The 54,818-nt window shown below is 63.8% G+C and carries 58 protein-coding genes and 1 tRNA gene (2 of these 59 only partly in view); 28 read left to right on the top strand and 31 right to left on the bottom strand.

Features of this window, described 5'->3' with window-relative positions:
- From J3474_RS01100 to J3474_RS01090, 3 genes are all read left to right on the top strand, one after another.
- Window positions 1-2,900, top strand: the 3' portion of a protein-coding gene (locus J3474_RS01100; RefSeq protein ID WP_207092807.1) for an efflux RND transporter permease subunit. Its footprint begins 256 nt before the window's first position; 2,900 of the gene's 3,156 nt are visible here — the last part of the coding sequence; its start codon lies off the left edge, out of view; it ends in the stop codon at window positions 2,898-2,900.
- 4 nt (window positions 2,901-2,904) lie between these two features.
- Window positions 2,905-4,329, top strand: a complete 1,425-nt coding sequence (locus J3474_RS01095; protein ID WP_013832278.1) for an efflux transporter outer membrane subunit — start codon at window positions 2,905-2,907, stop codon at window positions 4,327-4,329.
- A 356-nt stretch (window positions 4,330-4,685) separates the two neighbouring features.
- A complete protein-coding gene (locus J3474_RS01090; protein WP_013832277.1) occupies window positions 4,686-5,498 on the top strand; it encodes a ThuA domain-containing protein in 813 nt (270 codons plus the stop codon).
- Between the two features lie 7 nt (window positions 5,499-5,505).
- Here J3474_RS01090 and J3474_RS01085 read toward each other — a convergent pair whose 3' ends face one another.
- From J3474_RS01085 to J3474_RS01075, 3 genes are all read right to left on the bottom strand, one after another.
- Window positions 5,506-6,273 carry an SDR family NAD(P)-dependent oxidoreductase gene (locus J3474_RS01085; RefSeq protein ID WP_207092806.1) on the bottom strand — a complete coding sequence of 256 codons (768 nt, stop codon included), beginning with the start codon at window positions 6,271-6,273 and terminating at the stop codon, window positions 5,506-5,508.
- Entirely contained in the window at window positions 6,273-6,629 is a 357-nt protein-coding gene (locus J3474_RS01080; RefSeq protein WP_207092805.1) for a putative quinol monooxygenase, read from the bottom strand. Before J3474_RS01080 ends, J3474_RS01085 begins: the two co-directional genes overlap by 1 nt.
- Window positions 6,630-6,756: 127 nt before the next feature.
- On the bottom strand, window positions 6,757-7,482 hold the full coding sequence (locus J3474_RS01075; protein WP_207092804.1) for a Crp/Fnr family transcriptional regulator: 726 nt from the start codon (window positions 7,480-7,482) through the stop codon (window positions 6,757-6,759).
- A gap of 43 nt (window positions 7,483-7,525) precedes the next feature.
- On the opposite strand from J3474_RS01075, the gene J3474_RS01070 reads away from it, so the two are divergent.
- The 4 genes from J3474_RS01070 (at window position 7,526) to J3474_RS01055 (ending at window position 12,185) form a co-directional block, all read left to right on the top strand.
- Window positions 7,526-8,320 (top strand): biliverdin-producing heme oxygenase, encoded by a 795-nt coding sequence (locus tag J3474_RS01070; RefSeq protein ID WP_242528123.1) that lies wholly within the window; start codon window positions 7,526-7,528, stop codon window positions 8,318-8,320.
- Window positions 8,313-10,907: an HWE histidine kinase domain-containing protein gene (locus J3474_RS01065; RefSeq protein ID WP_207092803.1), complete on the top strand. Its 2,595-nt coding sequence runs from the start codon at window positions 8,313-8,315 to the stop codon at window positions 10,905-10,907. Before J3474_RS01070 ends, J3474_RS01065 begins: the two co-directional genes overlap by 8 nt.
- Before the next feature lie 160 nt (window positions 10,908-11,067).
- Window positions 11,068-11,550 carry a hemerythrin domain-containing protein gene (locus J3474_RS01060; protein WP_013832271.1) on the top strand — a complete coding sequence of 161 codons (483 nt, stop codon included), beginning with the start codon at window positions 11,068-11,070 and terminating at the stop codon, window positions 11,548-11,550.
- 158 nt (window positions 11,551-11,708) lie between these two features.
- Complete coding sequence (locus J3474_RS01055; RefSeq protein ID WP_242528122.1) at window positions 11,709-12,185, top strand: pyridoxamine 5'-phosphate oxidase family protein; 477 nt, start codon at window positions 11,709-11,711, stop codon at window positions 12,183-12,185.
- Window positions 12,186-12,325: 140 nt separating this feature from the next.
- Here the strand turns inward: J3474_RS01055 and J3474_RS01050 are convergent, their stop codons facing one another.
- Genes J3474_RS01050 through J3474_RS01040 form a run of 3 tightly spaced genes read right to left on the bottom strand, consistent with a single transcriptional unit; the run spans window position 12,326 to window position 13,713 of the window.
- Window positions 12,326-12,604, bottom strand: a complete 279-nt coding sequence (locus tag J3474_RS01050; RefSeq protein WP_207092802.1) for a hypothetical protein — start codon at window positions 12,602-12,604, stop codon at window positions 12,326-12,328.
- 25 nt (window positions 12,605-12,629) lie between these two features.
- A complete protein-coding gene (locus J3474_RS01045; protein WP_013832268.1) occupies window positions 12,630-13,088 on the bottom strand; it encodes a response regulator in 459 nt (152 codons plus the stop codon).
- Complete coding sequence (locus J3474_RS01040; RefSeq protein WP_013832267.1) at window positions 13,063-13,713, bottom strand: sigma-70 family RNA polymerase sigma factor; 651 nt, start codon at window positions 13,711-13,713, stop codon at window positions 13,063-13,065. The genes J3474_RS01045 and J3474_RS01040 overlap by 26 nt, the downstream gene beginning before the upstream one ends.
- A gap of 473 nt (window positions 13,714-14,186) precedes the next feature.
- Here J3474_RS01040 and J3474_RS01035 point away from each other — a divergent pair, with 473 nt between their 5' ends.
- On the top strand, window positions 14,187-14,981 hold the full coding sequence (locus J3474_RS01035) for a response regulator (RefSeq protein ID WP_013832266.1): 795 nt from the start codon (window positions 14,187-14,189) through the stop codon (window positions 14,979-14,981).
- Between the two features lie 101 nt (window positions 14,982-15,082).
- Here J3474_RS01035 and J3474_RS01030 read toward each other — a convergent pair whose 3' ends face one another.
- Window positions 15,083-16,747: a CHASE domain-containing protein gene (locus J3474_RS01030; protein WP_207092801.1), complete on the bottom strand. Its 1,665-nt coding sequence runs from the start codon at window positions 16,745-16,747 to the stop codon at window positions 15,083-15,085.
- A gap of 247 nt (window positions 16,748-16,994) precedes the next feature.
- Here J3474_RS01030 and J3474_RS01025 point away from each other — a divergent pair, with 247 nt between their 5' ends.
- Window positions 16,995-17,180 carry a NepR family anti-sigma factor gene (locus J3474_RS01025; RefSeq protein WP_139383950.1) on the top strand — a complete coding sequence of 62 codons (186 nt, stop codon included), beginning with the start codon at window positions 16,995-16,997 and terminating at the stop codon, window positions 17,178-17,180.
- Entirely contained in the window at window positions 17,173-17,721 is a 549-nt protein-coding gene (locus tag J3474_RS01020; protein WP_013832264.1) for a sigma-70 family RNA polymerase sigma factor, read from the top strand. The genes J3474_RS01025 and J3474_RS01020 overlap by 8 nt, the downstream gene beginning before the upstream one ends.
- 126 nt (window positions 17,722-17,847) lie before the next feature.
- On the opposite strand, the gene J3474_RS01015 is transcribed toward J3474_RS01020, so the two are convergent.
- Window positions 17,848-18,450: a superoxide dismutase gene (locus J3474_RS01015; protein WP_013832263.1), complete on the bottom strand. Its 603-nt coding sequence runs from the start codon at window positions 18,448-18,450 to the stop codon at window positions 17,848-17,850.
- 242 nt (window positions 18,451-18,692) lie between these two features.
- Window positions 18,693-18,962 (bottom strand): GlsB/YeaQ/YmgE family stress response membrane protein, encoded by a 270-nt coding sequence (locus J3474_RS01010; protein ID WP_041558772.1) that lies wholly within the window; start codon window positions 18,960-18,962, stop codon window positions 18,693-18,695.
- A gap of 191 nt (window positions 18,963-19,153) precedes the next feature.
- Between J3474_RS01010 and J3474_RS01005 the strand changes: the two genes are divergently transcribed.
- Together J3474_RS01005 and J3474_RS01000 are read left to right on the top strand one after the other, a co-directional pair.
- Complete coding sequence (locus J3474_RS01005; protein WP_207092800.1) at window positions 19,154-19,915, top strand: energy transducer TonB; 762 nt, start codon at window positions 19,154-19,156, stop codon at window positions 19,913-19,915.
- A gap of 158 nt (window positions 19,916-20,073) precedes the next feature.
- Entirely contained in the window at window positions 20,074-20,496 is a 423-nt protein-coding gene (locus J3474_RS01000; RefSeq protein ID WP_013832262.1) for a DoxX family protein, read from the top strand.
- Between the two features lie 334 nt (window positions 20,497-20,830).
- On the opposite strand, the gene J3474_RS00995 is transcribed toward J3474_RS01000, so the two are convergent.
- The 3 genes from J3474_RS00995 to J3474_RS00985 all read right to left on the bottom strand — a co-directional run bounded on the left by J3474_RS00995 (window position 20,831) and on the right by J3474_RS00985 (window position 21,888).
- Window positions 20,831-21,019 carry a hypothetical protein gene (locus J3474_RS00995; RefSeq protein WP_207092799.1) on the bottom strand — a complete coding sequence of 63 codons (189 nt, stop codon included), beginning with the start codon at window positions 21,017-21,019 and terminating at the stop codon, window positions 20,831-20,833.
- 112 nt (window positions 21,020-21,131) lie between these two features.
- Window positions 21,132-21,581: an RNA methyltransferase gene (locus J3474_RS00990; protein ID WP_207092798.1), complete on the bottom strand. Its 450-nt coding sequence runs from the start codon at window positions 21,579-21,581 to the stop codon at window positions 21,132-21,134.
- 220 nt (window positions 21,582-21,801) lie between these two features.
- Window positions 21,802-21,888 (bottom strand) — tRNA-Leu (locus J3474_RS00985).
- A gap of 249 nt (window positions 21,889-22,137) precedes the next feature.
- Here J3474_RS00985 and J3474_RS00980 point away from each other — a divergent pair.
- On the top strand, window positions 22,138-23,100 hold the full coding sequence (locus tag J3474_RS00980) for a complex I NDUFA9 subunit family protein (protein ID WP_207092797.1): 963 nt from the start codon (window positions 22,138-22,140) through the stop codon (window positions 23,098-23,100).
- Between the two features lie 131 nt (window positions 23,101-23,231).
- Here J3474_RS00980 and J3474_RS00975 read toward each other — a convergent pair whose 3' ends face one another.
- The 4 genes from J3474_RS00975 to J3474_RS00960 all read right to left on the bottom strand — a co-directional run bounded on the left by J3474_RS00975 (window position 23,232) and on the right by J3474_RS00960 (window position 26,439).
- Entirely contained in the window at window positions 23,232-23,903 is a 672-nt protein-coding gene (locus J3474_RS00975; protein ID WP_013832260.1) for a glutathione S-transferase family protein, read from the bottom strand.
- A 99-nt stretch (window positions 23,904-24,002) separates the two neighbouring features.
- Window positions 24,003-24,779, bottom strand: a complete 777-nt coding sequence (locus J3474_RS00970) for a hypothetical protein (protein WP_148274948.1) — start codon at window positions 24,777-24,779, stop codon at window positions 24,003-24,005.
- Window positions 24,780-24,968: 189 nt separating this feature from the next.
- Window positions 24,969-25,517: a pseudouridine synthase gene (locus J3474_RS00965; protein WP_207092795.1), complete on the bottom strand. Its 549-nt coding sequence runs from the start codon at window positions 25,515-25,517 to the stop codon at window positions 24,969-24,971.
- A 4-nt stretch (window positions 25,518-25,521) separates the two neighbouring features.
- Window positions 25,522-26,439, bottom strand: a complete 918-nt coding sequence (locus J3474_RS00960) for a DMT family transporter (protein WP_207092794.1) — start codon at window positions 26,437-26,439, stop codon at window positions 25,522-25,524.
- 120 nt (window positions 26,440-26,559) lie between these two features.
- Between J3474_RS00960 and J3474_RS00955 the strand changes: the two genes are divergently transcribed.
- Entirely contained in the window at window positions 26,560-27,891 is a 1,332-nt protein-coding gene (locus J3474_RS00955) for a DUF2254 domain-containing protein (protein ID WP_207092987.1), read from the top strand.
- A gap of 99 nt (window positions 27,892-27,990) precedes the next feature.
- Here J3474_RS00955 and J3474_RS00950 read toward each other — a convergent pair whose 3' ends face one another.
- Both J3474_RS00950 and J3474_RS00945 read right to left on the bottom strand, forming a co-directional pair.
- Window positions 27,991-28,968 (bottom strand): TerC family protein, encoded by a 978-nt coding sequence (locus J3474_RS00950; RefSeq protein WP_207092793.1) that lies wholly within the window; start codon window positions 28,966-28,968, stop codon window positions 27,991-27,993.
- 73 nt (window positions 28,969-29,041) lie between these two features.
- Window positions 29,042-29,224, bottom strand: a complete 183-nt coding sequence (locus tag J3474_RS00945; RefSeq protein WP_041558770.1) for a hypothetical protein — start codon at window positions 29,222-29,224, stop codon at window positions 29,042-29,044.
- Window positions 29,225-29,582: 358 nt separating this feature from the next.
- On the opposite strand from J3474_RS00945, the gene J3474_RS00940 reads away from it, so the two are divergent.
- From J3474_RS00940 to J3474_RS00930, 3 genes are read left to right on the top strand one after another with little or no spacing between them, the layout of a single operon-like run.
- Complete coding sequence (locus J3474_RS00940) at window positions 29,583-30,533, top strand: right-handed parallel beta-helix repeat-containing protein (protein ID WP_207092792.1); 951 nt, start codon at window positions 29,583-29,585, stop codon at window positions 30,531-30,533.
- 51 nt (window positions 30,534-30,584) lie between these two features.
- Window positions 30,585-30,941, top strand: a complete 357-nt coding sequence (locus J3474_RS00935) for a hypothetical protein (RefSeq protein WP_207092791.1) — start codon at window positions 30,585-30,587, stop codon at window positions 30,939-30,941.
- A 60-nt stretch (window positions 30,942-31,001) separates the two neighbouring features.
- Window positions 31,002-31,304, top strand: coding sequence for a hypothetical protein (locus J3474_RS00930; protein WP_207092790.1), 303 nt, complete (start codon window positions 31,002-31,004; stop codon window positions 31,302-31,304).
- An 83-nt stretch (window positions 31,305-31,387) separates the two neighbouring features.
- Here the strand turns inward: J3474_RS00930 and ribA are convergent, their stop codons facing one another.
- The 8 genes from ribA to J3474_RS00890 form a co-directional block, all read right to left on the bottom strand.
- A complete protein-coding gene (gene ribA, locus J3474_RS00925; protein WP_207092986.1) occupies window positions 31,388-32,467 on the bottom strand; it encodes a GTP cyclohydrolase II in 1,080 nt (359 codons plus the stop codon).
- Complete coding sequence (gene xth / locus J3474_RS00920) at window positions 32,464-33,255, bottom strand: exodeoxyribonuclease III (RefSeq protein WP_007013398.1); 792 nt, start codon at window positions 33,253-33,255, stop codon at window positions 32,464-32,466. Before xth ends, ribA begins: the two co-directional genes overlap by 4 nt.
- 294 nt (window positions 33,256-33,549) lie before the next feature.
- Window positions 33,550-34,206 (bottom strand): outer membrane lipoprotein carrier protein LolA, encoded by a 657-nt coding sequence (locus J3474_RS00915; protein WP_041558767.1) that lies wholly within the window; start codon window positions 34,204-34,206, stop codon window positions 33,550-33,552.
- 42 nt (window positions 34,207-34,248) lie between these two features.
- Window positions 34,249-34,416, bottom strand: coding sequence for a 50S ribosomal protein L33 (rpmG, locus tag J3474_RS00910; protein ID WP_013832249.1), 168 nt, complete (start codon window positions 34,414-34,416; stop codon window positions 34,249-34,251).
- Between the two features lie 146 nt (window positions 34,417-34,562).
- A complete protein-coding gene (gene ppk2 / locus J3474_RS00905; protein WP_207092789.1) occupies window positions 34,563-35,357 on the bottom strand; it encodes a polyphosphate kinase 2 in 795 nt (264 codons plus the stop codon).
- Window positions 35,358-35,399: 42 nt separating this feature from the next.
- Entirely contained in the window at window positions 35,400-36,206 is an 807-nt protein-coding gene (locus tag J3474_RS00900) for an undecaprenyl-diphosphate phosphatase (RefSeq protein ID WP_207092788.1), read from the bottom strand.
- Between the two features lie 141 nt (window positions 36,207-36,347).
- The gene (locus J3474_RS00895; protein ID WP_207092787.1) at window positions 36,348-38,492 is read right to left on the bottom strand and encodes a M13 family metallopeptidase; all 2,145 of its coding nucleotides are present in this window, start codon (window positions 38,490-38,492) and stop codon (window positions 36,348-36,350) included.
- Window positions 38,493-38,591: 99 nt separating this feature from the next.
- Entirely contained in the window at window positions 38,592-40,436 is a 1,845-nt protein-coding gene (locus J3474_RS00890) for an ABC transporter transmembrane domain-containing protein (RefSeq protein ID WP_207092786.1), read from the bottom strand.
- A 193-nt stretch (window positions 40,437-40,629) separates the two neighbouring features.
- Here J3474_RS00890 and J3474_RS00885 point away from each other — a divergent pair, with 193 nt between their 5' ends.
- The 4 genes from J3474_RS00885 (at window position 40,630) to J3474_RS00870 (ending at window position 44,321) form a co-directional block, all read left to right on the top strand.
- Window positions 40,630-41,874: a polyhydroxyalkanoate depolymerase gene (locus J3474_RS00885; RefSeq protein ID WP_207092785.1), complete on the top strand. Its 1,245-nt coding sequence runs from the start codon at window positions 40,630-40,632 to the stop codon at window positions 41,872-41,874.
- A gap of 115 nt (window positions 41,875-41,989) precedes the next feature.
- Window positions 41,990-42,664, top strand: coding sequence for a murein L,D-transpeptidase catalytic domain-containing protein (locus J3474_RS00880; RefSeq protein ID WP_013832244.1), 675 nt, complete (start codon window positions 41,990-41,992; stop codon window positions 42,662-42,664).
- Between the two features lie 113 nt (window positions 42,665-42,777).
- Window positions 42,778-43,752: an XdhC family protein gene (locus J3474_RS00875; RefSeq protein ID WP_207092784.1), complete on the top strand. Its 975-nt coding sequence runs from the start codon at window positions 42,778-42,780 to the stop codon at window positions 43,750-43,752.
- Window positions 43,749-44,321 (top strand): NTP transferase domain-containing protein, encoded by a 573-nt coding sequence (locus J3474_RS00870; RefSeq protein WP_207092783.1) that lies wholly within the window; start codon window positions 43,749-43,751, stop codon window positions 44,319-44,321. The genes J3474_RS00875 and J3474_RS00870 overlap by 4 nt, the downstream gene beginning before the upstream one ends.
- A gap of 7 nt (window positions 44,322-44,328) precedes the next feature.
- On the opposite strand, the gene J3474_RS00865 is transcribed toward J3474_RS00870, so the two are convergent.
- The gene (locus J3474_RS00865; protein ID WP_242528157.1) at window positions 44,329-44,838 is read right to left on the bottom strand and encodes a YqgE/AlgH family protein; all 510 of its coding nucleotides are present in this window, start codon (window positions 44,836-44,838) and stop codon (window positions 44,329-44,331) included.
- A gap of 301 nt (window positions 44,839-45,139) precedes the next feature.
- Between J3474_RS00865 and J3474_RS00860 the strand changes: the two genes are divergently transcribed.
- From J3474_RS00860 to J3474_RS00845, 4 genes are all read left to right on the top strand, one after another.
- Window positions 45,140-47,185 (top strand): TonB-dependent siderophore receptor, encoded by a 2,046-nt coding sequence (locus tag J3474_RS00860; protein ID WP_207092782.1) that lies wholly within the window; start codon window positions 45,140-45,142, stop codon window positions 47,183-47,185.
- 63 nt (window positions 47,186-47,248) lie between these two features.
- Entirely contained in the window at window positions 47,249-47,830 is a 582-nt protein-coding gene (locus tag J3474_RS00855; protein ID WP_207092781.1) for a (2Fe-2S)-binding protein, read from the top strand.
- 13 nt (window positions 47,831-47,843) lie between these two features.
- Window positions 47,844-48,188 carry an arsenate reductase (glutaredoxin) gene (gene arsC / locus J3474_RS00850; RefSeq protein WP_207092780.1) on the top strand — a complete coding sequence of 115 codons (345 nt, stop codon included), beginning with the start codon at window positions 47,844-47,846 and terminating at the stop codon, window positions 48,186-48,188.
- Between the two features lie 94 nt (window positions 48,189-48,282).
- Window positions 48,283-48,921: a class I SAM-dependent methyltransferase gene (locus J3474_RS00845; protein WP_013832238.1), complete on the top strand. Its 639-nt coding sequence runs from the start codon at window positions 48,283-48,285 to the stop codon at window positions 48,919-48,921.
- A gap of 135 nt (window positions 48,922-49,056) precedes the next feature.
- Here J3474_RS00845 and J3474_RS00840 read toward each other — a convergent pair whose 3' ends face one another.
- Complete coding sequence (locus tag J3474_RS00840; protein WP_207092779.1) at window positions 49,057-49,872, bottom strand: hypothetical protein; 816 nt, start codon at window positions 49,870-49,872, stop codon at window positions 49,057-49,059.
- An 80-nt stretch (window positions 49,873-49,952) separates the two neighbouring features.
- On the opposite strand from J3474_RS00840, the gene lipB reads away from it, so the two are divergent.
- Together lipB and J3474_RS00830 are read left to right on the top strand one after the other, a co-directional pair.
- The gene (lipB, locus tag J3474_RS00835; protein WP_007013381.1) at window positions 49,953-50,651 is read left to right on the top strand and encodes a lipoyl(octanoyl) transferase LipB; all 699 of its coding nucleotides are present in this window, start codon (window positions 49,953-49,955) and stop codon (window positions 50,649-50,651) included.
- Window positions 50,648-50,974 (top strand): hypothetical protein, encoded by a 327-nt coding sequence (locus tag J3474_RS00830; protein ID WP_013832235.1) that lies wholly within the window; start codon window positions 50,648-50,650, stop codon window positions 50,972-50,974. The genes lipB and J3474_RS00830 overlap by 4 nt, the downstream gene beginning before the upstream one ends.
- 11 nt (window positions 50,975-50,985) lie before the next feature.
- Here the strand turns inward: J3474_RS00830 and J3474_RS00825 are convergent, their stop codons facing one another.
- Together J3474_RS00825 and J3474_RS00820 are read right to left on the bottom strand one after the other, a co-directional pair.
- A complete protein-coding gene (locus tag J3474_RS00825) occupies window positions 50,986-51,924 on the bottom strand; it encodes a CoA ester lyase (protein WP_242528119.1) in 939 nt (312 codons plus the stop codon).
- Between the two features lie 111 nt (window positions 51,925-52,035).
- Window positions 52,036-53,202, bottom strand: coding sequence for a GNAT family N-acetyltransferase (locus J3474_RS00820; RefSeq protein WP_207092777.1), 1,167 nt, complete (start codon window positions 53,200-53,202; stop codon window positions 52,036-52,038).
- Window positions 53,203-53,363: 161 nt separating this feature from the next.
- Between J3474_RS00820 and J3474_RS00815 the strand changes: the two genes are divergently transcribed.
- Window positions 53,364-54,458 carry a fatty acid desaturase gene (locus tag J3474_RS00815; protein ID WP_207092776.1) on the top strand — a complete coding sequence of 365 codons (1,095 nt, stop codon included), beginning with the start codon at window positions 53,364-53,366 and terminating at the stop codon, window positions 54,456-54,458.
- Window positions 54,459-54,509: 51 nt separating this feature from the next.
- Here the strand turns inward: J3474_RS00815 and lptG are convergent, their stop codons facing one another.
- Window positions 54,510-54,818: the 3' end of an LPS export ABC transporter permease LptG gene (gene lptG, locus J3474_RS00810; protein ID WP_013832231.1), read on the bottom strand. Its footprint extends 789 nt past the window's final position; the window shows 309 of its 1,098 coding nt (coding positions 790-1,098); its start codon lies beyond the right edge, outside the window; it ends in the stop codon at window positions 54,510-54,512.

Genomic DNA, 54,818 nt, shown 5'->3' with positions numbered 1-54,818 from the left:
GCAACCTCGCGATCACGCTGTCCTTCGACCAGGGCACCGACCCCGATACCGCGCAAGTCCAGGTCCAGAACAAGCTGGCACAGGCCACACCCCTGCTGCCCGAGGACGTCCAGCGTTCAGGCGTGCGCGTGGCGCGCGCTGCCAAGGACTTCCTCATCGTCATGGCGCTCTATTCCGATGACGGATCGCACGACCAGGTCGACATCGGGGATCTCATCTCCTCGAAGCTGCAGGACCCGGTGAGCCGTGTCGACGGCGTCGGCGATACCCAGTTGCTCGGCGCTCCCTATGCCATGCGCATCTGGCTCGATCCGTACAAGATGGCCAACCTCAAGGTGACGGTCTCGGACATCACTGCCGCGGTCAAGGCGCAGAACGCCCAGATTTCCGCCGGCCAGGTCGGCAGCCTCCCTGCACCCGAAGGACAGGCGCTCAACGCAACGGTTACCGCGCAGTCGCGCCTGCAAACCCCCGAACAGTTCGGCAATATCCTGCTGCGCACCGACAGCGACGGCGCCAACGTGCGCCTTTCCGACGTCGCCCGCGTCGAGATCGGCGCCGACAACTACAGCTTCCTTGCCCGCTTCAAGGGCAAGCAGGCCGCCGCGCTGGCGATCAAGCTCGCCCCCGGCGCAAATGCGCTCGACACTGTCGAAGGCGTGAAGGCGGCGGTCGCAGAAGTTTCCAAGCAGTTCCCGGCCGACATCCGCATCGAGTACCCGGTCGACAACTCGACCTTCATCGAGCTTTCCATCAGCCAGGTCGAACACACACTGATCGAGGCGATCATCCTCGTCTTCGTGGTGATGTTCCTGTTCCTGCAGAACTGGCGTGCGACGCTCATCCCGACGATCGCGGTCCCGGTCGTGCTGCTGGGCACCTTTGCCATCCTTCTGGCTGCCGGCTTCACCATCAACACCCTGACCCTGTTCGGCATGGTGCTGGCGATCGGCCTGCTGGTCGACGACGCCATCGTCGTGGTCGAAAACGTGGAACGCCTGATCCAGACCGAGGGGCTCAGTCCGAAGGAAGCCGCGCGCAAATCGATGGACGAGATCAGCGGCGCGCTGGTCGGTGTCGGCCTCGTGCTGTCGGCGGTGTTCCTGCCGATGGCATTCTTCGGCGGCTCCACCGGCGTCATCTTCCGCCAGTTCTCCATCACCATCGTTTCCTCCATGGTGCTCTCGGTTCTGGTCGCGCTGATCCTGACCCCGGCCCTGTGCGCGACGATCCTCAAGCCCTCGCGCGAGGACCATGGCGAACGCGGCGGCTTCTTCGGTTGGTTCAACCGCACGTTCGACCGCGGCGTCGAGCGCTACAGCAACGGCCTGCGCCGGGTGGAACGCAACTGGAAGCGCTCACTGGCCGTCTACGCGATGATCGTCGTTGGCATGGGCGTGCTGTTCTGGCGCCTCCCCGGCGGCTTCCTGCCCGATGAAGACCAGGGCTTCCTTTTCGCTCAGGCAATGATGCCCTCGGGCACGACCATGGAAGAAACCCAGCGCACCGTGGACCGCATGACCGACTACCTGCTCAACGAAGAGAAGGACGTGGTCGATTCGATGCTCAGCATCGGCGGCTTCGGCTTTGCCGGACAGAGCCAGAACGTGGCGATCGCCTTCATCAAGCTGCGCCCTTGGGAAGAACGTGAGGGCGAGGGCATGGGCGTCACCGCGCTGGCCGAGCGTGCCAACGTTGCCTTCCACAAGCTCGGCGTCGGCCAGATCTTCGCGTTCGCCCCGCCGGCAGTGACGGAGCTGGGCAATGCCACCGGCTTCGACTTCGAACTCAAAGACGAGGCCAACCTCGGCCACGAGGCGCTGATTGCCGCGCGCAACCAACTGCTCGGCATGGCCGCGCAGGACAAGCGCCTCGCAATGGTGCGCCCCAATGGCATCGAGGACACTACCCAGCTCAAGCTCGACGTGGACAAGGAAGCCGCGGGCGCCTTCGGCCTTTCGATCCCGGACATCAACACGACACTCAGCACCGGCTTCGGCGGCAGCTACGTCGACGACTTCGTCGACCGTGGCCGCGTCAAGCGCGTCTACGTGCAGGCCGACTCCGAATTCCGCACGACGCCCGAATCGCTCGGCAATCTGTTCGTACGCGGCAGCGGCGGCGAGATGGCCCCGCTGGCATCCTTCTCCTCAACCGAGTGGGGCTACGGTCCGGCTCGCCTCGAGCGCTACAACGGCGTCTCCTCGGTCGAGATACTCGGTTCCGCCGGCCCCGGCTACAGCACCGGCGAAGCGATGCAGGCGATGGAAGAGCTGGCAGCGAAGCTTCCGCCCGGCATCGGCTACGAATGGACCGGCATCTCCTATGAGGAAAAGCTGTCGGGCAGCCAGGCCCCGATGCTCTACGCGCTTTCGCTGCTGGTAGTGTTCCTGTGCCTTGCTGCGCTCTACGAGAGCTGGTCGGTGCCGATCGCAGTCATCCTCGTGGTGCCGCTGGGCGTCGTGGGCGCCTTGCTTGCCGCGACCTTCGTGGGCCTTGCCAACGGCATCTACCTGCAGGTGGGCCTGATCACGACGATTGGCGTCTCGGCCAAGAACGCCATCCTCATCGTCGAATTCGCCGAGGAAAAGATGCGCGATGGCCTCAGCGCCGCCGAAGCCGCGCTGCAGGCCGCCAAGCTGCGCCTGCGCCCGATCCTCATGACCTCGTTCGCATTCATCTTCGGCGTGCTGCCGCTCGCGGTTTCCAGCGGAGCGGGCGCCGGCGGACAGAATGCCATCGGCTGGTCGGTCGTGGGCGGCATGCTATCGGCGACGGTCCTGGCGGTCTTCCTCGTGCCGCTGTTCTTCTTCGTCGTTAAGCGGATCTTCCGCCAGGACCAGCCGAACCGCGAAGCGCACGCCGCTGCCACCAACGATGCACCTCTCGAGCAGGATTGATCCGATGAACCGCGCAACCCGATCGCTCTGGCTTTGCAGCGCCCTGGCTCTCGCCGGGTGCAACATGGCTCCCAAGTACGTGCGCCCGGACCTGCCGGTTCCGGCGGACAGCCCCTCCGGCGCTGCTTACGATAACGCCGCATTGCAGGGCTCTGCGCAGGATCTGGCAAGCACCGCCTGGGAAGACTTCTTTACCGACGAACGGCTGCGTGAAGTGATCCGCACGGCGCTGGCCAGCAATCGCGACTTGCGCGTATCGCTGGCCAATGTCGAGCAGGCCCGAGCGCTCTACAAGGTCCAGCGCGCCGACCTTCTGCCCGGCGTTGCCGCCAGCGGCAGCGCGACCTACCAGAAGCTACCCTTTGCGGCGGCGGGCCAGGTCAATGGCGGCGGTGCGGGGCGAATGGACAACTACTCGGCTTCGCTTGGCGTTTCCGCTTGGGAGCTGGACCTCTTCGGCAGGGTACGCAATCTGACGAAGGCCGCGCAGGAAGACTTCTTCGCCGCGCAGGCGAACCGCGATGCGGCGCAAGTCGCGCTCGTCGCCGAAGTCGCTTCGGCCTGGCTAACGCTTGCGGCAGATAGCGAGAGCCTCGCCTTCTCAACCAGAACCGCGCAGGCTTATGACGAAACCGTCGCGCTGACCGAAGCGCGCTTCAAGGCAGGCGTCGCATCGCAGCTCGAAGTGAGCCAGGCCCGCACGAGCCGCGATCAGGCGCGTTCGGACATCGCCGCGCTGACGACGCAGGTTGCGCAGGACCGCAATGCGCTGGAACTGCTTGCCGGGACGAGCCTCGACCCGGCCACGCTGCCCGCCGCCCTGCCTGGAAATGGTGCGACCATCGGCCAACTGCCCGCCAATGTGCCTTCCACCGTCCTGCTGCAACGCCCCGACATTGCCGCTGCCGAACACCAGCTGATCGGTGCCAATGCCGACATCGGCGCGGCGCGCGCGGCCTTCTTCCCGCAGATCTCGCTCACGGCCGCCCTGGGAACGATGAGCCTCGGGCTGTCGAACCTGTTCAAGTCCGGCAGCGAGACCTGGTCGGTCGCACCCTCCGCAAGTCTTCCAATCTTCGATTTCGGCAAGAGGGCCGGCAACCTGCGCTATGCCAAGGCCACCCGCGATGCGATGGTCGCCCAGTACGAGAAGAGCGTGCAGACCGCGTTTCGCGAAGTCGCCGACGCACTCGCGCGGCGAGGCACCATCGACGAGCAGCTCGATGCGCAGGTTTCACTGCGCGACAATGCGCAAGTCGCCAACCGACTGTCGCAGGCGCGTTTCAGCAAGGGGGTGGATAATTTCCTGACCACTCTCGATTCGCAGCGCAGCTACTACGCGGCCGAGCAGTCCCTGATAGCCACGCGATTAGTGCGCGGCGCGAATGCCATAGAGCTTTACCGCGCTCTTGGCGGAGGCCTCAAATAACCGATGCCCGCTCAGAAAGCTTGAGAAACCGCGGCTTGCGCCGCGCCCGTCAGCGCATCAGGTGCCAGTACAGGATATAGGCAACGCCGAGCCAGCTGCTTGCCATGCAAATGCGATTCCCGATGGAATCCAATAGCGTCATATCAACCTCTCCCGGAGCTCTCATCCAGTTCCCGGACTTATTATCCAGTGAATGCTGAAGGCTAACACGAGTTTGGCGCGATGACCAGTACCCTGTGAAGGACCCGATCGCCCCGGACTTTTGCCAGTGGGGCCTTGTGCGCGCCGGCGCTAGGACATGGGTCTAGCGAATCCGCCGGGGACAGCGCGGATCGCCCCGGAAGAAGAGAGTGCCGATGCCGACGATCCGCTATTCCGCGCCGCTGCAGGTCCTCGTGGCAGTGCGCGGGCATCCCTTCGACCGCACAGCGTTCGATGCGATCTTCCAGGACATGGAAGGAATTGCGGCAACCATGGTCGATCAACCCGCTGCCTCGCAGCTCATGAACCCGCAGGGGTTGGCGCCTTACGATGCCCTGGTCCTCTACGACATGCCGGGTCTCGACTTCGACGCGCCGCACGAGCCGCCTGCCCTCATCGACCCCGGACACGCTTTCCGGGAGGGCTTTCGCGCCCTGCTCGAAGAGGGCAAAGGCATCGTCGCGCTGCACCATGCATTGGCCGGATGGCCCGCCTTTCCCGACTATGCCGAAGCGCTGGGCGGCACTTTTCTATATCGCTCGCGCGAGGTTCGCGGGCAGCTTCGTCCCGATTCCGGCTATCGGCACGGCGTGGAGTACACGGCGCAAGTCACCGCCACCGCGCATCCGGTGATGGCTGGCATTCCCGCCAGCTTCGCAATGAAGGACGAACTCTACCTTGCCGAAATTTTCACCGATTCCGTGACCCCGCTGCTGCGCGCCGATCACCGCTTCGATCGCGACGGCTTCCACTCGGCAACCGCCGCGATGGAAGGGCGCATGTTCGACAATCAGGGCTGGGAACATGAGCCGGGCAGCGACCTCATCGGCTGGACGCTGAAGTCGGGAAACAGCCCGGTGGTCTACCTCCAGCCGGGCGACGACCGGACGACTTACGACAATCCGGTCTATCGCCGACTGGTGGAAAACGCGATCCGCTGGGTCGCCTCGCCCGAGGCACGGGACTGAGCCTGCCTTACATCGCCGGGTGCGTGGCGGTGAGGCCGCCGTCGGCGACAAACATGCCGCCCGTGCAATAGCTGCTTTCGTCGGATGCCAGAAACAGCGCGAGGTTCGCGATCTCGGCCGGGTCGGCCATGCGTCCCAACGGCGACATTGCGTCGAACACGTCCTTGAGTTCGGGCGCAGCGGCGATGTGTCCGGAAAGGATTGCGGTGAGCGTCGTTCCCGGGTGGAGCGTATTGCAGCGGATCGGCAGCTTCTCCTGCGCGCACCAGGCCGCGATCGAGCGGGTAAGGCCGACCACGGCATGTTTCGACGTCGTATAGGCGGAATCGAAGGCAAGGCCGAGCAGCGAGGTGGTCGAGGCCGTGTTGACGATCGATCCGCAACGCCCTTCAGGCAGGTCGCGCATGGCCGCAATCGCGGCACGGCAACCCAGCATCGGCCCGGTGACATTGACCGCCATGATCCTTTCCCACCCTGCCAGGTCGGTTTGGTCGATCGGCTTGTTGAGGACGATCCCGGCATTGTTGCATAGCACTTCAAGGCGGCCATCGCGGCCAAGGACCCGGCCCATGACTTCGGCCCAGCCCGCCTCGCTGGCCACATCGAGGCGCACGAAGGTGGCGCCGGCTTCGCCTGCAATGCGCTTGCCCTCCTTCTCGTCGAGATCCGCGAGCCAGACCCTGGCGCCTTCGGCAACGAACCGCCGGACCATGGCTTCACCGATGCCCGACGCACCCCCGGTGACCAGCGCCACCTTGTCCTGCAGCCGGCCCATCAGTCGAGGCTCACGCCGAACAGGGTCGAGCGCGGCTCACCGGTATCGCTATAGACCGGCTCGGTGCCGGCCACCGAGTAGAGCTTGATGTCGAAGGCGCTCAGCTGAAACGATTCCAGGTGTCCGCGCATTTCGAGATAGGAGCTGTGCCTGAAGTGTCGCAGGAGATCGCGTTCGCTCTCCCACTCCTCGTAGACGTGCATCAGCCCTTCCTCGAGTGGATCGACCGACCAGTTGTAGGCGACGCAGCCTTGCTCTTCGCGGCTCTGGGCAATGAGATGCGCCCCGCCGCGCACGACTTGCGCGCAGACGTCGCCGCCACCGAAGCGAAGCCATCCGGCCACGATGATACGCATTGAAGCTGTCCTTTCCCATTCTGTCCCGCATGCGTGCCGCAACGCGCGCTTCGCGCAATCGTAAGGCAAGCCGACCGGGAAGGCGCACTGTCAAAAGGCGCAGCTGCCGCCGACTGCGGCACGGCGCTCATTGTGCGGGATAGACGCCGGCGAGAACCTTGTCGAAATGGCCGGCCACCTGCTTGTTGCAGGTGCACGCGCGTGAGGCGAGCGCTTCGGGGTCGAGCACCTCTATCCCACCGCGTCGGGTGCGCAGCATGCCGTCGCGCTTGAAGCGCTGCAGGACCCGGCTCGCATAGCTGCGGCCAATTCCCATCATCGAGGCGAGTTGTTCCTGCGTCATCGTCACATCATGGCTGCCAGTCCGTTCCACCGCCGCCGAGAGCCATTTCGCAGCGCGATGCTCGATGGTGTGGACAGCGTTGCAGGCGATCGACTGGAACACCTGCGCCATCAGGCAATCGGCATAGCGGGCGAAGAGATGCGCAATCGCATAGGATTCCCGCTTGAGACGTTCGAGGTCGCGCAAGTCGATTCGCAGGAAGCGCCCGCCGTGCAGGACATTGGCGCGGGCATAGGAAGGCAGGCTGCCTGCACTGACGACTCCGCCCAGCGCCCCTTCGCGGCCGATCAGTACGGTTTCCACCGCAACGCCGCAGTCCAGCTCGACGAAATAGGAACACAGCGCTGAGCCCAGAGGAAAATAGCAAAATTCGACGTTATCGCCCGGATCGTAGATCACGTGCCCGGAGCTGAAACTGCACTCTTCCAGGCGGGAATCGAGTAAGTCGCGATCCTCGGACCGCAGGGCCGAAAGCAGACTACTGCCCCCATGTGTGATTGTAGCCGTCATCGTCTCCCGTCCGTCGCAGACACCTCGCAGCAGGTTCGCAAGTGTGAACACCAAGGGCTGCGCAATGTTCCCGCGGCAAGCGTGCGGTAGTGAACAGACGGGGCAGCAAGATGCTGTTAGAGAGTTACGCAGGAACATTTCGCAGATTTACGAATTCAACCACACCGATGGGGTGCCCCCTGTCTCTGCAAATGTCTTCGCCCCGAAAGTCGAGTCCACTATGTGCGCCGCTATGAATAATGCTGAAGCACCTGATATGCTGGCGGAATTACGCGCAGCAACTGCGCAGGCTCATGCCCGACTGGACGGTGCATTCGGCGCGCTGGACCTTTCCGAGAGGGACGGTCTGGCCCGGTTTCTCAGCGCCCATGCGATCGGCCTGGGGCCCCTTTTCCCCGTCTTCCGCAACTTCGTCGAGAGCGAACTGGGCATGAATTGCCCGGATTACCCGGCGATGCTGAGCGAAGACCTCAGATCCCTGGGCGACGATCCGGACGACCTGCCGCAGCTGGCGGTCGATCCGGCGCTTCAGGCACCGTCTGCGCCAGTCGGCGTGGGCTATGTCGTTGCCGGCTCCCGGCTCGGCATGGCGGTTCTTCGCAAGCAGGGTTACTGGGGCGAGCAATCCACTTCGGCCACTCCAGGCAGATACATGGAAGACGAAAGTGGTCATGCCGTCTGGAAGACACTGATGCCCTGGCTCAAGGGCCGGACATTCGATCAAGGTGAACGCGAGGCCGTCACGGCCGCCGCGTTGGCCGCTTTTTCATCATTCGCCAGCGCGTTCGCCGTCAGTGCAGGCCGAAAGAACACAATAGAAACGGGGGCTGATGGCTGACGACACACATCAGGTGGACCTTACCACCTGTGACCTGGAACCCATTCACGTAATCGGCCGGATACAGAGCTTCGGTTGGCTCCTGTCGTTCTCCAGCGACTGGATCATCAACCATGCCTCGCTCAATTGCGAAGAGCTTTTCGGAAAACACCCACGCGATCTGGTCGGCCTCATGGCCAAGGACTTCCTGTCAGGCAGCGCCCTGCACGACATCCGCACGCGCCTGCAGATCCTGAACGGCGCCAACTCGGTGGAGCGCATCTTCGAAGTCGACCTGCTGGGCGACGGTCGGCTGTTCGATACCGCCATCCATCAGTCGGGCCGTTCCTACATTCTCGAAATCGAGCCGCATGAGGGCGGCCGTCGCCGCGACTACGTCAGTTACGTGCGCCCGATGATCGATCGCCTGCGCGATTCCGCCACGATCGAGCAGCTTTGCGCCAGCGCCGCGCGGCACTTGCGCGGATTGACCGGCTTCGACCGCGTCATGGTCTATCGCTTCGAGGGCGACGGTGCCGGCGAAGTGGTGGCAGAAAGCCTCAACGGCATGGTCGACAGCTTCAAGGGACTGCACTTCCCCGCTTCGGACATTCCCGCCCAGGCACGGCGCCTCTACGCGCGCAACATGCTGCGCATCATCAGCAATGTCGACGATCCGACGGTGCCGATCCATCCCACCTGCGGTCCCAACGGCGATCCGCTGGACCTTTCGATGTCGGGTCTGCGCGCCGTATCGCCCATTCATATCGAATACTTGCGCAACATGGGCGTCAAGGCGTCCATGTCGGTGTCGATCATGCGCCGGGGCAAGTTGTGGGGCCTGATCGCCTGCCACCACTACTCGCCCCTGGTGCTGTCGTATTCGGTACGCACCGCGAGCGAGCTCTTCGGTGAATTCTTCGCCTATCTGCTCGACCAGAAGGAAACCGACTTCACACTGGAAAAGCGCGCCGATTCGATGCGTCTGCATGATGAGATCATGTCGCGCGTGGCTGGCGGCGGGACCCTGCTCGAAGCCTTCGGCGAATTCACCGAATCGATCGGGCGCGTGATCGATTTCGACGGCGTCATCGGCTACGTCGACGGCCAGTTCATTGCCTACGGCGATGCGCCCGACAAGGAACAGTTCATCGAACTGGCCCGCTTCCTCAACACAACCGGCGCGAGCACGGTCTGGTCGACCGACAATATTGCCGCGATCTTCGAACCCGCCCGCGAATGGGCTGACAAGGCCGCAGGTCTTCTGACGCTTCCGGTATCGCGCACCCCGCGCGACTACATCGTACTGTTTCGCAAGGAACAGCTGAGGCAGGTCAACTGGGCTGGCAATCCCGAAAAGGCGGTCGAACTCGGCCCCAATGGCGTGCGCCTGACCCCGCGCAAGAGCTTCGAGATCTGGAAGGAGGAACGTCGCGGCTATTCGCGCCCCTGGACCTCGGAGGAGAGTTCTGCCGCGGAATCGCTGCGCATCACCCTGCTTGAGGTCGTCCTGCGCCTCGCCGATGCCGCCAACGTCGAGCGCAAGCAGGCAAGCCAGCAGCAGGACATGCTGATCGCCGAACTCAACCACCGCGTGCGCAACATCCTCAACCTGATCCGTGGCCTCGTCTCCCAGAGCAAGGAAGGGGCGCGCTCGATCGACGAGTTCGCCGAGATAGTCGGCAGCCGCATTCATGCCCTCGCCCGCGCACACGATCAGGTGACGATGACCGACTGGTCGCCGTCTTCCATCTACGAACTGATCCGCACCGAGACCGCCGCCTATGCTTCCAACAGCGCCAATCGGGTCGTCATCGACGGCCCCGATGCACTGATCGCTCCCGGCGCCTTCACCACGCTTGCCCTGGTCGTGCACGAACTGATGACCAATTCGTGCAAGTACGGTGCACTGTCGGATTCGTCGGGCACGGTGAACATCATGCTCAGCCATGGCGACGACGGTTCGCTGGAGATCAACTGGCGCGAAAGCGGCGGCCCGCCCGTGGCCGAGCCGACAAGGCGCGGTTTCGGCTCGACGATCATCGAGCGCACCATTCCGCACGAGCTGGGGGGCTCGGCATCGTTGGTCTATCCCAAGGATGGCCTGCGCGCGATGTTCCTGATCCCACCCGATCACGTTTCGAGTTTCGCTACACCTTCGGCCGCGCCGCGAGAAATACAAGGAGAGCCGCCTTCGGCGACCGACATGGCAGGACATCTCATGAGCGGCACCGCGCTAATCGTCGAAGACAACGTCATCATCGCCATGGAGGCCGAGGACGTGTTGCGCTCTTTCGGCTTTACCGACTGCCGCATCGCGGGTTCGGTATCGGCTGCGCTCGAGACGATCGAGGACGTTAAGATCGCTTTCGCCATGCTCGATATCAACCTGGGCAAGGACACCAGCGAGTCCATCGCCGAAGCGCTGCAGGAACGCAGCGTGCCCTTTATCTTCGCGTCCGGCTACGGCGAACGCTCGCTGCAGGCCGGCGCGTTCAAGGGGGTCCCGGTGGTCACCAAGCCTTATGGCGAACGCGAAGTCCGCTCCGCGATCGCCAGGCTCCTGCAGGGTCGCACGGCCAGCAAGGAAGAGGCCGGTAGGAACTGATCGGGGACAAAAGGCGATCGGCAAGGTGCGGTGTTCTCGCGACCACTGACCGCCGGCCCGCCCTTACAAGGGAACATCTCCCGAGGTTCGGTCGTTTCCAGTCCAGGCAAGCGCGGAAATTCCACGCCACTCTGCGCCACACAGATGCAAGGACTGATCCATGGCAGACGCACGCATATTCCAGGACCTCAAGGCAGACCACGACCGTCATCGCAAGATGCTCGAGCAACTGGGCGAAACGCAGGGCGATTCCAACGAACGCCGCGCGCTGTTCGAGGAGCTGCGCCTGGAACTGCAGGCCCATGCCGCCGCCGAAGAAGAATCGCTTTACGCCACGATGCTGGCCGATCCCGATTTGCGCGACGAAGCCCGTCACTCGGTTTCCGAGCACAAGGAAATCGATGACTTCCTTGCCGAACTGATGGACACCGACATGAGCTCGGGCGCCTGGCTCACCAAGTTCAAGGACATGCGCCACCGCTACCTCCACCACATCGACGAGGAGGAGGAAGACATGTTCCCTGCGGCCGCCAAGGACCTGCCTGCAGAGGAAGAAAGGAAGATCGCCGCCATCTTCGAGAAGCGCAAGCCGAAGGAACTGGAAATGGCCGCCAAGGACGGACCTGGCGACGAGCGCGAATAAACACTCGATGCCGTATCGCATGCCTGCTGCACGCGTCCATTAACGCAGGCCAGAAAAGGGCTCTCCCGCTGCCAGCCGCGTCGGGAGGGCCCTTTGCGCTTTCGGGGAACGCATGCGGCCCCGGCGCGTTGAATCGACATAATCCGAGGAGAGGTGACATGGAAAAGCAGATGGATCGGGAAATCCGCAAGACGTTCTGGAACGCCTTCCATTCCAGCCCCGTGGTCATGATGCGTCTGAACGAGGCCGCCGGTCACGCCGAGCCGATGACGGCGCAGCTGGACAAGGAAGCGCATCACGCAATCTGGTTCTTCGCCAAGCGCGGAAATCGCATCGCCCGGGGCGGCAAGGCCATGGGCCAGGTCGCCACGCTGCGGCACGATGTCTTCGCTTCGCTTTCCGGCCTGCTGGTAGAGGAAACCGACCCCGCCGTGCGCACCAAGCATTGGAGTCACGCGACCGAAGCCTGGTTTCCCAACGGCAAGGACGACCCCAACGTCATCATGCTGCGGTTCGATATCGACGACGCGGAAGTCTGGACGGCGCATATCGGCGTCAAGGGTGCATTCAATCTGCTCACCGGTCGCCCCATCGATCCCTCGCAGGCCGGCGATCACGTGCTTGGCGCGGTCTGATCCCTCACACCGCGAACAAGGGGGACGCGGGAACGTGCGCTTCTCGCGTCCCTTGCCATTAGCCGTAGCTGTACCCGGCAGCTTGCACGAGCCCGTCCTGCAGAACCAAAGCTGATATTGAAGCCGGGAATCTCGGGACTTCAGCCTTGCGCCGGATCGGCGCGGTCGCTTCGGCGCGAGAGCAGGTAACGCCATACCCCGATACAATTGATGACGAAGAGGACGAGGTTCTGCGTGCCTATCCCGGCCGCGTCGTCGTCGAGGAAACCCCATCCAATCAGTGCCATCGAACTGGTCACAAAGATTACGAAGCCAGCACCAGTCCACTTCCGGCCGAGGTTGAGTGAAACGATCAGCGCCGCCAGCGTACCCGCGGCGGCGCCATAATATTGCATTGCCTGCAACCAGAAATCGCTCATCCCGGCACTCTTTCCACCAGGTGGGTCAAACCTGTCGCAGGGGTTCGAGTTCGCGCGGTCGCCCGGCCTCCGGGCATCCAGCGAGCGCATAAGTGATCGCTGCCAATATGCTCTGGCGCGAAAACGGCTTCTGGACGATCCCCACGGCCGTATCGGCCGGCATGTCGATCTGCGCCGGATTGGCCGTAACGTAGATAACGCGGGCGCCATAACGTCCGGCAAGCTCGCGGGCGATTGCCGGGCCGGTCAGTCCGTCACGCAGGTTCAGGTCTACCAGCGCAATGTCGGGGGCCTCACCCAGCTTGGCAAGCGATGCCGTATCGGGAACTGTTCCGAGAACCGCGTAGCCACCATCGGCGAGAATGTCTTCCAACTGCAAAGCGAGCAGGAATTCATCCTCGACGATCAGGACCTTGGCAGAATCTGGTAAACTGGCGCCCACGGTCAGGCTTTCCTCTTCAGGCGGCAAGACTTTCAACGTCATCCGCATTCGCAATCTTGACCAGCTCTTCGAAGAACGCGTCGATGGCATCGCCCTTCAGAACGAAATCGTGGCGCGCGTCCGGAAGCTGGCCGGATTCGATGACATTGGCGAGCATGGCGCGCGCGCGGCAGATGCGGCTCTTCACCGTCCCCAGGGCGATATCGCAAATCCCGGCGATTTCCTCATAGGACAGGTTGCCGGCAGCAACCAGGATCAGCGCTTCGCGATAAGATTCGGGAATGGCGGTAAGGGCGCGCAGGACATCGCCCAGCTCGACGGAGCTTTCCTGCGTGGCTGGTGCGCGAAGGATGCGCTCGGCCGCCACTTCGTCATAATCGCCATGGAAGCGGGCGCGACGCGCTTCGCTGTAGAAGTGGTTGCGCAGGATCGTGAAGATCCATGCCTTGAAATTGGTGCCTGCCGCATAGCGGTCGCGTGCCGCCCATGCCCGCAGCATCGCTTCCTGCGCCAGATCGTCAGCCCGGTCGCGGCATCCGCACAGACCGCGCCCGAAGGCACGCAGGTGCGGGGCGACTTCGGCCAGGGCACGTTTGAAATCACGGTCGTTGAGTGCCGTGGCAGTCTCTTGCTCGGGAGCGCTCCCTGCTTGGGCTGCTTCTGACATTACTGGACCCTCCATCATTGTCTCTCAGCAAACCAACGCCAGCCGAAGCGCGAAAGTTCCCGAAAGCGGGATGCAGGCCACGTAAGCGGCAGCTTTACCGCACATATGTGATTGAAAAATAGCAAATTATGGCAGTTAGTCGCGCTTGCAAAAAAGCAAGGCGCCGAGAAATATTCCGCGTCTTGCCGGGAACAACCATGCCTTTAAAACATTGAGGCCTCCGTTCACGCTGTGGTGAACGAAGGCCTCCGGGATCGGGTCACCACCGGGTTGCGGGGGGAGGTGGGGAGCCAGTGGTGATACTGCGCAAACGTGGAGGAACCGAAAGAGTTCCCGAAAATGAGTCAAATCGAAAAAAATTTTCCGGTTGCCCTTGTCGACCTGCCCCGTCAGACCTTTGAACCAGTCAAGAAGGCGTCAAAGATCTATTCTTGCACCACACGGGAAAATGTTCCCATTGCCGAGGTATGCGAATGTCCGTCTCAGACCAGATTGCCACCAACCTTCCCTACTTGCGCCGCTATGCGCGTGCGCTGACCGGGTCGCAGCAGTCGGGCGACACTTACGTACGCGCGACGCTGGAAGCCGCTCTGGCCGACAACGCCCTGCGCGACGAAATCGCGGCAAGCCGCGCTGCCCTCTATGGCGCATTCACCCGCATCTGGTCGACCGGCCACGTCGAGCAGCAAGGCCTGGTCGGCGCGGGCGAACGCCATGAGCAGGCGGCCCAGACCCGTCTCGCCCGGATCGCACCGACGCATAGGCAGGCCTTGCTGCTGACGACGGTCGAGGATTTCTCGCGCGACGATACCGCCAGCATCCTGGGCGTCTCGCCCGTCGACGTGGACGTGCTCGTCGACCAGGCGATCGCAGAGATCGATGCCGAAAGCGCCACCGAAGTGCTGATCATCGAGGATGAGCCGCTCATCTCGATGCAGCTCGAAGGTCTCGTGTCGGAACTGGGCCACAAGGTCGTTGGCACGGCCGCCACCCATTCCCAGGCGGTCGAGATCTTCGAACGTCACCCGGCCGGCCTCGTCCTGGCGGACATCCAGCTCGCGGACGGCAGCTCGGGCATCGATGCGGTCGAGGATCTGCTCAAGTTCGCCGACGTGCCGGTGATATTCATCACCGCCTATCCCGAGCGCCTGCTGACCGGCGAAAGGCCCGAGCCGACCTATCTGGTCACCAAGCCGTTCCAGGAAGCCACCGTACGCGCTGCGATCAGCCAGGCTCTCTTTTTCGGGTCTAGCAAGCCGCTGGCCTGACGCCCGCCGCCAGAGCGCATCGGCCTCAGGAACGACCCCTCCTCATTTCAGGAGGGGTTTCTCTTGCGTAAAGAGGCTTGACTGGCCCCGGCTGCCCGCGATCAACCCTGCTGCTGAGAGCGCAGGGCGAATTCACGCGAGGCTCGCACCGGAACCTTGAGCGTACATTCGACGCCCCCGCGGTTGAACTGCAGATCGACTTCGGACTTGAGCTCGTGGGCCACGATCTTCTCGATCAGGTCGCGCCCGAAGCCGCGCTTCGCGGGCGCCTCGACCGGGGGACCGCCCTCCTCGCGCCAGAACAGCTCAACCAGATGTGGCGAGATCAGCTTCCAATCGATGTGGATGCGCCCGTTCGGCGTGCTCAGGGCCCCGTACTTGGCCGCATTGGTTGCCAGTTCGTGGATCGCCAGACCCAGGGACATCGCGTCGTTCGGAGCCAGCTTGATGTCCGGCCCCGCCATCTCGACGTGGCTTTCGTTGCCTTCCATGTAAGGCGCAAGTTCGGAGCGCACGATGTCCTCGAGCGCGGCGTTGCTCCAGTCAGAACGGGAAAGCAGGTCATGCGTCGCCGAAAGCGCGCGTATGCGGGCAGTCAGGCTCTCGGTGAAATCGTCGATGTCGCTTGAACGGCGGCGGGTCAGCGCCGCGATCGACAGCACGTTGGCCAGTGTGTTCTTTACCCGATGATTGAGCTCTCGGGTCAGGGAATCGCGGATCGAAGCCTGGCTGGTAAGCCATTCGAGCACCCGGCGATCCTCTGCCGCGCGCTTGGTGATGAAGCGACCGATCGCCATGACCATCAGCGAAGCGAGTGCGCCGAAGAACAGGGTTATGCGCGAAAGCGGAGAAAGCAGGCCCGCCTGCTTGTCGCTTACCTGTACCACCCAGGAATGGCTGCCGACGTCGATGCGCCGCTCCATCGTCGGCCCGCTCGTACCTTCGGCCCGCCGGTCGGCCAACAGGGTTTCCGGCGACACATGATCATCGTAGATGGCCACTTCGATGCGATCGTTGCGGTAGAGTTCGCTGGCCGAAGAGAGAAAGGTATCGGCCCGGAACGGACTGTAGACGAAGCCCTTCACGCCGCGGCCCCGGCCCTGCTTGATGATCACCGGCATGTAGATCAGGAAGCCTGCGGCATCGAGATCGCCCCTGTCCTGCACGAGATGGACCTTACCCGAGGCGACCGGCTTGCCCAGCTTCATCGCCTTTTCCATCGCGGACCTGCGAACCGGTTCGGAGAACATGTCGAAGGCGACAGCGGTGCGGTTCACCCGCGACATGGGCTCAAGGTACACGATCGGGGTCGAATACTCCTGCCCGGGTTCCGGACGGGGGTGGACGATGAAATCGAGCCGGCCGTTCTCCTGCTGGGCGACCTCGATGAAGGGCAGGTTGTCGACCGGTACGAGCGGCGCCCAGCCCATGCCAAGCGAGCCGTAAAGGCTGCCGTTGCCCTGCAGATCCTTGGCAAACTCCTTGAACTGTTCGGGATCGACCTCGCTCTGCGAGGCAAAGAGCGCGGCACCGGCACGCAGGAGTGCCATATTCTCGGTGACACGGCGCTGCAGGGCAGATGATATCTCTGTCAGATTGCGGTCGAGCTCGACCTGCCGGGTCAGCCGGTCGGCGCGCTCTATCGCCATGACGGACACCGCGGTCGTGATGCTGGCAATCAGGAAAAGCAGGAAGGGCCAGCCACGCGGAAACTTGTGAAACCACGCCTGCTTCTTCACTCTGTCCAGCAAAGCCTGGTCAATCACCCCGCAATTCCCGGCCCTTTGAAAACGCGCCAACGCGACCCGACGCGCTATCTCGCAACACTCATTCGACTCTGTTTCATTCGAGGGAACCACACGCGCAGTCAATGGTTCCACTGCTGTAGAAGTAAATTGCGCAGACTTCGGCAACATTTGGTGTCGTTACGAGACAGGCCGATCGCGACAGCGACCTCGGCCTTGACCCGCCCCGCACAAATCCGCCAAAAGTCACAGGGTATAGGAGTTAGTGTTGAATCAGCCCAAAGGTAAAGGCGAACCGGGAGCAATTCCCGCGATGCCGCCGGCATCCGGACGGGGGGATGAACCCGGATGGGCCGGTGGGCTGAGGAAGCTTTATAACTCCGTGGTGGACGAACCGCTTCCGGACAGCTTCAAGGATCTCCTCAAGAAGCTCGACGGCGGCGGCGATGCCTGACCGGACGGAGCATAACGCCGCCGACGAAGCATTCCGCCTGGAATTGCTCTCTGTCCTGCCCCACCTTCGCGCCTTTGCTCGCGGCCTTTCCGGTCGCCCTGACTTTGCCGACGACCTCGTGCAGGAAGCGGCGATCAAGGCGTGGACGGCCCGCGAACGCTATACCCCCGGCACGAACATGCGAGCGTGGACCTTCGCTATCCTGCGCAATCACTACCTTTCGGAGCTGCGCCGCTCCAAACGAAGCACCGACCTCGACGAAGGCGCGGCAGAGCGCATGCTGGTGATGGAGGCTGACCAGGAAGGCCCGCTGCATCTCTCGGACATGGAAGACGCCCTGCAGAAGCTGGCTCCTGAACGGCGCGAGGCGGTGCTGCTGATCGGCGCGTCGGGTTTCAGCTATGAAGAAGCCGCCGAAATTGCGGGCTGTCCGATCGGCACCATGAAGAGCCGGGTCGCGCGTGCGCGCACGGATCTTGCACGGATGCTCGATGGCGAGCCGGAGTTGACGGCCGAACCCCGGGCCCGCCGTTCGGGCTGACTTCCTGGGCAAGGCCGCTCTCCTCGATTGCAGACAAAAAAAGCCACCCTCGCGAGGGTGGCTTTCTTGTTCATCACGCTGGTCTCGCGCCTGCCGCTCAAGGCGTGGCAGGCGCGATAACCAATCTCAAGCCGGGTAATTCCAGGCAGTGCCGCGGTCGAAGTTGTCCGACGCGAACTTCCAGTTGATCAGATTCTCCAGAACCGCCTTCACATAGGCCGGGCGCTTGTTCATCTGGTCGATGTAGTAGGCATGCTCCCACACGTCGATGGTGAGCAGCGGGTTCACGTCCGAGGTGATCGCGGTCGCGGCGTCGTGGGTCGAAATGACCTTGAGCTTGCCGCCATCGACGACGAGCCAGGCCCAGCCGGACGCGAAGTGGTTGACCGCTTCGTTGGTCAGCGCCTCGAGCAATGCGTCCATCGAACCGAAGTCGTTCTTGATGGCGGTTGCGAGGCTTTCGCTGGGCTCCGTCTTCTCGGGGCTCAGCGAGTGCCAGTAGAAGCCGTGATTGTATACCTGGGCAGCATTGTTGAAGAGCGGGCCCGAAGCCGACTTGGTGATTTCTTCAACCGACTTTCCTGCATTGTCGGTACCCTCGATGGCAGCATTCAGCTTGTCGACGTAGGTCTTGTGGTGAGCGCCATGATGAATCTCGAGGGTCTTGGCTGAGATGTGCGGCTCGAGCGCATCCTGTGCGTAAGGCAGCGGCATGAGGGCAATGGTCATGGCAATTCTTCCTGTTCCGGTTGTCAATTGCTTGGTGAAGGCACCCGCGCGGACTGGTGCCGGGGGTGCCGATGGATACGGGGGGCTATGTCTGGTCTCAAGTCCGGTAATTCAAGCATATAAACGCGACATTTTCACTTTTCCGCCCGACTTTTTTAGGCCTGGCGCGCACGCTTCGGACATGCGCCGACGCGCTCCGGGCCGATCCCGGAGCGCGTCGCACCTGGTCTTGACCCAGCTTCTTAGCGGACCGAACCGCGACGGAAGAGATTAACGATCGCCAGCAGAACGACCGCACCCAGGAACGAGACGAAGAGCGAAAGAAGGTCGAACGAACCGCTGGTAATTGGCGCTCCGCCAATCAATGGCGTAATGATGAAACCAGCGATCAGCGAACCGACGATACCGACAACAATATTGAGCAGAATGCCCTGCTGCGCGTCGGTACGCATGAGAATGCTTGCCAGCCAGCCAATTACACCGCCGACAAGTAGAACAAGGATCAATGTCATTTTTCCGTCTCCGATAATTGTCTGATCGACTTGTTCAACGGGCCGGCAAGCGCTTGGTTCCTGACAGTCAACAACGGCTCATCGCATCGACAACTTGAGGTGACGCCCGTCATGGTATCGCTTCGGAAGACGAAACTGATCGAGGGGCTGCCTCGTTCCAAATGATAAGGAAGCCGATCAGGAAAGCCGTCATGTACGCCCCGCGCCGAGAACGAACGTTCGCCGCACTGGCCGCCGCCACGATCGTAGCCGGCGGACTGGCAGCGCTTGTGACCGGCCTTGCCGTCAGCTTGCCCCTGCCCTCCTTGCCTGCCGCATTGGAAGCTGTACTTCCGATCCGCGAACTTCCTGAAAAGCCCAAGCCAAGGCAAACGCCCAGCCCCTCTCCCACTCCTGCCCCAGACCCTGCGCAGGCGGACCGGGGAGCCACGTCACCGCCCGATCACGGTGCGAAGGCCAGCCCCGTCGTCGCCCCGCAGACACTCAGGCCTCCTCTTTCGGAGCCGCCGCTGATTGCCGCGCCCGAACCTGACAGCGGCAAGGCCGCAAATGAAGGCGCGTCCGATCGCGATGGCCCCGGTCTGGGATCGGGCGGCAGCGGCACCGGATCGGGTGACGGCTTTGCAGGAAAGGGATATGGCAGCGGTAACGGCTACCGTCGGCCGGCCACGCTTCCCCGGCAGGTCAGCGGCAAGCTCCATTTCTCTGATCTCCCGCGGGATCTCAGGCAATCGCGAGAGGGAGCCGAGTTGACCTTGCGCTACCGCATCGGCGTGGACGGTCACGCCTGCCAGTGCCGCATTCTCGTCTCGAGCGGACGCCCTGAACTCGACGCGCACACCTGCCGCACAATCACCGAGCGCTTCCGCTTCAAGCCCGCGAGGGATGGAATGGGCAATCCCGTGCCTTTCGTCATGACCGAGATCCACGGGTGGTCCGACGTCACCGATTGAGCCGCGTCCAGTTCAAAACCACGGGGCAGTGTCTCCGCATTCGAAAAAGCCGAACATCTGGATCGGTTTTATCCCAATTCTTCGGACACCCGTTGCACCATAGATAGGGGCTCACAACGAGCCACAGGGGCTCGCTACGAAAATCTCGGAGAATTCCCATGGCTGCACATGCAATCGAAACCGCTACCCGTCCCGCCTCCTCGAGCAACGATGTCCTCGCCCTCGTCGGACGCATCGCCATCGCCGTCATCTTCATTCTCGCCGGCACCTCGAAGATCACCGACCCCGCCGGCACGATTGGCTATATTGCCTCGGTCGGCCTGCCCTTCCCCACGCTCGGCCTGATCGCCGCCATCCTTGTCGAAATCGTCGGCAGCATCGCACTGATCGTCGGCTACCGTACCCGCGCGATCGCGCTGCTCCTTGCAGTGTTCTCGGTCGTGACCGCAGTGCTCTTTCACAACCAGCTGGGCGACCAGATGCAGTTCCTGAACTTCTTCAAGAACATCGCCATCGCCGGCGGCCTCCTCAACGTCGTCGCCCTCGGCGGCGGCCGCCTGAGCCTCGACGCCCGCAAGTAAGATACGCCCAAACCTGAACTCAGGAAGGCGCCGGTCCGAGTGACCGGCGCCTTTTCCCTGTGCACGCAAAAGCGAAGAGCGGGCCGAAACCCGCTCACGCTACTTGCTGTTTTCTCAGGAAAATGGTGCCCAGAAGAAGCACAGGGACTCGAACCATAGCGACTCATGCTGACCGCTAAGTGATTGAGTTTCCTTGTGCGACCTCCTCATGCCACCTCATGGAAGTGCATGGTGGCGCACGCCAGAAGGTGGGCTAGATGGTGGACTAGATGGTGGACTAGATACGGCAATCCGAAGGTCCAAAAACGGCGGAATTTCGTGGTTTTTCTTGCCCTTACTGCATGAAAATGCTAGAAATAATCGCACCGATATAAGCATCCAGCACTTTCGCCATAATGAAAGCGAGAATAGCCATGACCCGGAAGCGGACACGCCAGAGCCAGAAGAATAAAAATTCATTGACTTTTCGTAGACTTGCGCGCAATATTTTGCGCTTTAATGCGCAAGCCGCACTCGCCAGCATGACGGGAAGTTGCGTGCAACTTCCCGTCATGCTGGCGAGGTGAAACTCACTGACGTTCGATTTTATGAGGGTACGAAAAAGCCGTCAATCCTGACGGCTGATTTCTCCACATCTATGGTTTCGCGCGCATCTCCTTGAGGTGGCGGTCATACATCACGATGCTCCCGGCTGAGGCAACGTTGAGGCACATTGGAGTGTCAATCTGGACCTTTTGATGCCCGCGCATCAGCTCGGTCGGCACCCCGTAATCCTCGGCTCCAAGAATGTAGATTGCGCGCTTCGGGTGGGCGGCGGTTTCGAGAGGCTTCGAGTCCTCCGTCTGCTCGACGAATACCAACTCTGCATCCCTCGGTATGTGGGCTTTGAAATCGTTCCAATCTCGATACTCGAAGAGTGGTACGTTTCTCCAGGTCTTAGTAGTATCCGTCCGCTGTCGCTTGTACCGGGCTCCGATTGTAAAAATGTAGTCCGCTCCAAAGTTCATCGCTGAGCGCCAAAGCGTTCCTACATTATCCTGCTCTTTGGTTTGGTATATACCAATCCCAAAATATCCCTTTTTCATTGTTATAGCTGTTAAGCAAACCAAAACACTTACCGCCTTGCGAGTGGTAAGTGTTCTAGTCGCAAGGCTATTAACGTCACTACTACCGTATAGTAGCAACCACCAGAACACTTGTCGAACATGCACTGGGGATGGCGTGCACCAAAAGGTGGGCTGGAAGGTGGTCTGGAGACTTTTCTCTCACTCAAAACCTAAGCATTTCAAATGCTTAGGTGAGTAGTGGTGCCCAGAAGAGGACTCGAACCTCCACGCCCTTGCGAGCGCCGCCACCTGAAGACGGTGCGTCTACCAATTCCGCCATCTGGGCACGGGCGGGGTGCCGCGTTGCGATCCCCGCTAGGTAGGAGCGCGCCACTACGGGCTGGCCGGAAGCTTGTCAACGCCCTTTGCTCCACAAATGCCATTTGTTTTTCACTTCCTGCCAGATCGGCTGGGCAAACAAGAGCGTTTGGCCGGTTGCCCCGACGGGGGGCTTATGCCAATGGCAAAAATCATGCGTAGCGACGCGGGTCCTCCCCATTCCCCGCGCGGCATTCGAAGGACGAAAAACCTGACCATGAGCCAACGCCCCACCGATTCTCTTGCCGGTAAGATCGTGACTGTCCTTGGAGGCAGCGGATTTGTCGGCCGTCACCTCGCCCAGGAACTGCTGAGCCGCGGCGCGCGCCTGCGCATTGCCAGCCGTAATCCGCAGAAAGCCTATGCGATCAAGCCGCTGGGCAACCTCGGACAGGTGCAGTTCGCCCGGGTCGATGTAACCAGGCCCGATTCGCTGGCAGCCGCGCTTGCGGGGTCGGATGCAGTGGTGAATCTGGTGGGCGCCTTCTCCGGCAACCTGGACGCGCTGCAGGGCAAGGGCGCGGGCGCGATCGCCGCTGCGGCCAAGGCCGCCGGCGCATCGGCGTTCGTCCACATCTCGGCCATCGGCGGGAATGCCGATTCGGATGTCGACTATGCCCGCACCAAGGCGGAAGGCGAGGAAGCGGTCCGCGCGGAGTTTCCGGACGCGACGATCCTGCGCCCTTCGCTGCTGTTCGGCCCGGACGACAACTTCGTCATGATGTTCGGTCGCCTGATCGGCACCTTCCCGGCCCTTCCCGTGTTCGGACCCGAAGCGAAGCTGCAGCCGCTGTTCGTGGACGATGCGGCCGAAGCCATTGCCAATGCCTTGGGCAACCCCGCCGCGCACGGCGGCAAGACTTACGAGATCGGCGGCCCCGAGGTCATCACCATGCTGGAACTCAACCAGCGCATCGCCAAGGCGGAAGGCCGCTCGCGCAGCTTCATCGCCCTGCCCGATTCGGTGTCCGAACTGATCGCCTCTGCCACCGGCTGGCTGCCGGGCGCGCCGATCACCAGCGACCAGTTCAAGCTGCTCAAGGCTGGAAGCGTCGCCAGCGGCGACCTGCCCGGCATCGCCGAACTCGGCGTATCTCCGCGCCCGCTCGGCCTGTTCCTGGACCGCTGGGCCACCCAGTTCCGCAAGCACGGCCGCTTCGGCGCCAAGTCGGCGGCGTAATTGTCGAGTATGCCAGTCACATCCGTGACTGGCTAGCGGCACCAGCCCACGCCCCCACNNGTGGGGGCGTGGGCTGGTGCCCGCAAGGCGCGGGCGGATGCCTGCGCCGCACTGGCCATCAGGCCAGATAATCAGGCATCCACTTCGGCGTAGTGACTTGGCGGCTGGATGACTTCCATGCGCTCGCTGAGCAGCGGACGGAAGCTGGGACGCGACTTCATCACGAGATACCAGCCGCGCGATTGTTCGTGACTCGACCAATCGATACCGCCGAGATAGTCGGCAACGGAGATCTGCGCGGCCGCGGTCAGGTCGGCCAGCGTCATCGTCGAGCCGGCAAGCCAGGGCCGGTGGTCGATCAGGAAATCGATGTAGTCGAGATAGTCGTGCGCCAGCTTCATGGCCTCGCGCAGCATCTTGGCGTCAGGCGACTGGCGCAGGACAAGGCGCTTCTTCATCCGCTCATGCAACAGCGGACCGGAGACGTCGTTGAAGAAGCTCTCATCGAACATCGCGATCAGGCGGCGGATCTCGGCGCGCTGCTGGGCCGTGCCGCTGATCAGCGGATTACGGTCGACCGTCTCCTCGAAATACTCGCAGATGGCGCGGCTGTCGCAGAGCACGATGTTGCGATCGGTTTCCTTGATCACGGGCGTGCGTCCGGCCGGGTTCATCGCGAAGAGGCGGTCTTCGTTCTCCCAGGGGCGGGCTGACTGCAGTTCGTAGGCAATGCCTTTTTCCGCCATGAGCAGCCTGACCTTGCGGCTGAAGGGGCAGAGCGGAAACTGGAAGATGTGCCACATGATCATCCCGCATGCCAAAGCTGCCGGTCAGCGTCCACCCGGCATGGAATCTCCGCCCACATGAACGCGTGGATAACTGCGCGACCGGGCCGATGTCGGTTAGCCGGTAGTCTTGCCGCCGTTGCGCAGGATGATCTGGCGGGCGAGATCCTTCTGTCCCTCGGCAATGCGCGTATCGACCGAAACGAAGACCTTTCCCTGCCGGATCTGGCGCTCGATGTAGTTGGCTTCGCGCCCGTCGACGTCTTGGTCGGTCAGCATGCGGGCCATGGCGCCGCCGGTTGCACCGATGATCGCACTGACGGCAGCGACCGAGGACAACGAACTGGCGGCAATGGCACCCGCAGCCGCAACCAGACCGATCCCCGGGATCGTAAGGACCGCGACGCCCAGCAATGCACCGGCGAGGCCGCCGCCGGCAGCAGCGGCAGCGACGCTGCGTTTGGTGTGCCCGGCCACCCTGCTCTGGTCGGCATCCTCGAAATCACCTGCCCGCCAAAGGAGCGAGATGGAATCTTCCGGAATCCCGGCATCCCGCAGATCAGCGACGACGCGCTCGGCATCGCGCCGGCGGTCGAACAGCGCTGCAACGAGATGGCGCTTGGCCATGCCCATCTCCGCCCGTGCACTGGCGAATGCCTGGGCGAATTCGTCTCGATCCTGACTCGACGCGAAAGTCGCCCGCAGCCCCGATGAATGATGCAGGCGCGCCACGCTCGGCGACACATCATGATGCGTGAGCGTGCGCAGCAACATTTCGATGCTCGATCGCTGCATCTTCTGGTCTGTTCCGCGATTGATCCATTCGAGAAGCAACGGCCGCGGATGGTTCGACTTGAGATAGTTGAGAACCGCCAGTTCCTCAGCCTTGATCACGAAAGCGGGATCAAGTTCAATTTTGACATCCCTTCCCATTCCATACGCATTACAGCAACTTGCGGGCTGATTGCCAGACAGGAATGGTAACTGTCCCCGCTTCGGACAGAGGAGAATAAACAGGTAAAGGCTATTGATGAGACTCAAAGTTGCGATGAGTTCTCAACTTCAGCCGTACTTCAGGTCAATTCAGACAGTTACTTCACGCCACTGACCCGTAGCGAGGCCATCGAGCGTCCAGTCGCCGACCTGCCAGCGCACAAGGCGCAAGGTCGGATGGCCTACGGCCGCCGTCATTCGCCGCACCTGGCGATTGCGCCCTTCGCGAATCGTCAGGCGCAGCCAGCGATCCGGCACCGTCTTGCGGAACCGAACCGGCGGATTGCGCGGCCACAGGTCGGGCGCATCGATCGGCTCGACTTGCGCCGGCCGGGTCATCCCGTCCTTGAGCGCCACGCCCCCGCGCAAGCGTTCGAGGCTCGCCTCGTCAGGCTCTCCCTCGACCTGCACGAGGTAGGTCTTGGCCAGCTTGAACTTCGGGTCGGCGATACGCGCCTGCAGGCGGCCGTCGTCGGTCAACAGCAGCAGCCCTTCGCTGTCGCGGTCCAGCCGGCCTGCGGGATAGACGCCGGGCAGATCGATGAAATCGGACAAAGTCGCGCGCGGCGTGGGCGAACGCAGGTCGGTGAACTGCGAAAGGACATCGAACGGCTTGTTGAAGAGGATCAGGCGCGCCAAGGGATCATGCCTTTGCAGTTGGGGGGCGGTCGCCCGCCTTGGCCATGGCAAGCGCCCCGGCGAGAAGGACCATGCCGATCACATCGACCGGCGTCAGCGCTTCCCCGAAGGCGAGCCATCCGATCGTTGCCGAAATCGCGGGCTGGGTCAGCAGCGCAAGGCCGATGACCAGCGGCGGAAAGTGGCGCAGCGAATACACGAGGAAGCCCTGCCCGATCAGCTGGCTGGTGCAGGCCAGCGCAATCAGGGGTGTCCAGTTACCCGGCACGATCTGCTCGCCCAGCAGCCAGGCAATCAGCAGCATCAGCGGCACGCTGGCGAACATCGAATTGAACAGCAGCGAATATTGCCCCAGCCGCCCGCGCACCGAATTGAGCATGAGGATGTAGACGGCATAGAAGAAACCCGCGAGGAGGCAAAACAGGTCGCCCACGAAGTTAGCGTGGCTGATCTCCAGCGAACCGCCCATCAGCAGCCCGGCCCCGATCAGCGCTGCAATGATCGCCGCCAGTTCCAGCAGGTGCGGACGGCGCCGCGCCGCGATCAGGCCCCAGGCCATCAGGATCACGCTGCCGCCGTTGCCGAACAGCGAGGCATTGCCCAGCTTGGTCCTCACGATGCCGACATGCCACGCGGCCAGGTCCAGCGCGAAGGCCACGCCCGCCCCCAGCACGATCAACAGGGCCATGCCGCCAACCCGGCGCTGCACGGTCGGTTCACGCAGGCTGAGCAGAAACACGAAGGGCATTGCGATCATCAGCCGCCAGTACCCTGCCGCGACCGGCCCCGTATCGGCAAGCCGGACCAGCCACGGCCCCAGTGCCAGCCCACAATTGGCAAGCAGCAGCGCCGCGACGTGCCGCGCCGTCCAGTCGTGACCGGGACGGAGCTGAGGCATGGGAGATGTATCGGTGGTGGCCATCGTCGCGCCCTAGCGGTGCACAGGCCCCGCCGTACATGGCAAAAATTGCATCCGTCCATGCACCTGCATAGGGAACAGGCAGCGCGCTCACGCTCTATTGCCTGCGGAGGGTTCTTCACGATGCTCGCAACGCTGCGCTCAAACTGGCTGTCGATCCGGGCAAGCTACTGGTTCTACCCCGCACTTTTCGCACTGGGCGGGCTGCTGCTGGCACTCGTCCTCGTCCACCTCGACCGCATTGGCGCGAGTCGCTGGCTCAGCGAGACGAACTGGATCATTCCGGCTCGCCCAGAGGGCGCCAACAACATCCTGACAGTCCTGTCCGGCTCGATGATCGGCGTCGCCTCCACCGTCTTCTCCATCACGATCGCGGCGGTCGCCTATGCCAGCGGCACCTACGGCCCGCGCCTGCTGACCAATTTCATGGAAGACAAGGGCAACCAGCTCAGCCTCGCCACGTTCATCGGCACGTTCGTCTATGCGATCACCGTGCTGCGCGCCGTGCGCTCGCAGGACGAGGCCGCCATCGGCGCAGTTCCTGCCGAAGCGATGTCGAGCGCCGGCTTCGTGCCGCAGCTCTCGCTTCTCGTCGCCTTTGCGCTGATGATCGTTGCCGTGGCGGTGCTTGTCTATTTCCTCCACCACATCCCTGCGAGCATCCGCATCAACACCGTGCTGCAGAACATCGGCGAGCGCCTTCTGCGCGAGATCGACGGGCGCTTTCAGGAAAGCGGCGATAAGGATCCGCCAGTGCGCCCCCTGCCCGCAGGCACCCCCGTTCCGGCAAGCGAAAGCGGCTATGTGCGCCTCATAGAGTTCACGACGCTGGTGGAACTGGCCCGTAAGCACGAGCTCCTGCTCGCCCTCAGGGTGCGGCCCGGGGACTTCGTCTATCCCGGCGTTCCGCTGGTGCTGGCGGGCGAGCGACGATTGCCCGATCACCTGGCCCACTCGGTGCGCGAGGCTTTCGCCATTGGCGGCTCGCGCACTTCGGAGCAGGACCTGGAGTTCTCGATAGACGAACTGGTGGAAATCGCCCTGCGGGCTCTTTCACCCGGCATCAACGATCCCTTCACCGCGATCACCGCGATTCACTGGCTCGGCGCGGCCACTGCCGAGATCGGACGACGGCGCCTCGACAAGGAGAAATGGAACGAGGGCGATCCGGATTGCCCGGTTTTCCCGCCGACGAACGACTTCGCGCACTTCCTCCAGCGCGGTTTCGTGGCCGCGCGCGGGGCGATTGCCAGCAATCGCCTGACCGCCCTCGTCGCGCTGGACGCCCTGGCAACCGCTGCGGGGCAGGTGCTGGGCAGCCACCGCCGCGGCCTGCTGGTCCGCGAGGCCGGCGCACTGGCCGACCTCACCGCAACCATGCTTCCCGATCCGGACGTGGACGAGATCCGCCGCCGTCACGCGGCGATCATCGCGGGACTGGAAGGCCCCGTCTAGAGCGCGTCCCGATTTGATTGCATCAGATCGCGCGCTCTAGGTTTTTGATTTGTCGCATTTTCCGAGTCGTCAGGTGATTCCACCTGACTAGAAAATGCTCTAGGCGGCCTGCTCCTCATCGCGCGTCTTCCACAGGGACCAGACCACGCCGCCCGCGATCAGCGCCACGGTTACGCCAAGGCTGATGAGCGGCGGGAACTTGGCCCCGCCCATCAAAAAGTCGGACACGAAGATCTTGCCGCCGATGAACACCAGCACGGCCGCCAGCGCATATTGCAGGTAATGGAAGCGGTGCACCATCGCTGCCAGCGCGAAGTAGAGCGCGCGCAGGCCCAGAATCGCCATGATGTTCGAGGTGTAGACGATGAAGGTGTCGGTCGTGATCGAGAAGATCGCCGGCACCGAGTCCACCGCGAAGACGAGGTCGGCGAGGTTGATGACCACAAGGGCCAGGAACAGCGGCGTCGCCGCCCATGCCACCTTGCCTGCCGCATCGGGCACCTTCACGAAGAAGTGCTCCGCGTGATGCTCCTTGGTCACGCGCATGTGCGTGGAAATCCAGCGAATCACGCGGTTCTTGCCGATGTCCGGCTCATGCTCTCCGGTGAAGAACATCTTCACGCCGGTGAACACCAGGAAGGCGGCGAAGATGTACATGACCCAGTAGGCCGAGGCGAGGATCGCAGCGCCGCCCGCGATCATCAGGCCGCGCAGGACGATGACCGCCAGGATGCCCCACAGGAGCGCACGGTACTGGTACTTCGGCGCGATCGAGAAGAAGCCGAAGACAAGTGAAATGACGAAGACGTTGTCGATCGAGAGCGCCTTCTCGATGAAGTAGCCGGTATAGTATTCCATGCCCGCAGTCGGCCCCTTCTGGAACCAGACCCAGGCACCGAAGACCATGGCGATCGCGATGTAGAAGATCGACAACTTGAGGGATTCGGCAATGCCCATTTCCCGGTCCTCCTTGTGCAGGAAGCCGAGATCGAAAGCGGTCAGCAGCAGGACGATGGCCACGAAGGCCAGCCAGAACCAGGCCGGAGTACCCAGCCAGCTTGCAAAAAGAAATTCCATGAAAATGCGCTTGTCCTAACGAGGAAAAGGGTGCGCCGGCGCGTGAATGGGGGGCTACGCGCCGGCGCTGGGATTACAGGCTCAATTGCCCGGCAATGGGGGGCAAATGCCGGCTGAGCCTGTCCCTTATCCGCGTCTTCATTCTCTTGAGCAGCGCGATCTCGTGCGGATCGGCAAACCGCCGCCCTTGCGCCAGGCGCAGCAGGGCATCGAGGCGCTGTTGGCGCTCCAGCAGGCGGAAAATGCGTTCGGTCATGTCATATCCCTATCGAACAGGTTGTAGGTTCGATCGGATGCGCCAATGCCAGGTTCCTGAGAGCCGGACCGTAGGGAGAAACCTCAATCAGCGTTCCGGATCCTGCATCGGTTTTATCCGATGCGGTCCGACATCACGTGGCGCCTGCCCGGTGGAAACTTTTGCGTTCCACACAAGCTTGCGCCGCGCCAGAGGGGCCCGGCCCGCAGACCCCTTAATAAGACCGAATCGTTCAACTTTCAACATCAATCGGAGCAACCGGGGATAGCTGGCCAAGGATATGCTGCGCAGCCTGTCGGACCACTTCAGCTTCTCCGAGATTTGCGCGATCTTAACCGGCGGCGCCTAGCAAGTCGCCATGCGCATGATCGCCCGACTCGCCGCCGCGGCTTCCGCCCTTGCCGCCATGGCCCTGCCCGCCACCCCATCGGCGGGACAGACGGCACCTTATACCATTGCCGAAACCGGCCGCGGCTATGCCCGCCTGCAGGACGCAGTGGACGCCATCGGTAACGCCAAGGGCACCATCCTCTTCGCCTCCATGCGCTTTTCCGATTGCGCGGTGCAGACGCAGGGCGAAATCACCTACAGGGCGAAAGTGCCCGGCCAGTCCGTCCTCGAAGGCGTCGCCTGCGAAGACAAGGCCGCGCTCGTCCTGCGCGGGCGCAGCGCCACCGTCGAAGGCATGGTCTTCGCCAACATCAGGGTTGCGGACAAGAACGGCTCGGGCATCCGCCTCGAAGGCGGCAATCTCGCGGTCACGCAGTCGTGGTTCCGTGACAGCGAGCAAGGCCTGCTCACCAGCGACAATCCGCAGGGCACGATCGTCATCGACAAGTCCACCTTCACGCGTCTGGGCACGTGCGAGGGCGGCGGCGGATGCGCCCATTCGATCTACGTCGGCAACTACGGCGCGCTTATCGTCACCCGCAGTCGATTCGAAGCGGGAGCTGGTGGTCATTACGCCAAGAGCCGTGCCCAGCGCGTTGCGATCCTCGATTGCAGCTTCGACGATTCGCGCGGGCGCGGCACCAACTACATGATCGACCTGCCCGACGGCGCGACCGGCAAGATCGCCGACAACTGGTTCGTGCAGGGCCGCGACAAGGAAAACTATTCCGCCTTCGTCGCGGTTGCCGCCGAACACCGCAACCACAGTTCTGAAGGGCTGGAGATCGAGGGCAACAATGCCCGCTTCGCCCCGGGAATCGAGCGAGGCAGCGCCTTCGTGGCAGACTGGTCCGGAGACAACCTGCGGTTGAGCGGCAATGTCCTGGGGCCCGGCCTCAAGCGTTACGAGCGGCGCTGACCGACTTTCGTCGGGGTTGCCAGCGCGCCTCATGAGCCTTAGCCGATAGCCATGACATCGGGTTCGAGTCTCTTTCTGCGCATGCGCCTCTGGGCGGTGCTGCTGCTTGCCGCCATCGGCATGCAGGCGGCCGAACCCATCCGCGCGCCGCTGGAAAGGGTCCCCGGCTCGGCCTTCAGCGCTGCGACACTCGATGTCGCGCTGGTCACGACCCGCAAGTCCGAAGCAGCAGCGACACAGGAACTGCCGACAACGCCGGTCACACGCAGCGTGCCCGCCGAGGCAGGCATGCGCCCGCTGGCGATCGCCTCCGGTCCCCGCCTGCGCCTGCTTCCCGAGGCCCGCGGACCACCGCCGCGCCGGCATCCCGCCAGGCTTCCCGACCTGCGCGGACCGCCCACCGCCTGAACTCGCCCGCACCGGCGCCGGAATGGCGCCTGACGCCAACGATTTCAGGAATACTGTTTCATGTCATTCGAAGACACCGGCGCGATCCGCGCCGACGAGCGCGCGCGCATCGTCAGCCTGCTGGCGCGCTATCCAGACCTGCCCGGTCCCGAGTTCGATGAACTCAGGACCTGGTTCGAGCGCGGGGCCACTCCGCTCGACCTCGGCCTGATCGCCGGCAACCCGGACGTTGCCGAGCAGTACCGAGCCTTTCGCGAATCCCAGATCGACCGCTTCACCCAGCGCGACATCTGGAAGGCCGGAGCCTTCGCGGCGGCAATCTTCGCCATCTTCGGCGGGATTTTCCTGCTGATGCCGCACTGATCCGGCAGGCCGGGACGCGGGGCTCCCCCCCGAACCCCAACCCCGCGTCCCGGCCGACCTTCAAGTCATGTCAGAACACGAGCTCAGAGAATGTGGCCGGTACGGTCGCGTTTGGTCTTGAGGTATCGTTCGTTGTGGGGATTGGGCGGAAGCTGGTGCGGTACGCGTTCGGCCACCGACACGCCCACGGCCTCCAGCGCCTCGACCTTGGCCGGGTTGTTCGTCATCAGCCGGATCTCGTGGACGCCGAGCAGGTCGAGCATGCGCGCAGCGACCGGGAAGTCCCGTGCCTCTGTGGGCAAGCCGAGGCGGTTGTTGGCATCGACGGTATCGAAACCCTGGTCCTGCAGGCGATAGGCCCGCAGCTTGTTGATCAGGCCGATCCCGCGCCCTTCCTGGCGCATGTAGAGCAGCACGCCCCAGCCCCCGGCGCGCGCCTCGTCGGCCATGGCGCGAAGCGCGGCGTCCAGTTGCGGACCGCAATCGCACTTGAGGCTGCCGAGGATGTCACCGGTCAGGCACTCGGAATGCAGCCGCACGAGCGGGGCGCGGTTTCCGTCCTGTTCGCCGATCACCAGCGCGACATGCTCGCGCAAGTCGTCATAGGAGCGGAACGCCACGATCTCTGCATCCTCGCAGGCCGCAACAGGCAGATGTGCACGCGAAGCGACGGCGAGGCGCGCGGTGTCCTTCCACGCGTCGAGGTCGGCGGGCGAAACCTCCTGCACTTCACCGTCCATCGCCGGCGCCACGAGGAAAGCCGGTAGAATGCCGGCCAGACGCGCAAGCTCCATGGCCGTGCGCGCCACTTCCATGTCGTCGATGTGCTCGGCCGCGAAGGGCCCCTTCATGGGATGGACGAGGTCAAGCGCCGGGTCGGCAACGGCACGGGCCGTCTCGAGATCGAAGGGCTCTGCCGCGCGGATCAAGACCGGCGCCTCGGGTACGGCCGCCTCGCGCTGGTTCGCCAGCTTGAGCGTGACCGCCCTGGCCGCGGAGATCAGCATGCGCGGCGCGGCGACGCCGGGGCCGAAGCCCGTTTCGGCGGGCAGCAGCACTGCGCCGCCCGTCACGCGGATCGGCCAGCCATGGCGCAACGCATCGAGCGCCAGGGCAACGCGGCGCGGCCCGCTCGCCGGGGTCGAGGCGCTCGCCTCGCTCAGAGGTCGAACTCCGTGATCAGCGGCACGTGGTCGCTGGGCTGTTCCCACTTGCGCGTTTCCTCGACGAAACGATGCGCCGTGGCCTGCCCGGCCAGGTCCGGAGAGGCCCACATGTGGTCGAGACGGCGGCCCTGGTCCTTGTTGCGCCAGTAGCTGCGATAGGACCACCAGGAGTAATTGCGCTCCGGTGCAGGAATGAACTTGCGGCCCAGGTCGACCCAGCCGTGCGCATCCTGGAAGCGGCCAAGCGTCTCCACCTCGATCGGCGTGTGGCTGACGACCTTGAGCAGCGCCTTGTGATCATAGACATCGCATTCGAGCGGGGCGATGTTGAAGTCGCCCACGATCAGCGTCGGGCGGTCGATCTTGTCCGCCCACGCGGTCATGCGGGCGAGGAAGTCCAGCTTCTGGCCGAACTTGGGATTGACCTCGCGGTCAGCCACGTCACCGCCTGCCGGAATATAGACGTTCTCGAGGATCAGGCCCTTGCCCTGCCCCTGCAGTTCCACGCCAACGTGGCGGGCCTCGCCATTGTCCTGCCAGTCGTGGCGGCTGTACTCCTCGAACGGCACGCGGCTGACCGTGGCGACGCCGTGGTAGCCCTTCTGGCCGTGGATCGCGCGGTGCGTATAGCCCAGCCGCTCGAACATCTCGTGCGGGAAGAGGTGCTCGGCGACCTTGATCTCCTGCAGGCACAGGACGTCGGGCGTCTGTTCGGTCAGGAAGCGCTCGACCTGATCGATGCGAAGGCGGACTGAATTGATGTTCCAGGTGGCAATCTTGAGCATGTCAGGGGCTTTAGGTGCGCTCAGGGCGAATTGCCAGTGCCGCTTGCGATCCTCGCTGCAGTTCCAAAGGAAAACCCTCGACCCGGGGGCAGGGGGTCGAGGGTTCCATAAGCGTTCGTCACGCTAAGCCAGAAGCGCTCTTACGGAGGCGCGGGCAACAGGGGGGAAACCCGCCTCGAGCCGCTCTGACAGGATCAATTTAGGATCGATTGGCTTGCTGCCAAGTGAACAGAATTAAGGAAAGTGTCGCAGTTTGTCGCAGGCGCCACACAACCAGCGACGAACCGAGGTTTCCTATCGACGAGTGCGGCGACGCGGATCGTTCCAGCGGAAGTCGTTGTCCGTCACCGGCACCCCGTAGCGCTGGTTCTTGAGCTGGATGGTCGTGCGCTTGTTCTGCGAATCGAGCGCGACCCAGTAGGACAGTTCCAGACCGCCGGGGGCCGAGGCCTTGCGGGTGAAGATCAGGGTGATTACGCCATACTCGGGGTGCTTGCTGTCGCGCACCTCGACACTGACCACATTGGGATTGCCGGTCGGCTTGACCGTGCCGAACTTCGCCACGTCGCGATTGGGATCGAGCAGCGCGCCTAGCGGGCTGTTGCTGATCGGCCAGCGCTGGACCTGGTTGACGTCATAGTCGATCATCGTGAGCGCCTTGCCGTCGCTCACGATCAGCATGTTGACGCTCTTTTCGTACTGGAAACGGATCCGGCCCGGACGCTTGAGCGTCAGGGTCCCGGTCACCGACTGGCCGGTGCGATCGGTCTGGACGAAATCCGCGCGCAGCGTCGAGATACCGCGCAAGGCCGCGACCGCCTCGTTCAATTGGGCGCTTTCGGCGTTCGTGGCGGCCAAGGCCGCTTCGCCGGGAACGAGGGCAGGAACGGCAAGCGCGGCCAAAGCGGCCGCGCCAACACAGGATCGAAAGGTCATTCGAATTCGTTTCATGGCTATGTCCCTAGGTCCACAGCCTTGAACCGACCGTGAACCTTACTTGATCTTGGCTTCCTTGAACTCGACGTGCTTGCGCGCGACGGGATCGTACTTGCGAAAGCTCATCTTCTCGGTCGTGTTCCGGGGATTCTTCTTGGTGACGTAGAAAAATCCGGTGTCGGCGGTGGAAACCAGCCGAATCTTGACAGTTGCGGGCTTCGCCATGGCGTTTTCCTGTAATCTCTTCGTTTCAGCCGCCCTGGCGGCCGGCATGTCCGTTGAAAACAATCGAGGACGGCCAGCAAGGACCGCCCCTCAAGGCTGCGGCCCATGCTTCAGCGTCGGCGCAAAGTCAAGCCGCCCGAGGCGTTTCACTCCTCCGGAAAGGGCTGGATCGGCTCAAGAACGTCGAATTTCTCTTTCAGCGGCTTGTGATCGAGCGGTTCCATCTCCAGCGGCGCCGGATCGACGCGGGTATCGGGAAGCCGATCGAGCAAGTCGCGAATCAGGGTGAGTCGCCCCCGGTGCTGGTCGTTGAAGTCGACCAGCGTCCAGGGCGCATGGCGCGTATGGGTCACCTTGAGCATCTGCGCCCGGGCCTTCGTGTAGTCTTCGTACTTGAGCCGGGCCGCCAGATCGACGGGCGAGAGCTTCCAGCGCTTGAGCGGATCCTCGAGACGCTCGAACAGGCGTTCCTCCTGCCGCTCCTGGTCGCAGGTCAGCCAGTACTTGAACAGGAGGATGCCATCCTCGACCAACATCCTTTCGAAGACCGGGGCATCGCGCAGGAAGGCCTGCACCTGCGGCTCGGTCGCATAGCCCATGACTTTCTCGACCCCCGCGCGGTTGTACCAGCTGCGGTCGAACAGGACGATTTCGCCCCGGGCCGGCAGGTGCGGGACGTAACGCTGGAAGTACCACTGGCCCTGCTCACGCTCACTGGGCGCGGACAGGGCGATGACGTGAACCTGACGGGGATTGAGCTTGGCGGCGATGGCGTTGATCGCCCCGCCCTTCCCTGCCGTATCCCGGCCTTCGAACAGGACCAGGATGCGCGCGCCGGTGGCGGCGGCCCAGCGGGCCATGCCGACCAGTTCCTCTTCCATGGGCTCGAGCAGCTTGTCGTAGGCCTTGCGACCCAGCTTGTCCTTCTGCTTCTTGCCCATGTCAGATCATTCCCGTTCCAGCATGGCCTGTCGCGGTGCGGCCTATGTCAGCAGGTAGAGTGCCAGAGAACCGGCAGCGATGCGATACCACGCGAAAGGCGAGAAGCCCGAGCGGCTGACGAAGGCCATGAACGCCTTGATCACCACCAGGGCGACGATGAAGGACACGACGAAGCCCACCGCGATCTCTCCCCAGCCGACAGGACCGGTGCCTGCCATGAGCTGCTCGCGCGCGCCCAGCAGTTCCAGCGTGGTTGCGCCCATCATCGTGGGCACCGCCAGGAAGAAGCTGAACTCGGCCGCGGTACGGCGCTCCACGCCCATCGCCAGCGCGCCCATGATCGTCGCGCCGGACCGGCTGACGCCGGGCACCATGGCCAGGCACTGGGCCAGCCCCACACCCACGCAGGTCTTCATCGAAAGCTCGGAGACGCCGGTCAACGGCCCCTGCTTTGCGACTTTCTCGATGACGAGAATGGCGATGCCGCCGACAATCAGCGCCCAGCCCACGATGCTGGGCTGACCGAGCAGACCTTCGATCCAGTCCTTGAGCAGCAGACCGAGAACGGCAGAGGGCAGGAAGGCCAGCAGCACGTTACGCACGAAGCGGATCGATAGCGGCTCAAGCTTGAGCAGGCCCATGCCCACGGCCCAGAACGTACGCCAGAACTGCACGATCACGGCAAGGATTGCGCCCAGCTGGATGACGATGTTGAAGGTCGCCCATTGGGCGGCATCGTATCCGAACAGTTCGGTGGCGAGGATGAGATGGCCAGTCGACGAGACCGGCAGAAACTCGGTGAGTCCCTCGACGATGCCGAGAAGAATTGCAGTAAGGGTCAGGTCCATCGCGGCGCAACCAAGCCGCAGCGCCCCGGCAAGTCAAGGCGGCACGCGCTGCGATGCAAAATAGTCAGGCCGAAAAACGGGATGACCCGCTGATCCCCCATGCAAAAATGCCCGGGACAGGTCCTGCCCCGGGCATTGAAATCACCAGATCCGCACGCGCTGATCGGGCGGGAGATAGAGCTTGTCATCCGGCTTGACGTCGAAGGCCCTGTACCATTCGTCGAAATTGCGGACGATGCCGTTGATGCGGTAGTGCGGCGGCGAATGCGGGTCGGTCATCAGGTACTGACGCGCCTGCTCCTCGCGCACTTTCGAACGCCACACCTGCGCCCAGGCCATGAAGAAGCGCTGGTCGCCGGTATAGCCGTCGATCACCGGCGCTTCCTTGCCGTTCAGCGAGAGCTTGTAGGCACGGTAAGCGAGGCTGAGGCCGCCCAGGTCGCCGATGTTCTCGCCCATCGTCAGCTTGCCGTTCACGCAAGTCTTGCCCTCGTCGTAAGGGCAGAAGGCGTTGTACTGCGCCTCGAGCTTGTCCTGCAGCTTCTGGAAATTGGCCTTGTCCTTGGCCGTCCACCAGTCGCGCAGGTTGCCCGATCCGTCCGACTTGGCGCCCTGGTCGTCGAAGCCGTGGCCCATCTCGTGGCCGATCACGCCGCCGATCGCGCCGTAATTGACCGCAGGGTCGGCCGAGAGGTTGAAGAATGGCGGCTGCAGGATCGCGGCCGGGAAGACGATCTCGTTGAAGGGCGGATTGTAGTAGGCGTTCACGGTCTCGGGCAGCATGAACCATTCTGCCCGGTCGACAGCCTTGCCGATGCGGTTCATGTCGAAGTCGTTCTGCCACTTGCCCGCGGCCATCATGTTGCCCAGCGGATCGTTCTGCGTGAAAGTCAGGCCCTCGTATTCCTTGAAGGTATCGGGCGCGCCGATCTTGGGCGTGAAGGCATCCAGCTTGGCCTCGGCTTCCTTGCGGGTTGCCGGCCCCATCCACGAAAGGTCATGGAGGTTGAGCGCCATCGCCTTGCGCAGATTGGCGACGAGATCCTCCATCGCCGCCTTGTTCTCGGGCGGATAGTACTTCCCGGCGTAGATCTTGCCGAGCAGTTCGCCCGCCATGCCCTCAACCGCGCTGATGCCGCGCTTCCAGCGGGGGCGCTGCTCGGGCTGACCGGTCAGGGTCTTGCCGTAGAAATTGAAAGTCGCATCGTCGATGTCGCTGGGCAGGACCGATGCGTGATCGCGCAGGAAATGCGCCGCCAGCCATGCCTGCCAGACCGCGACCGGCACTTCGTCGACCAGCTTGATCGCGGCCGGGAGCCCGCCGCCGAACAGGGTCAGGGCCTTCGCCGCATCGATCTTGGCGTCTTTCAGTTCCTCTGCCGTCGGCGGGATCTCGGATGCGATGACGTAGCTCGCCCTGCCCGCGCCCACGGTGTCCATGAAAGTGCGCACGAGGCCGTCGGAACCGAAGGCCTCGAACTCACCCATCGACAGCTTGTTGTAGGTGAGATCGCGGTTGCGCGCAGCGGCTCGGTCCCAGTCGGCCTGGGCGATGCGCATTTCCAGCGACATCACCGCCTTGGCAGCCGAAGCCGGATCGGCATAGCCTGCCTTGCCAAGCACGAAAGCCAGGTAATCGAGATACTTGGCGCGGATTTCCTGCGAGCGCTCATCGTTCTTGAGGTAATAGTCGCGGTCCGGCAGGCCCAGCCCTGTGATCGCGGCCTGCAGGGCATAGACGTCGCTCTGCTTGGGGTCGGCATCGACATAGACGCCCAGCGGCGAAGCATATCCCGGCGAGGCGAAAAGCTTCATCAGGTCGGTCGGCGTCTTCGCCGCGAAAATCGCATCGAGATAGGGACGCGCCGGCTTGAGCCCGGCTGCGTTGATCGCGGCGGTGTCCATGAAGGCCGAATAGGCGGCAGCAACCCGCGCGGCATCGCTGCCCGGCGCCGGCTTCGAAGCGATCAGGTCATCCATGATGCCGTGCAGGCGCTGGCTGGACAGTTCACGCAGTTCGTCGAACGAGCCCCAGCGGGTGCGGTCGGCCGGCAGTTCGGTCGTCTCGACCCATTTGCCGTTGACGAAAGTGTCGAAGTCGTCGCCCGGCTTTACGTCCCTTTCCATCCATTGGGTCTGGACGCCGAAATCGCCCCAATCGGCTGCGGCCGGGTCAGAGGCGGCGACGGGATTGTCGGCAGCGCTGAGCGGGGCGGCGGAAAGACTGAATACGAAGGCTGAAATGGCGGCGCTCGACGCAAGCGCCCTGCCGAGAATTCGAGGCATGCCTGATCCTTTTCGGATGGTTCGACACGAGACTGAACGAGTCCGGATGACCCGCCGATGAAGCGCAACATAATTTCCTTGTTGCGCAATTCCAGTCTTTTACGCGTCCAGGGTCGAACGCTGGTCGGGACGCATGTCGAATTGTAGCGAGGCAAGCCGTGCGTAGAGCCCGCCTGCAGCCGAAAGCGTGTCGTGCGTGCCCTGCTCGACGATGCGGCCACCGTCCATGACGATGATCCGATCGGCTTGACGCACAGTGGCGAGGCGATGCGCGATCACTAGGGTCGTGCGGCTCTGCATCAGGCGGTCGAGCGCATCCTGCACCAACCGCTCGCTTTCGGCGTCGAGCGCGCTGGTCGCCTCGTCCAGCAGAAGGATCGGCGACTCGCGCAGGAGCGCGCGGGCAATCGCGATGCGCTGGCGCTGGCCACCGGACAGACGGGCGCCGTCTTCACCGAGGAAGGTATCGAGGCCCTGGGGAAGATCCTTGAGGAACTGCTCGGCATTGGCCGCGCGCGCTGCCTGCCAGATCGCCTCATCGTCGGCGGCCCAATTGCCGTAGCGCAAGTTGTCGCGTGCGCTGGCGGCGAAGAGCACGCCTTCCTGCGGCACGAGCGCGATGCGCTGGCGGATTTCGGCAGGATCGGCCGATGTCAGCTGTACGCCGTCGATCTTGATGGAGCCGCTCTGCGGATCGTAGAATCGCTCGGCCAGCTGGAACAGGGTCGACTTGCCCGCGCCCGAAGGCCCAACGATCGCCACGGTCTCACCGGGATCGACAGTCAGGCTGAAATCCTTCAGCGCGGCCTGCTCGGGCCGGGTGGGATAGCGGAACGTCACGCTCTCGAAGGCAAGTTTTCCGCGGGCCGGGCTGGGCATCGCCTGCGGCCGTGCCGGAGGCGAGATCGCCGGACGCTCGCCCAGCAGTTCGGCCAGGCGGCTTGCCGCGCCCGCGCCGCGCACGAGGTCGCCATAGACTTCGGTCAGCGAACCGAAGGCGCCCGCGACAATGCCTGCGGTGACGACGAAAGCCGCGATCGTGCCGCCGGTGATCGTGCCTTCCGCAACGCCGACCGCGCCGCGCCACATGATGACCGTGATCGATCCGAAGATGAGGAACATGATGACCGCGGTCATGATCGCGCGGATGGTGATGCGCCGCTTGCCGGTTTCGAAAGTACGCTCGACCGCCTCGCCGAAGCGGCCCATCTCGCGGCCTTCCTGGTTGAATGCCTGGACCACGCGCAAGGCGCCGAAGACTTCCGAGGTCATCGCGCCGATATCGGCCACACGGTCCTGGCTGGTGCGCGAGACCACCCGCAACCGCCGTCCGAATGTCGCAATCGGCAGGATCACGAGTGGAATCGCGACGATCAGGCCGATAGTCAGCGTCGGCGCCAGAGCAAAAAGATAGGCCACGCCGCCGATTGCCATGATCGCGTTACGCAGGGCGACCGAAACGGTCGTACCGACAATCTGTTCGATGATCGCGGTGTCCGCGGTCATGCGCGAGGCGATCTCCTTCGGGCTGTTTTCCTCGAAGAAGCTGGGCGAAAGCGACAGCAGGTGGCGCTGGACACGCAGGCGGATGTCGGCGACGACACGCTCGCCCAGCCACGAAACGCTGTAGAAACGGATCGCCGTGGCGACTGCGAGCACCGCGACGATGCACAGCAGGGCGATGAACCACTTGCGGATCGCCGTCGGGTCCGCGCCCTCGGCGAAGCCCTGGTCGATAATCTGACGGAATCCGTACGGAATGGCGAGCGTGGAAGTCGCCGTGGTGATCAGCGCGCAACCGGCCACCACCATGCGCCCGGGATAGTGGAACAGCTCGCGCCAGACCATGCGCAGCGGACCCAGGCTCTTGCGACGCGGCGACTCTTCGCCTGTCGTCGAGGCTTCACTCTGCGGCGTTGGGGTCTGGCCCGGATTGGCGTCCATGCGCGGCCCCTTACCGCGTTGAGACGCTAAGGGAAAGGCCCGAGGTCGCAGCAAAGCCAAAGGTGACCACAAGCTGTTTCAATTGCTATGCAAAAGACCGAAATCGGAAATGCCGCATTGCACAAGGGTCAATTCATCCCCAGAATGAAGGGAATCGTCAGGACGGCTGCGTGCGGCGGCCAGGAGATGAATCTTGCTTTACAACATGTATGAATTGCAGCGCACCATGCTTGGTGGCGCAGCGGCATGGGCATCGGTCGGTGCCGAGATGCTAACCAACCCGAGCCTTCCCCTGGGCTATACCGGTCTCGGCCCGATCATGGCATCGGCGCTCGAAGTCTTCGCCCACGCGGCCTCTCCGCGCGGCAAGCCCGATTTCGACATCGAGACCGTGAAGGTCGGCGATGACGTCTACCCCGTCACAGAAGCGATCGTGCTCCATCGCCCGTTCGGCAACCTGCTGCGCTTCGATCACCCCGGCCTGCCTGAGAATGCTCCCAAGCTGCTGGTTGTCGCCCCCATGAGCGGGCACTACGCCACACTCCTGCGCGGCACCGTCGCGCGCATGCTGGAAACCTGCGAAGTCTACATTACCGACTGGGCCGACGCGAAGATGGTGCCGGCCTCTGCCGGTCGCTTCGACCTCGACGACTACATCGACTACCTCGTCGACTTCCTCCATCACATCGGCCCGGGCACACACATGCTGGCCGTGTGCCAGCCCTCGGTGCCTGCCTATGCCGCAGCCGCGATCATGGGTGCCAAGAAGGATCCCTGCCGCCCCGCGACGCTCACGATGATGGGCGGCCCGATCGACACCCGCGAAGCGCCCACCAGCGTGAACGACGTCGCGATGCAGCAGCCGCTCTCGTGGTTCGAGCACAACGTCATCGCCGATGTCCCGCTGACCTATCCGGGCAGCGGCCGCCGTGTCTATCCGGGTTTCCTGCAACTTACCGGCTTCATGGCGATGAACCTGGGCAGCCACATGATGAGCCACTACGGAATGTTCAAGCACCTCGTCGAAGGCGACGGGGAAAGCGCGGCTGCCACCAAGGCCTTCTATGACGAATATCGCTCGGTGTGCGACATGACCGCGGACTTCTACCTCCAGACGATCGAGCACGTGTTCCAGAACCATTCGTTGCCCAAGGGCGAATTCGTCCACCGCGGCGAGCGGATCGACCTCAGCGGCATCCGCGACACGGCGCTGCTCGCGGTCGAAGGCGAGAACGACGACATCTCGGGCATCGGCCAGACCAAAGCTGCCCTGCACATTGCCACGCACCTGCCGGAAGAGCGCAAGAAGTACTACCTCGCCGAGGAAGTGGGCCACTACGGTATCTTCAACGGCAGCAAGTGGCGCAACCGCATCGCGCCGGTCTTGGAAGACTGGATCAAGCGGCACCAGAAGACCGCCCTCAAGGTGGTCGCCTGAGCCCACCTGCAGGCATCTTCGGCCAGTGAAGCGCAGCGCCGGCCCGCCTCGACCGCGGGTCGGGAAGCTGCGCTCCCGACTGGAACTCCCTGCAGGAAAGCGCTATATTGATCGCATGGTTTTGAAGCTCGGACGGCGAGAGGTTATCAAGGGTGCGATTGCGGCAGGCGCCGGAATTGTCTTGCCCGGACGCGCGCTCGCGGTCGACGCAGCGGCCTCCAGCCTGACGCCCTACGAACGCAAGATCATGGATGTCGCCTCCCGCCAGGCAGAGCGCGTCGGCAACAAGGTCTGGCGCACCGATCTGGTCGGGATCGCCGATTTCGCGCAGCCCTCGTGGAAGCCGCGCCTGCATTTCGCCAACATTGAGGCCGGAACCGTCCGCAGTTTCCTGCTCGCGCACGGCAAGGGCTCCGATCCGGAGCACAGCGGCTGGCTGCAGCGCTTTTCCAATACTCCCGGTTCCGAGGCGACCTCTCGCGGCGCCTTCCTCACCTGTGAATGGTACAAGGGCAAGTACGGCACATCGATCCGCCTCGTCGGGCTGGACGAGGACAACTCGATGGCGCTTCAGCGCGCCATCGTCATGCATCCGGCCTGGTACGTGGACCAGTCGATGATCGACAAGTGGGGCAAGCTGGGCCGCAGCGAAGGTTGCTTCGCGATGAGCAATTCGAACTTCAACGAAGCCCTCTGGCACCTATCCGGCGGTCGCCTGCTCTACGCCGACCGCATCGGCGAAGACGAAGCCTGGGCGGCTTCCCCGCAATTTTCCGAGCCTGAAGGTTAATCCCTACAGCGCGGGGACCACGTGCCTCCCCGGCGCGCTTTCCGGCACCTGCATTGCATTACGCTTCGCGCGACCATACTTCCGCGTCTCAGACCGGAGCAGACCGCAGATATATGGACGGGCAAATCGACAACGCTGACTGGCCACTGTTCGGGTGGGTCGACGATGTGCGCCCCGCTCTGGCGCAAGCATCCGATGCCGGTCGGCCCGTCGTGCTGGCCACCCTGTACCGCGTCGAAGGCAGCGCCCCGCGTGGCCCGGGCGCACAGATGGTGTTCGATGGCTCTGCGGCAAGCGGCTATTTCTCCGGAGACTGCATCGAGGGCGACGTCGCCAGCCACGCAGCGCGCGTCCTGGCCGACGGCGAACCGCGACACCTGCACTACGGCGCCGGCAGCCCGTGGATCGACATCCGCCTGCGCTGCGGCGGTGCATTACATATCCTGCTCGAGCGCATTCTGCCTGACGACGAAGCCCTGCATGAATTGCTGCGCCACGCGGCCGAGCGCCGGTCCTGCCAGTGGCACAGCGACGGCTCCATGCGCCGCGTCTCGGCGCAGGACGGGGCGCTGCTGAGCCTGACCGACCAGCCATTCTCGCTTGCACGCCGCTACGATCCGCCCCGCCGGCTGATCGTCTCCGGGGGCGATCCCGGTGCGCTGGCGGCGGCGCGGCTCGGTGCTCTTGCCCAGTTCGAAACCTATCTCGTGCGACCGGACGGCCCATCCTCCCCGCCCCCGTTCCCGGTGGCCGGATACCTGCGGGAAGCGCCGATGCAGGCGCTCGAGAGCCTTGGTGTCGATCGCTGGACTGCCTATCTCGGAGCGACGCACGAAGATCACCACGACCTCGGCGGGTGCCTCGCGGCCCTGCGCGGTTCGGCAGGTTATGTCGGCATGATCGGTGCAAAATCGCGCGCGGCCGGGCGCTTGGCCGCTCTCGAAGCTGCCGGTGCGACGCGACAGGAACTGGACGCGCTGCACTTCTCTCCGGGCATCACGGGCCTTGGCAAGTCGCCCTGGGAAGTCGCCACCGGCATCATCGCCGAGATCATGCAGGCGCTCAATTCGGCCAAAGAGCGCGCATGACCCGCGTCGCGCTGGTCCTCGCGGCCGGATCGGCGATGCGTTTCGGCAGCGACAAGCTCTCTGCTCCGTTCAATGGCGAGCCGCTCCTGTTCCATGCCATCCGTGCAGCGCGCGCGGCGCCGGTCAGCCGCGTCATCGTCGTCGCTCGTCGCGGCCTCGAAACCGGCACCTGGGAAGGTTCGCCGCCCGTCGAAATCGTGCGCATCGCCAGCACCTCCCTCTCGCAGTCCCTGCAGGCAGGCATCGCTGCCGCCGCCGAGGCCGATGGCGCCTTCGTCTTCCTTGGCGACATGCCGCGCATCCCGCACGAAATTGCCGAGCGCCTCGCCCGCGCGATCGGCGACGGCTTTGCCGCCATGCCGCGCGAGGGCGGCCGCCCCGGCCATCCGGTACTGCTTTCCGCCCGCGCCTATCCGGCGATTGCCGGGCTCACGGGCGATCAGGGCGCAGGCAAGCTGCTGCGACAGCGCCCCGACGTTGTCTTCGTCGATTGCACGGACCCGGCGATTCACGCCGATGTCGACACTCCTGCAGACCTGGCGCAATTGGGGCGGACCGAACCGGGCTGAGGCAGCGTCAGGCTTGCCCGGTAGCGTTGGACAGCAGCGCGGGATCGATACCCTCGGCCTGCCAGGTCGCGTTCCACCGCTCATCCACGGACGTATCGAACAAGACTTCGGGATGCGGGTCGGCCGCATACCAGCCGTGGTGGCGCATTTCGCCTTCCAGTTGCCCAGCGCCCCACCCCGCATAGCCAAGCGCCATCAGCCAGCGGCTCGGCCCGCGTCCCTCGGCTATGGCGCGCAGCACTTCCATCGAGGCCGAGAGTGCACAGAGCGGCTGAACCGCAATCGTGTCGGATCCGCCCCAATCGGTGGAATGGAGCACGAAGCCCCGCCCCGGCTCGACCGGCCCGCCATTACAGACCGCACGGTCGGGCGCATCGCCGGGATCGATGCCCAGCTCGTTCAGGACGTCATGGAAAGTCACGCCTTCGCGGACCTGACCGATGCCGATACCGAGCGCCCCGTTTTCGTCATGCACGCACATCACGTTGACCGAGCGCTCGAAACGGGGATCGAACATGCCCGGCATGGCCAGCAGAATGCGGCCGGAAAGATATTGTTCTTCAGTCACAAGGCAATTCTACGCCCTTGGGCAGGCCCGGCAAGCAGGATCGGCACCCAATGGGTCGATCCGGCGCATCTGAAGATGATGATGAAGGGGCTTTGAAGCGCCGGCTCCCTCCCCCCGAAGGGAGCCGGCGCGCCCGTCTCGGAAATAAACCAAGCGGGTCACACCGGGGTAACTAACCGAAAGTTTCAGCGAGTTCCACTGTTCTCGTCAATAACTTGCAAGTATCTCGGTTATGGCTATCCAAGCGCGCATGGCACATAATCGAATTCGTTATCTTGCAAGCACTTCACTGGTCATCGCCGCCGCGATCATCTCCACTCTGCCGGCTCATGCCGCGGATTCCGGCGGCGGCCCGGACACACCCATCGTCGTGACCGGACGCGGGCTGGAGGAAAGCCCCGCGACGCCGGCCTACGACGTCGAGACCATCGCACGCGACCAGATCGTAACCAGTGCATCGGGCCGGATTGAGGACGTGCTTTCCTCCATCGCCGGGTTCCAGCAGTTCCGCCGGTCGGACAGCCGCTCGTCCAACCCTTCGGCACAAGGCGTGACCCTGCGCGCGCTCGGCGGCAATGCTTCCAGCCGCACGCTGGTCCTGCTCGACGGTGTACCGATTGCCAATCCCTTCTTCGGCTACATCCCCCTCAGCGCCCTCGCGCCCGACCGGCTCGCCTCGATCCGCGTGACCCGCGGCGGCGGCGCGGGCGCCTTCGGCACCGGCGCGGTATCGGGTACGATCGAACTGACCAGTGCCGGGCCGCGCGACATGGGGCCGCTGCAGGCTCTCGCCCTCGTCAACGACCGCGGAGAGACGCAGACTTCGGCAACGATCGCGCCCGATCTCGGAGCAGGCTTCCTCGTCGCCAGCGTCCAATGGGACCGCGGCCAGGGTTTCTGGACAACGCCCAGGTCGCAGCGCGTCGATGCTTCGGCGCGGGCAGCCTATGACAGCTGGTCGGCCAGCCTGCGCGGCGTGGCTCCGCTCAACGACACCGTCGAGTTGCAGGCCTCGGCCATGGCCTATGACGACCAGCGCACCTTGCGCTTCAAGGGAGCGGATTCGACGTCGTCCGGCCAACAGGCTTCGCTGCGTCTGGTCGGCCGGGGCGATTGGCAGTTCGACATTCTGGGTTATGTCCAGGCGCAGGACTTTTCGAATGTCGTGATCAGCTCGACACGCTTCGTGAAGGCGCTGGATCAGGCCAAGACCCCGACGACGGCGGTCGGCGGCAAGTTCGAGCTTCGCCCCCCGGTCGGCGACGCGCATGTCCTGCGCATGGGCGCGGATGTCCGCCTGACTGAAGGGCGACTGCTGGAAATGCCCTACAGCACTTTCACCGGCGCGCGCACCGCGATCCGCCGGGCCGGCGGTGATCAGTCCGACGTCGGCTTCTACGTCGAGGACGACTGGACGCTCGGCAATCTCGTCCTGACTGCGGGCGGGCGCGCTGACCGCTGGACGATCCGCAATGGATTCTACCGCGAAATCACGCCCAGCGGCGCGGTCAACGAGGACACGGCCTTCGCCGACCGTTCAGGCTGGACCGGCAATGTGCGCGGCGGCTTCGTCTGGCACGCCAGCGAAGCCCTTGCCCTGCGCGCAGCCGCCTATACCGGCATGCGCCTGCCCACGTTGAACGAACTCTACCGCCCCTTCGTCGTCTTCCCGGTGGAGACGCAGGCCAATGCCGCGCTCAGGCCGGAAAAGCTGCGCGGTTACGAAGTGGGTGTCGACACCCGGCCGTTCGAGGCCCTGACCCTGTCGCTGACTGCGTTCGACAACAAGCTCAAGAACGCCATCGCCAATGTCACCATTTCCGATGACGGTAACCTGCGCCAGCGCCAGAACGTCGATGCAATCCGCGCGCGCGGGCTGGAGGGGACCGCAGCCCTCCACCTCGGGCAAGTGGAGTTCGACGGCTCGCTGAGCTGGACCGATTCCAAGGTCGAGGCAAGCGGCATCCAGGCCGACCTCGACGGCATGCGCCCCTCGCAGGTTCCCAAGCTTGCGGCCAGCGGCACCATCGCGTGGCTGCCCAAGCCGGGCTGGCGCATTGCGGCGACGGTGCGCCACGTCGGCCGCCAGTTCGAGGACGACCAGGAAACGCAGGCTCTGCCCGCGGCCACCACGCTCGATGCCTATGTGAAGGTTCCCGTCATGCCGCTCGTCTCGGTGGTGCTGCGGGGCGAGAATCTCACCGACGAGACCATCATCACGCGCAATCAGTCCGGTTCCATCGACCTGGGCACGCCGCGCACCGTCTGGGCGGGGCTGCGCGTCGGTTTCCGCTAGGCTTTCACCAACGGCTTGCGACAGGCTCTGGCCCTTCGCGCCTCCAGCGCATAAGGAAGCCCGATGTCGCGCATGACCGTCAACGACCGGCCGGTCGAATTCGAGATGGATCCGCAGACGCCCCTGCTGTGGGCGCTGCGCGACGCTGCCAATCTTACCGGCACCAAGTACGGCTGCGGCGTCGGCGATTGCGGGGCCTGCACGGTGCTGGTCGACGGTTCGCCGCTGCGGTCTTGCCTCATCACCATTGCCGAGTGCGAAGGCCGCTTCGTGAAGACCATCGAAGGCCTTTCGGACGACCGTTCGCATCCGGTGCAACAGGCCCTCGTTGCCGAACAGGCGATCCAGTGCGGGTTCTGCACCCCGGGCATCGTCATCAACGCCGCCGCCCTACTGGCGCGCAATCCCGATCCGGACGAAGCGGAAATCAAGCGGGCGATCTCCAACTTGTGCCGCTGCGGCGTCTATCCGCGGCTCGTGCGTGCGGTGCAGCGCGCCGGGCGGGTCATGCGCCGCGAAGAGACGATCAGCGCCGCACCGGCACCGGGCATCACCGCCGAAGACGCTGCGCGGGCCGTTCCCGCGCTGGCACCTGCAGCCGCTTCCGCGGACACCGGCACCGCCACCGACACACCCCAGAATTAATCAGGAGAAGGCCATGAAGGCGACCATCTGGCACAACCCCAAGTGCGGCACCTCGCGCAAGACCCTCGCCGTGCTCGAGGAAACCCCGGGCGTCGAAGTCGAGGTGATCGAATATCTCAAGAATCCGCCGAGCGCGGCCAAGCTGGCGCAACTGTACAAGGATGCCGGGATCACGCCGCAGGAAGGCCTGCGCATGCGCGGCACCGACGCCGCCGAACGCGGGCTGCCTGATGCCGATGCCAATGCCGTGCTCGACGCCATGGCCGCCGAACCGATCCTGATCGAACGCCCCCTGGTGGAGACCGACAAGGGCGTCAGGCTGTGCCGTCCGCAAGACAAGGTCCACGAAATTCTCTGACCCTACAGGGTCGTTAACTTGCAAAGGTCAGTGGAATCTGCCACCGACTTTGCTGCACAAAAATGACGACAACAATGCGAGAGCTTCCGCCAGCATGACCAGCACAGAGCTTGCCCGTGAGGCACTGCCCCAGAAGTTGAAGCGGAAAATCAAGCGGTCCCTCGGACCATGGGGCGTCTTCATCGAAGGGTTCCTGCGCAATCCGGTGATGGTCGGCTCGATTGTCCCGTCGTCGCGATTCACCATCAACCGCATGCTCAAGCCGGTCGACTGGGCGAACTGCAAGCTCTTCGTCGAGTATGGCCCGGGCGTCGGCACCTTCTGCCAGCCGGTCCTCGATCGCCTGCCGCGCGACGGCATGCTGATCGTGATCGACACCAACCCGCTCTTCATCGAGTACTTGCGCAAGAACATCAGCGACAGCCGCTTCAAGGCCGTGCTGGGTTCGGCTGCGGACGTCGAGGAAATCGTCAAGGCTCACGGTTTCGAAAAGGCGGATTACGTATTGTCCGGCCTGCCCTTCTCAACCCTGCCCGACGGCGTCGGCCCCGCCATTGCCGCGGCGACGCACCGCGTGATCCGCAAGGGCGGCGCGTTCCTGGTGTACCAGTTCACGCCGCGTGCACGCGATTTCATGGCGCGCCACTTCAAGCGGATCGACAACGGCATGGAAGCGATAAACGTGCCGCCCTGCTTCCTCTACTGGGGCTGGAAGGACGAAGACGAGGGCTGAGGCCCTCGCGCGCTTCCCCGCCATTCATTCCACCAACCGGCATCGCCCTCTTTGCTGGGGCGATAAGCCCTGCGCCGTCACCGTCCGGTCACGGTCCAGCCTGCCACGGCCATGGCGAAGGGCTGCAGCGCCCGCTCAGATGAACGGCGCGCTATCCGCCTCAGGAGTGTTCCCGGCAAGCTGGCGATGGCTCGCAGCGATGATTGCCACGAGATAGAGCGCCATCAGCGCACTGAGGGCCGAACCGACCAGCGCCTCCACGATCATGGCAACATGATCGGACGCCAGCAGCGCCAGGGGAATGCCGATCAGGACATTGACCATGATCAGCAGGACGATGAACGCGACGATGAACAGGCCGTAGAAGGTCAGCAGGCGCGTGGTATTTCCATCGGTCAGTTTCCAAGAGCGCGACAGCGCCGCAATCGGATTGGTGGCCTGCTCAACCGCGACGACAGCCGCCGTCAGCGAGAGCCTCACCGCCACGAAGACGGTGATCGCGGCCACGATGGCAACACCCACGAACATTCCGGCCATTCCTGCAAGGGCTCCCAACAGGCCGATCACGGCCAATGCGACGAGTGCGAGGACGAAACCGCTGATCAGCTGCGCGAGCAAGTAGGGGACGACCCCGCGCAATCCGCCCTTTATCGCCTCTCCCACCGTGGGCCGCCTGCTCCCGTCGAGAAGCCGCAGCAGCGCCAATGTGCCGAGAGCCTGTATCAGCGCCATCGGAATCAGCATTGGCATGATCGAGCTGTAGTAAGCCGTGACCATCTGGACCATCTGCTGCTCACTCATCCCCGCAGCCGGTTCGGGCTGCGGAAAGAAGATCGCGAAGGCAAGCTGCGGCAACATGAAGAACACGCCGGCAAGCGCAAGGACGACCTCGCGATTGGCCGAAACCGCACCCGAGGCCTGCTTCCAGGCAAGATTGCTGTCGAAATTCATGTTCTACTCCGCATGCCGTCGCACAGGCGCCAGCCTAAAGGCACTTGATAACCGCAGGGAATGCCGCCACGCAACGCGGCATGACGATCCCAGACACGCTTCCCGGTGATATCGAACTGCGGGTGAGCCGCGAGCCGGTGCCCTATCGCGCCGCGCTGGAGGAAATGCAGGTACGCAATGCCGCTATCGCTGCGGGCGAGGCGCGCGAGCTGGTCTGGCTGCTGGAACATCCGCCGGTCTATACCGCAGGAACCAGCGCGGCCTCCGCCGAACTGCTCGACCCGCGCTTCGAGGTAGTCGAGGCCGGGCGCGGCGGGCGCTATACCTATCACGGCCCGGGCCAGCGGGTCGGCTATATCCTGCTCGACCTGAAGAAGCGCGCCCGCGACGCGCGCGGTTTCGTCCATGCCGTGGAAGGCTGGGTGATCGATACCCTGCGGGACTTCGGCATAGAGGGTTTCCGCAGCGAGGGCCGTATCGGGATCTGGACTCAGGACATCGACGGGCGCGAGGCGAAGATCGGCGCAATCGGCGTGCGCATCCGCAAATGGGTAACGATGCACGGATTTGCCGTGAACATCCGCCCCGACTTGTCGCATTTCACCGGCATCGTGCCTTGCGGTATCGAGGAATTCGGCGTTACCAGCCTTGCGCGGCTTGGTCATGACGTCGATTTCGACACATGGGACAAGGCGCTGATCGCAAGGGCCGATTCTTTCCTTGCCGCGCTTGAACGCCCCTGCCCGCCCGCCGACGGCAAACCGGAGACCCATGAATGATGCACCGGCATTTGAAGTTCTGGACGGCCCTCTCGATCGCCGGCGCCGCAGTGTCGAGCCTGGGCGGCTGCAAGGACAATGCCCCTGCCCCGAAGGAGGCTGCGGGCGAAAAATTGCTGCCGCGCTCCGTGACCGACGACATGCTGCCTTACGACACGGTTCGCTCGCAGTCCCCGCTGGCCAATCCGGAAGCGGCGGCAAGCGGCGATACCGGGCCCAGACCGGCAAGTGCACAGGCCACGGACGCAGCCGAAGAGGCGCAGGCCGCCGCACAGGAAGCAACGGCCGCCGAAACGGCGCAGCCCGCTCCGCAGGCCGAATAAACCGGGCTCAGCTAAGCCGGACGCAGCAGGGCCGAGAGGCGCTGCCCCTCGGCCGCATTATCACCTTCGCCGGCCGCATCGATCGCTTGCCGCGCCATGGCCAGGTGCGTGCGGTCGATCATCCGGCCCTGATGCGGCAGTGAAGCCTGATCCGGGTTTGCCGAAAAGAGGGCGAGGATCTCGCGGGCCTGTGCCAGTTCCTCCCCGTTCGGGGTGAATGCGGCATTGATCGTCGCCACCTGTCCCGGGTGGATCGCGAACATCCCGGCAAATCCATCGGAGCGCGCCTGCTGCGCAGCTCTTGCAAGCCCGCGATCGTCCTCGAAACGCTCGAAAGGCGCATCCACGGCGACGGTTCTGCTGGCATGGGCAGTGAGAAGCGTCTGCGCCCGCACCAGGCGCGCCGCATCGCTCCGCTCGCCTTCGACGCCGTGCAGGAGACTGCAACCCATGGCGACACCGAGGCCCGCGACGCTCCACGTCAGGCCGAACAGGCGCTGGTGCGGCGTATCGAGATATTGCGCCATGCCGAACAGGCCGCGTGGGCTGTCGCCGGCGACGGGCATGATCCGCACCGAGTTGGCGGCGATGCCGTTTGCCTGCTCCAGCTCGTAGATTTCGCTGGCAAGTTGGCGGACCGCTTCCGGGCCGGTCGCTCCGGGAAGGATGATGCCGTCCGGCGCGCCGGGCATGACCGCCAGAAGGTCGTCGCGCGATAACCCCGAATCGAGCGCGTTGATGCGCACCCAGCGTCCCATCTGCCGGTGTTCGAGCAGATTACGGCGGTGTACCGAGAGCCACTCGCACGCCATGGCGCGCGCCTCGCGCCTTGCCGCATCGGGCACGGTATCGGCAAGATCGACAACGACCACATCCGCCCCGGTGCCCATGGCAAGGCCCAGCCGTTTCTCGCTGCTGCCCGGGACGACCAGCCAGGACCTGTACTTCATCTTCAACGACCCGCCTTCCGCGATCGCGGCATGCCCCAGAGGCATGCCTCGCCGCACGAGGGTAGTCCGCCGCCCGTTAAGAAAATCTGGAAGCCGGCCCCAACAACCGGATCACAGCGCCTTTTCGTAGATCGCGTATTCCCGGTTCACCTTGCTGTCGATGGCATCGGCGATCGCGACCATCCCCTGGTTGTCCTCGAGGATCCAGCCGATCTCGCCTCGCTGCGAATCGAACATCTGGGTCGCGGAACGCCGGATGTACTCGATCATCATGAAAGCGAGCTGGCTGGCAAGGCGCGAGGACTGCAGCTTCTTGCGCACGCCCATCAGCGGCACGCGCATGTCGGCCGGCTTGGGCTTGCGCAGCCACAGGGCCAGCTTGAGCCAGCCGAGCAGCGACGGCTTGCCCTTCTTGCCGTTGATCCGCTTCTGCACCTGATTGAGATCCGGCAGCGTCATCATGAAGGCCACCGGCTCGCCTTCGTACTCGGCAATGCGGATCAGGCTGGGATGGACCAGCGGCTTCAGCTTCTTGCCGGTATGGGCGATTTCCCGGTCGGTGAAGGGCACGAAGCCCCAGTTGTCCGACCACGCATCGTTGAGGATGTCGCAGATGATCGCGGCTTCTTCGTCGAAACGCTTGAGATCGACTTCGCGCACGCGGATCTTGGCGTTCTTTTCGCCCGAGGCGACGATGCGCTGGACCAGCGGCGGGAACTGCCTGGTCACGTCCAGATCGTAGGTGTAGAGCGTCTTCGCCAGCGCGTAGCCCGCGCCCTCGATCCACGGCTGATAAGCGGCATTGTGGTGCGCCATCATCACCATCGGCGGGTGATCGAAGCCGCGAACCTGCAGGCCGGGCTCTTCCCATACGGACAGGTTCATCGGCGCCAGCACGCGGGTCATGCCCTCTTGACGCAGCCAGTTCTCGGCAGTTTCGATAAGGGCGCGGGCGACGTCCTCGTCCTCGGCCTCGATCGCGCCCCAGTTGCCCGTGCCCGGGCCCATGCCCTGCTCAAGCGGCAGCGTCAGCGCCAGTTCATCGATGTGCGCCGATATGCGCCCAACGATACGGCCCTCGCGCCGTGCCAGGAACAACTGGCAACGGGCATGGTCGAAGAAAGGATTCTTGCCGGGCGTGAACTTCTCGAGCTCTTCCATGCGCAGATTGGGCACCCAATTTTGATCTTGCGCATTGAGACGATAGGCAACGTCGACGAAGGCCTTGATCTCGGCCTTGCCGGAAACGGGTGTGATGACTAGTTGGGCGTTCGCCACGATCCTGCCTTTGTTGTGTGCGAGAAGGATTATCGATACGCGACCTGCGTGCGGTCCCGGCATATTGTCAAGTCGGGCATGGCGGGAGATCGCGGCAACCCCGGCTCGAATCACGGAAATTCCCGGAATCGACCCACAGGAATGCTTTTTGGATTGATTGCATGATTGCCCAGGACGTGATCGACGCCCCCGCTGCCGCCCCGGCGCAGCAACAGAGCGGGACTATCAAGAAGTCGGCGATTCCCGACGACAAGGAGATGCTGCGCGCGGCCGTAGAGCTGACCCGCGACATTTCCGCCGCGCTTCCGCGCATCTACTGGCCGGACATGCTGGCCTCGGCCGCGCTGGGCTACGCCGCGCTGGCGGGCGCCATCCTGATCGCCAATCCCTGGCTCGCAACGCTCAGCGGCATCCTCGCCGCTCTTGCGCTCTACCGCGCGCTGCTGTTCATCCATGAGCTGACTCATATCCACAAGGACGCCCTGCCCGGCTTCCGCTTCGGCTGGAATCTTCTCGTCGGCATTCCGCTGCTTACGCCCTCGCTGATGTATGAAGGCGTGCACACGCTGCACCATGCCCGCACGCGCTATGGGACGGTGGACGATCCGGAATACCTGCCGCTGGCCCTGATGAAGCCCTGGAGCCTGCCGGTCTTCGCCCTCACCGCGATCCTGCTGCCTTTCGCCCTGTTGCTGCGCTCGGCCGTGCTGGTGCCGCTCGGCGCGGTTATCCCGCCCCTGCGCCGCCTCGTCTGGGCACGCTTTTCGGCCTTGGCGATCAATCCCGAATTCCGCCGCCGGCCGCCCGAAGGCGAATTCAGGCGCATGGTCTTCTGGCAGGAGCTGGGCTGCTCGGCCTGGGCGATCGCCCTGCTCGCCAGCACGCTGGTGCTGGGCTGGCGCCCGCTGCTGATCGCTCTGTGCGTTGTATCGCTGACCGCCTTCCTCAACCAGGTCCGCACCCTCGTGGCGCACCTGTGGGAGAACGACGGCGATGCGATGACCGTGACCGCGCAGTATCTCGATTCGGTGAACGTGCCGCCGCCGGCAGTGCTGGCACCGCTCTGGGCCCCGGTGGGCCTGCGCTATCACGCCTTGCACCACCTGCTTCCCAGCATGCCCTATCACTCGCTGGGCGAAGCGCACCGCCGCCTGAGCGAACATCTGGGCCTCGATACGACCTACACCAAGGCGAGCTATCCCGGCCTGATGCCGCTGATGTCTCGGCTCGTCGGCAGCACGATGCGGCCTCGGTAAGAACGGGAACGCCCCGCCCGGCAACCTCGAACAGGTTGCCGGAAGCGGCGCCTATTCCTCGGTCCGGATGAGGACCGTTTCGCCGATCAGCGCGAAGAGCAGGAACGGCGCCCATGCCGCGATCAGCGGCGGGTAGCCCCCGAAGTTGCCCATCGCGAGCGCGGCGTTGTCGAACACGAAGTAGGCAAAGCCCAGCGCCATGCCGATCACGGCGCGGATGAGAAGCTGGCCTGAACGGGCCAGGCCGAATGCCGCGACTGCGCCCAGCAAGGGCATCAGCGTTGAAGAGAACGGGCCGGAGATCTTGTGCCACCAGGCAGCCTCCAGCTCGCTCGTCCGGCGTCCGGCATCGCGCAGAGC

The organism is Novosphingobium sp. PY1 (genome assembly GCF_017312445.1).
Taxonomy (GTDB): Bacteria; Pseudomonadota; Alphaproteobacteria; order Sphingomonadales; family Sphingomonadaceae; genus Novosphingobium.
This window is presented reverse-complemented; position numbering and strand designations above follow the sequence as displayed.

What these genes read in the sequence shown, in the direction of transcription:
- J3474_RS01095 (WP_013832278.1), top strand. Translation starts at nt 2,905, where the DNA reads ATGAACCGCGCAACCCGATCGCTCTGGCTTTGCAGCGCCCTGGCTCTC.
- J3474_RS01090 (WP_013832277.1), top strand. Translation starts at nt 4,686, where the DNA reads ATGCCGACGATCCGCTATTCCGCGCCGCTGCAGGTCCTCGTGGCAGTG.
- J3474_RS01085 (WP_207092806.1), bottom strand. Translation starts at nt 6,273, where the DNA reads ATGGGCCGGCTGCAGGACAAGGTGGCGCTGGTCACCGGGGGTGCGTCG.
- J3474_RS01080 (WP_207092805.1), bottom strand. Translation starts at nt 6,629, where the DNA reads ATGCGTATCATCGTGGCCGGATGGCTTCGCTTCGGTGGCGGCGACGTC.
- J3474_RS01075 (WP_207092804.1), bottom strand. Translation starts at nt 7,482, where the DNA reads ATGACGGCTACAATCACACATGGGGGCAGTAGTCTGCTTTCGGCCCTG.
- J3474_RS01065 (WP_207092803.1), top strand. Translation starts at nt 8,313, where the DNA reads ATGGCTGACGACACACATCAGGTGGACCTTACCACCTGTGACCTGGAA.
- J3474_RS01060 (WP_013832271.1), top strand. Translation starts at nt 11,068, where the DNA reads ATGGCAGACGCACGCATATTCCAGGACCTCAAGGCAGACCACGACCGT.
- J3474_RS01055 (WP_242528122.1), top strand. Translation starts at nt 11,709, where the DNA reads ATGGAAAAGCAGATGGATCGGGAAATCCGCAAGACGTTCTGGAACGCC.
- J3474_RS01050 (WP_207092802.1), bottom strand. Translation starts at nt 12,604, where the DNA reads ATGAGCGATTTCTGGTTGCAGGCAATGCAATATTATGGCGCCGCCGCG.
- J3474_RS01045 (WP_013832268.1), bottom strand. Translation starts at nt 13,088, where the DNA reads ATGACGTTGAAAGTCTTGCCGCCTGAAGAGGAAAGCCTGACCGTGGGC.
- J3474_RS01040 (WP_013832267.1), bottom strand. Translation starts at nt 13,713, where the DNA reads ATGTCAGAAGCAGCCCAAGCAGGGAGCGCTCCCGAGCAAGAGACTGCC.
- J3474_RS01035 (WP_013832266.1), top strand. Translation starts at nt 14,187, where the DNA reads ATGTCCGTCTCAGACCAGATTGCCACCAACCTTCCCTACTTGCGCCGC.
- J3474_RS01020 (WP_013832264.1), top strand. Translation starts at nt 17,173, where the DNA reads ATGCCTGACCGGACGGAGCATAACGCCGCCGACGAAGCATTCCGCCTG.
- J3474_RS01015 (WP_013832263.1), bottom strand. Translation starts at nt 18,450, where the DNA reads ATGACCATTGCCCTCATGCCGCTGCCTTACGCACAGGATGCGCTCGAG.
- J3474_RS01010 (WP_041558772.1), bottom strand. Translation starts at nt 18,962, where the DNA reads ATGACATTGATCCTTGTTCTACTTGTCGGCGGTGTAATTGGCTGGCTG.
- J3474_RS01005 (WP_207092800.1), top strand. Translation starts at nt 19,154, where the DNA reads ATGTACGCCCCGCGCCGAGAACGAACGTTCGCCGCACTGGCCGCCGCC.
- J3474_RS01000 (WP_013832262.1), top strand. Translation starts at nt 20,074, where the DNA reads ATGGCTGCACATGCAATCGAAACCGCTACCCGTCCCGCCTCCTCGAGC.
- J3474_RS00995 (WP_207092799.1), bottom strand. Translation starts at nt 21,019, where the DNA reads ATGCTGGCGAGTGCGGCTTGCGCATTAAAGCGCAAAATATTGCGCGCA.
- J3474_RS00990 (WP_207092798.1), bottom strand. Translation starts at nt 21,581, where the DNA reads ATGAAAAAGGGATATTTTGGGATTGGTATATACCAAACCAAAGAGCAG.
- J3474_RS00980 (WP_207092797.1), top strand. Translation starts at nt 22,138, where the DNA reads ATGAGCCAACGCCCCACCGATTCTCTTGCCGGTAAGATCGTGACTGTC.
- J3474_RS00975 (WP_013832260.1), bottom strand. Translation starts at nt 23,903, where the DNA reads ATGTGGCACATCTTCCAGTTTCCGCTCTGCCCCTTCAGCCGCAAGGTC.
- J3474_RS00960 (WP_207092794.1), bottom strand. Translation starts at nt 26,439, where the DNA reads ATGGCCACCACCGATACATCTCCCATGCCTCAGCTCCGTCCCGGTCAC.
- J3474_RS00955 (WP_207092987.1), top strand. Translation starts at nt 26,560, where the DNA reads ATGCTCGCAACGCTGCGCTCAAACTGGCTGTCGATCCGGGCAAGCTAC.
- J3474_RS00950 (WP_207092793.1), bottom strand. Translation starts at nt 28,968, where the DNA reads ATGGAATTTCTTTTTGCAAGCTGGCTGGGTACTCCGGCCTGGTTCTGG.
- J3474_RS00945 (WP_041558770.1), bottom strand. Translation starts at nt 29,224, where the DNA reads ATGACCGAACGCATTTTCCGCCTGCTGGAGCGCCAACAGCGCCTCGAT.
- J3474_RS00940 (WP_207092792.1), top strand. Translation starts at nt 29,583, where the DNA reads ATGCGCATGATCGCCCGACTCGCCGCCGCGGCTTCCGCCCTTGCCGCC.
- J3474_RS00935 (WP_207092791.1), top strand. Translation starts at nt 30,585, where the DNA reads ATGACATCGGGTTCGAGTCTCTTTCTGCGCATGCGCCTCTGGGCGGTG.
- J3474_RS00930 (WP_207092790.1), top strand. Translation starts at nt 31,002, where the DNA reads ATGTCATTCGAAGACACCGGCGCGATCCGCGCCGACGAGCGCGCGCGC.
- xth (WP_007013398.1), bottom strand. Translation starts at nt 33,255, where the DNA reads ATGCTCAAGATTGCCACCTGGAACATCAATTCAGTCCGCCTTCGCATC.
- J3474_RS00915 (WP_041558767.1), bottom strand. Translation starts at nt 34,206, where the DNA reads ATGAAACGAATTCGAATGACCTTTCGATCCTGTGTTGGCGCGGCCGCT.
- rpmG (WP_013832249.1), bottom strand. Translation starts at nt 34,416, where the DNA reads ATGGCGAAGCCCGCAACTGTCAAGATTCGGCTGGTTTCCACCGCCGAC.
- ppk2 (WP_207092789.1), bottom strand. Translation starts at nt 35,357, where the DNA reads ATGGGCAAGAAGCAGAAGGACAAGCTGGGTCGCAAGGCCTACGACAAG.
- J3474_RS00900 (WP_207092788.1), bottom strand. Translation starts at nt 36,206, where the DNA reads ATGGACCTGACCCTTACTGCAATTCTTCTCGGCATCGTCGAGGGACTC.
- J3474_RS00895 (WP_207092787.1), bottom strand. Translation starts at nt 38,492, where the DNA reads ATGCCTCGAATTCTCGGCAGGGCGCTTGCGTCGAGCGCCGCCATTTCA.
- J3474_RS00890 (WP_207092786.1), bottom strand. Translation starts at nt 40,436, where the DNA reads ATGGACGCCAATCCGGGCCAGACCCCAACGCCGCAGAGTGAAGCCTCG.
- J3474_RS00880 (WP_013832244.1), top strand. Translation starts at nt 41,990, where the DNA reads ATGGTTTTGAAGCTCGGACGGCGAGAGGTTATCAAGGGTGCGATTGCG.
- J3474_RS00875 (WP_207092784.1), top strand. Translation starts at nt 42,778, where the DNA reads ATGGACGGGCAAATCGACAACGCTGACTGGCCACTGTTCGGGTGGGTC.
- J3474_RS00870 (WP_207092783.1), top strand. Translation starts at nt 43,749, where the DNA reads ATGACCCGCGTCGCGCTGGTCCTCGCGGCCGGATCGGCGATGCGTTTC.
- J3474_RS00865 (WP_242528157.1), bottom strand. Translation starts at nt 44,838, where the DNA reads ATGTTCGATCCCCGTTTCGAGCGCTCGGTCAACGTGATGTGCGTGCAT.
- J3474_RS00860 (WP_207092782.1), top strand. Translation starts at nt 45,140, where the DNA reads ATGGCACATAATCGAATTCGTTATCTTGCAAGCACTTCACTGGTCATC.
- J3474_RS00855 (WP_207092781.1), top strand. Translation starts at nt 47,249, where the DNA reads ATGTCGCGCATGACCGTCAACGACCGGCCGGTCGAATTCGAGATGGAT.
- arsC (WP_207092780.1), top strand. Translation starts at nt 47,844, where the DNA reads ATGAAGGCGACCATCTGGCACAACCCCAAGTGCGGCACCTCGCGCAAG.
- J3474_RS00845 (WP_013832238.1), top strand. Translation starts at nt 48,283, where the DNA reads ATGACCAGCACAGAGCTTGCCCGTGAGGCACTGCCCCAGAAGTTGAAG.
- J3474_RS00840 (WP_207092779.1), bottom strand. Translation starts at nt 49,872, where the DNA reads ATGAATTTCGACAGCAATCTTGCCTGGAAGCAGGCCTCGGGTGCGGTT.
- lipB (WP_007013381.1), top strand. Translation starts at nt 49,953, where the DNA reads ATGACGATCCCAGACACGCTTCCCGGTGATATCGAACTGCGGGTGAGC.
- J3474_RS00830 (WP_013832235.1), top strand. Translation starts at nt 50,648, where the DNA reads ATGATGCACCGGCATTTGAAGTTCTGGACGGCCCTCTCGATCGCCGGC.
- J3474_RS00825 (WP_242528119.1), bottom strand. Translation starts at nt 51,924, where the DNA reads ATGAAGTACAGGTCCTGGCTGGTCGTCCCGGGCAGCAGCGAGAAACGG.
- J3474_RS00815 (WP_207092776.1), top strand. Translation starts at nt 53,364, where the DNA reads ATGATTGCCCAGGACGTGATCGACGCCCCCGCTGCCGCCCCGGCGCAG.